This is a genomic window from Streptomyces flavalbus (assembly GCF_042674625.1).
In the GTDB taxonomy this organism is placed as follows: domain Bacteria; phylum Actinomycetota; class Actinomycetes; order Streptomycetales; family Streptomycetaceae; genus Streptomyces; species Streptomyces flavalbus.
This window is the reverse complement of the sequence record NZ_JBHTEB010000001.1, coordinates 1362158-1418245: the sequence shown is the minus strand read 5'-3', so window position 1 is coordinate 1418245 and position 56088 is coordinate 1362158. Positions and strand designations below refer to the sequence as shown.

Genomic DNA, 56088 nt, shown 5'->3' with positions numbered 1-56088 from the left:
ACGCCGACGGGGTACGGCCCGCGCTGCTCGCCGACGCGTTCCGCGCCACCGGCGCCCGGGTCTTCGTCTGCCAGCCGCTGTTCCAGAACCCCACCGGCGCCGTGCTCGCCGCCGACCGGCGCGGTGAGGTGCTGCGCATCGCCCGCGCCGCCGGGGCGTTCGTCGTCGAGGACGACTTCGTACGGCGCCTGGTGCACGAGGACGCGCCCCCGCTGCCGCGTCCGCTCGCCGCCGACGACCCGGACGGCGTCGTCGTGCACGTCGGCTCGCTCACCAAGGCCACCTCGCCCAGCTTCCGGGTCAGCGCCCTCGCCGCGCGCGGCCCGGTCCTTGAACGGCTGCGCGCCATCCAGGTCGTCGACACCTTCTTCGTCCCGCGCCCGCTCCAGGAGGCCGCCCTGGAACTGGTCGGCTCGCCCGCCTGGCCGCGCCACCTGCGGTCGGTGTCGGCGGAGTTGCGGGCCCGCCGGGACGCGCTGACCGCCGCGCTCCGGCTGCACCTGCCCGAACTGGCCCTGCCGCACGTCCCGTTCGGCGGCTACCACCTGTGGCCCCGGCTGCCCGACGGCACCGACGACGTGGCGCTGACCGCCGCCGCCCTGCGCGCGGGCGTCGCCATCACCCCAGGACGCCCCTACTTCAGCGCCGAACCCCCGGCCGCCCACATCCGACTGAGCTTCGCCGCGGTGGCCTCCGTCGGGGAGATCACCGAGGGGGTACGGCGACTGCGGGCGGCCTGCGACGAGGTGCTGCCGCGTGTGCGGTAATCCGCTCGACGGCCACTCCCGTCCCTTGCGACCATCCCCCACATGACCGACCACGACGTGCCGCGCCTCGCCGAGGGCTACGAGATCTCCACCGACCCCGACCGCCTCGACGCCGCGCGGGTGCACCGCTGGCTGTCCACCGACGCCTACTGGGCGCTCGGCCGGGACCGGGAGAAGCAGGACCGGGCGATCGCCGGTTCGCTCAACTTCGGGGTGTACGACACCGCGTCCGGCGCCCAGGTCGGCTACGCCCGGGTGGTGACCGACCGGGCGACCTTCGCCTGGCTCTGCGACGTCTACGTCGACCCCGCGGTCCGCGGCAAGGGCATCGGCACGGCGCTCGCGGCGGCGGTGCGCGAGGAGCTGCGGGCCTACGGGGTGCGGCGGATCATGCTCGCCACACACGACGCCCACGAGGTCTACGCCAAGGTCGGCTTCGCGCCCCTGGAGCGTCCTGACCAGTGGCTGGCGCTGACCTTCCCGTAAGGTTTCGCGCACCCTCGGTAACTCCCAGGTAACACCTCTTGACCTGCGCTCTTTCGAGGCCCACGATCCCCGCATGGCACTTCGGGTCACGTTCGTCGCCAGCGCGCGCAGCTCCCCCTGCTCGCCGAGCGGTTCGAGGACGACCGGCCGCTGGACGAGGCGGGTTGGGGGGAGGTCCAGCACGCCGCCCGTGACCTGCTCCCGCTCGCCGCGGCCGAACTGCGCTACTGCTCACCGACCCCGCGCAGCCGCGCCACCGGGGACGCCCTCGGCTACCACCCGCTGGTCCAGCCCGCCCTGCGGGACTGCCACATGGGCCGCTGGCGCGGACTGACCCTGGGCGAGGCGATGGCCAGGGAGCCCGACGCCGTGGACGCCTGGCTGGCCGACCCGCGCTCCACCCCGCACGGCGGTGAGTCGCTGCTGTCGTTCATCTCCCGGGTCGGCGGCTGGCTCAACACCCGCCCGGTGGCGGAGCACGGCCGGATCGTCGCCGTGGCGGAGCCGTCCGTCATCCGCGCGGCGCTGGTCTACGCGCTCAAGGCGCCGCCCGCGACGTACTGGAACATCGACGTCCGCCCCCTGTCGACTACGACCGTCACCGGTTGGGCGGGCCGCTGGCACCTGTGTCTGGACGGCACTCCAGCGGCGTACCCCTCATGCGCCTGAGAGCGGCTCGCGCGTGTAGTCGGTGCTGAGCACCAGGTCCTTCGCCGGGCCCCGGACTCGCCACACCGTCCGCCAGTGGTCCCGGTCCCGCACGCTGAACTCGCCGCGGTAGAGGTCGGCCGCGCACGGATGGTCGGCGGTGTGCCGTCCGGTCGTCAGGTCCAGGTCGTGGAAGAAGCGCCCGTCGGCGAAGCGCACCTCGACGGTGCCGGGCGTCGGGCCGGGCAGGAAGCGCAGGGTGCGCTCGGCGGGCCGGGACACCCCGCGCCAGCGGAAACTGCCGGACTCCTGGTGGAGGAGACCCCCGCCGTCGAGCTGGCCGAAATCCGTGGTGCCCGTGAAGCGGCCCTCGTCCCCGCTGGCCAGATCCCGCACGGAGCGTTCGACCCGCCACCGCCCCGCCAGGAACGCCAGCGCGTCCGGCACTGGCCAGAACTCGTCGCTCACCCGCCGCTCTCCGTTCCCCGCGTCGCCGCGCGACCCATTGACGCCTACCCGCCCCCTCCCTATCTTGCCGTTCGAAGTGCTGACCAATGTCCGACATCTCGAACAAACGCCCTTCGGGGCACCGAGCCGCGGAGTATCCATGTCACGCACCACCGCCCGCCCCCGGCCACGCTCCCGCTGGAGACTCGGCCTCACCGCCACCGCCTGCCTGGTGGCCACCGCCGTCGTCGCCCCCGCGCCCGCGCACGCCGAGGCCGTCACCGACTACGAGATCACCGTCGACCCCGCCGCCCAGGGCGCCGCCATCGACGACACGATGTACGGCGTCTTCTTCGAGGACATCAACCGCGCCGCCGACGGCGGGCTCTACGCCGAGCTGGTGCAGAACCGGTCCTTCGAGTACTCCACCGCCGACAACGGCTCCTACACCCCGCTGACCTCCTGGACGGTCGACGGCACCGCCCGGGTCGTGGACGACGACGGGCGCCTGAACGCCCGCAACCGCAACTACCTCTCCCTGGCCGCGGGGTCCTCCGTCACCAACGCCGGGTACAACACCGGCATCCGTGTCGAGGCGGGCAAGCGCTACGACTTCTCGGTGTGGGCCCGCGCCGCGTCCGGCACCACCCTCACCGTCGGCCTCAAGGACGCCGCGGGCACCCTGGCGAGCGCCCGGCAGGTCGCCGTACGCGGCGGCTGGGCCAAGTACACGGCCACCTTCACCGCGACCCGCACCAGCAACCGGGGCCGCCTCGCGGTCACCAGCACGGCGGACGCGGCGCTCGACATGGTCTCGCTGTTCCCCCGCGACACCTACAAGAACCAGCCCAACGGCCTGCGCAGGGACCTGGCGGAGAAGATCGAGGCGCTGCGGCCCGGCTTCGTCCGCTTCCCCGGCGGCTGCCTGGTCAACACCGGCTCGATGGCGGACTACAGCGAGTCCTCGAACTGGCAGCGCAAGCGCAGCTACCAGTGGAAGGACACCATCGGACCCGTCGAGGAACGCGCCACCAACGCCAACTTCTGGGGTTACAACCAGAGCTACGGCCTCGGCTACTACGAGTACTTCCGCTTCGCCGAGGACATCGGCGCCATGCCGCTGCCCGTCGTCCCCGCGTTGGTCACCGGCTGCGGCCAGAACCGCGCCACCGACGACGAGGCGCTGCTCCAGCGGCACATCCAGGACACCCTGGACCTGATCGAGTTCGCCAACGGCCCGGCGACCTCCACCTGGGGCAAGGTCCGCGCCGAGATGGGCCACCCCCGGCCCTTCCACCTCACCCACCTCGCCGTCGGCAACGAGGAGAACCTGCCCGACGCGTTCTTCGCCCGCTTCCAGAAGTTCCGCGCCGCGATCGAGGCGGAGCACCCGGACATCACCGTGGTCTCCAACTCCGGCCCCGACGACACCGGGACCACCTTCAACCGCCTCTGGCAGCTCAACCGGGACAACGGCGTCGAGATGGTCGACGAGCACTACTACAACAGCCCCCAGTGGTTCCTCCAGAACAACGACCGCTACGACGGCTACGACCGCTCCGGCCCCAAGGTCTTCCTCGGCGAGTACGCCTCCCAGGGCAACGCCTTCAAGAACGCCCTAGCCGAAGCCGCCTACATGACCGGCCTGGAACGCAACGCCGACGTGGTCAAACTCGCCTCCTACGCCCCCCTGCTCGCCAACGAGGACTACGTGCAGTGGCGCCCCGACATGATCTGGTTCAACAACCGGGCGTCCTGGGGCTCGGCCAACTACGAGGTCCAGAAGCTGTTCATGAACAACGTCGGTGACCGCGTCGTCCCGTCCACCGCGACCACCACCCCCGACGTCAGCGGCCCGATCACCGGCGCGGTGGGCCTGTCCACCTGGGCGACCAGCGCGGCCTACGACGACGTACGGGTCACCGCGGCGGACGGCGGCGTCCTCCTCGCCGACGACTTCTCCGGTGACGCCTCCCGGTGGACCCACACCGGCACCGGCACCTGGGCCGTCCAGAACGGCGAGTACGTCCAGACCGACGCCGCCGCCGAGAACACCATGGTCACCGCGGGCGACCCCGCCTGGCACGACTACGACCTGCACGTGAAGGCCACCAAGAAGTCCGGCAACGAGGGCTTCCTCGTCGCCTTCGGCGTCAAGGACACCGGCAACTACTACTGGTGGAACCTCGGCGGCTGGAACAACACCCGGTCCGCCGTGGAGCAGGCCGTGGACGGCGGCAAGTCCACCCTCCTGTCGAAGGCGCACTCCATCGAGACCGGCCGCGCCTACGACATCGACGTGAAGGTGCGGGGCCGCCAGGTCAGCCTCTACCTCGACGGCGTGCTGTGGGACAGCTTCACCGACGACACGCCCGCCGAGCCGTTCCGCCAGGTCGTCACCCGCGACGACCGCACCGGCGACCTGATCGTCAAGGTCGTCAACGCCCAGTCCGCCGCCGCCCGCACGACCGTCGACCTGGGCACCGCCCGCGTCGCCTCCCGCGCCCGCGTCACCACCCTGGCCGCGGACCCGGAGGAGGTGAACACCGAGACCGACGCCCCGGTGACCCCGGTGACGTCCACGTTCACCGGCGTCGCCCGGGAGTTCACGTACACCTTCCCGGCGAACTCCGTGACCTTCCTGAGGATCGCGCGCCGCTGACCCCCGCTTGCCGTGGGCTCCGGATCGGGAGGGCCGAGGTCGGCGCAACCGGCCCTCCCGGTGCGGTGTCCTGACAGGCATGGCAAGCGTCTTCTTCCTGGCCGTCACCCTCGGGCCGTTCCTGGCGCCCTGCGTCTGCGCGGTCGCCGCCGTGGCGCTCGTCCGCCGGGCCTACCGGCGGCTGCCGGTCAGCGGGTGGCGGCGCCTGCCGGGCACCGGGACCTGCGCGCTGGTCGCGGTGCTGGCCGGGTCGGCCGCGTCCGGCGCCTACGCGTGGGGCGTGATGTCGGGCTTCTACATCCTGGACCCGGACCAGCTCTGCGCGGCCCGGGGCGTCCCGGGCGACCGCATCGTCACCCGCGAGACGCTGCCGGTCAGCGCACGCTGCGTCACGCCGGACGGCGTGGGGACCGAACTGGTGCCGGGCTGGGTGAACCCCGTGATCGCCGCGGGCCTCACCCTGCTGACGCTCGCCGTCGCGGCGGGGACCCTCGCGGGGGTGCGCGGGTACCGGGCGGGATGGCGCCGTCGTATGCGGGGGACCGCATAACGAAGCCCGGGAGAGGCCAGGGCCCGCATAACGAGACGCGGGATTGCATAAACGTGCAGCGAAACGTATAGTCATGCTCTCCAGGAGGAGGGTCTTTCCATGACGGTACGTGCGGCAGTGGCCGGGGCGAGCGGATACGCGGGCGGTGAGGTCCTGCGGCTGCTCCTCGCGCACCCCGAGGTCGAGATCGGCGCCCTGACCGGGAACTCCAACGCCGGGCAGCGGCTCGGGGCGCTCCAGCCGCACCTGCTGCCGCTGGCCGACCGGGTGCTCCAGGAGACCACCCCGGAGGTCCTCGCCGGACACGACGTGGTCTTTCTCGCGCTGCCGCACGGGCAGTCCGCCGCCGTCGCCGAGCGGCTCGGTCCCGACGTCCTCGTCGTCGACATGGGCGCCGACTTCCGGCTCGCGGACGCCGCCGACTGGGAGGCGTTCTACGGCTCCCCGCACGCCGGGACCTGGCCCTACGGCCTCCCCGAACTGCCGGGTGCCCGCGCCGCGCTGGAGGGGTCCAAGCGCGTCGCGGTACCCGGCTGCTACCCGACCGCCGTCTCCCTCGCCCTGTACCCGGCGTACGCCGCCCAGCTCGCCGGGCCCGAGGCCGTGATCGTCGCCGCCTCCGGCGCCTCCGGCGCGGGCAAGTCGCCCAAGCCGCACCTGCTGGGCAGCGAGGTCATGGGCTCGATGTCGCCGTACGGCGTCGGCGGCGGCCACCGGCACACGCCCGAGATGATCCAGAACCTGAGCGCCGTGGCGGGCGAGCGGGTCGCCGTGTCCTTCACGCCGACCCTCGCGCCCATGTCCCGCGGCATCCTCGCCACGTGCAGCGCCACCGCCAAGCCGGGCGTGACCGCCGCGTCCGTGCGCGCCGCCTACGAGAAGGCGTACGCCGACGAGCCCTTCGTCCACCTCCTGCCCGAGGGACAGTGGCCCGCCACGGCGTCCGTCCAGGCTTCCAACGCCGTTCAGGTGCAGGTCGCGTACGACGCCGCCACGCACCGCATCATCGCGATCAGCGCCATCGACAACCTGACCAAGGGCACCGCGGGCGGTGCCGTCCAGAGCATGAACATCGCCCTCGGACTCGACGAGACCACCGGGCTGACGACGATCGGAGTTGCGCCGTGAGTGTGACGGCAGCGAAGGGGTTCACGGCGGCGGGCATCGCCGCCGGGATCAAGGAGAACGGCAACCCGGACCTGGCCCTCGTGGTCAACACCGGGCCCCGCCGCGCCGCCGCCGGGGTCTTCACCTCCAACCGCGTCAAGGCCGCGCCGGTGCTCTGGTCGGAGCAGGTGCTCAAGAGCGGTGAGCTGACCGCCGTCGTCCTCAACTCCGGCGGCGCCAACGCCTGCACGGGCCCGAAGGGCTTCCAGGACACCCACGCCACCGCCGAGAAGGTCGCCGACGTCCTCGGCGTCGGCGCCGGGGAGGTCGCCGTCTGCTCCACCGGACTGATCGGCGTGCTCCTGCCCATGGACAAGCTGCTGCCCGGCGTCGAGACCGCCGCCGCCCAGCTCTCCGAGCACGGCGGCGAGAAGGCCGCCATCGCCATCAAGACCACCGACACCGTGCACAAGACGTCCGTGGTCAGCCGCGACGGCTGGACCGTCGGCGGCATGGCCAAGGGCGCGGGGATGCTCGCCCCCGGCCTCGCCACCATGCTGGTCGTCCTCACTACCGACGCCGACCTCGACAGCGACGTACTCGACCGGGCGCTGCGGGACGCCACCCGCGTCACCTTCGACCGCGTCGACTCCGACGGCTGCATGTCCACCAACGACACCGTGCTGCTGCTCGCCTCCGGCGCGAGCGGAGTCGCCCCCGGGTACGCCGAGTTCGCGGACGCCGTACGGCAGGTCTGCGACGACCTCGGGCAGCAGCTCATCCGGGACGCCGAGGGCGCCAGCAAGGACATCAGGGTCGAGGTCGTGGGCGCGGCCTCCGAGGACGACGCCGTCGAGGTGGGCCGCTCCATCGCCCGCAACAACCTCCTCAAGTGCGCCCTCCACGGCGAGGACCCCAACTGGGGCCGGGTGCTCTCCGCGATCGGCACCACGAAGGCCGCCTTCGAGCCGGACCAGCTCAACGTCGCCATCAACGGCGTCTGGGTCTGCAAGAACGGCGGCGTCGGCGAGGACCGCGACAAGGTCGACATGCGCTACCGCGAGGTGCACATCGTCGCCGACCTCGCCGCGGGCTCGGAGACCGCCACCATCTGGACCAACGACCTGACCGCCGACTACGTCCACGAGAACAGCGCGTACTCGTCATGAGCAGTCCCACGCGGAAGCACACCGCGCTCCCCAAGGCCCAGATCCTCATCGAGGCGCTGCCCTGGCTCGTCCGGCACAACGGCAAGACCGTCGTCATCAAGTTCGGCGGCAACGCCATGGTCGACGAGGAGCTGAAGGCCGCCTTCGCGCAGGACGTCGTCTTCCTGCACCACGCCGGTCTCCGGCCGGTCGTCGTGCACGGCGGCGGACCGCAGATCAGCGCCGCCCTCGACCGGCACGGCATCGTCAGCGAGTTCAAGGCGGGCCTCAGGGTCACCACCGAGGACGCCATGGACGTCGTACGGATGGTGCTGGCCGGGCAGGTGCAGCGCGAGCTGGTCGGGCTGCTCAACCAGCACGGACCGCTCGCCGTCGGCCTGACCGGCGAGGACGCGCACACCATCACCGCCACCAAGCACCTGCCCGAGATCGACGGTGAGGCCGTCGACATCGGCCGGGTCGGGGAGATCACCTCGATCGACACGGGCGCCATCGAGGCCCTGCTCGCCGACGGCCGCATCCCGGTCGTCTCCTCGATCGCCCGTAGCCAGGACGACGGACATGTCTACAACGTCAATGCTGATACGGCGGCTGCGGCACTCGCTGCCGCGCTGGGCGCGGAGACCCTCATGGTCCTCACCGACGTCGAGGGCCTCTACGAGGACTGGCCGAACAGCGACGAGGTGATCAGCCGCCTCACCGCCGCCCAGTTGGAGAAGCTGCTGCCGGACCTGTCCTCCGGGATGGTGCCGAAGATGGAGGGCTGCCTGCACGCCGTACGCAACGGCGTCACCACCGCCCGCGTCCTCGACGGCCGCGTCCAGCACGCGATCCTGCTGGAGATCTTCACGGACGAAGGGATCGGCACGATGGTCGTGCCGGACGAGGAACAGGGGGACCGGGCATGACCGCCAACCAGGAGCTGACCCAGCGCTGGCAGGGCGCGCTGATGAACAACTACGGCACCCCGCGCCTGCCCCTCGTCCGCGGCGCGGGCACCCGGCTGTGGGACGCCGACGGCAAGGAGTACCTCGACTTCGTCGGCGGCATCGCCGTCAACGCGCTCGGGCACGCCCACCCGGCGGTCGTCGAGGCGGTCAGCGCGCAGATCGGCGCCCTCGGCCACGTCTCCAACCTGTTCGTCGCCGAGCCGCCCGTCGCCCTCGCCGAACGGCTCCTCCAGCACTTCGGCCGCGACGGCAAGGTGTACTTCTGCAACTCCGGCGCCGAGGCCAACGAGGGCGCGTTCAAGATCGGTCGGCTGACCGGGCGCACCCACATGGTCGCCACCCAGGGCGGCTTCCACGGCCGCACCATGGGCGCCCTCGCCCTCACCGGCCAGCCCGCCAAGCAGGACCCGTTCCTGCCGCTGCCCGGCGACGTGACGCACGTGCCGTACGGCGACGCCAAGGCGCTGGCGGCGGCGGTCACCGAGGAGACCGCGCTCGTCATCATCGAGCCGATCCAGGGCGAGAACGGCGTCGTCGTGCCGCCCGCCGACTACCTGAAGGCGGCCCGCGCCATCACCGCCGCCACCGGCGCGCTGCTCGTCCTCGACGAGGTGCAGACCGGCGTCGGACGGACCGGGCACTGGTTCGAGTACCAGGCCCACGAGGGCGTCCTGCCCGATGTCGTCACCCTCGCCAAGGGCCTCGGCGGCGGGCTGCCGCTGGGCGCCACGGTCGCCTTCGGACGGGCGGCGGAGCTGCTCCAGCCCGGCCAGCACGGCACCACCTTCGGCGGCAACCCGGTCGCCTGCGCCGCCGGGCTCGCCGTCCTCGACACCATCGCGAACGACGGGTTGCTGGAGAACGTCAAGCAGCAGAGCGAGACGTTGCGCGACGGGATCGAGTCGCTGGACCACGCGTTGATCAGCCACGTCCGGGGCGCGGGCCTGCTCCTGGGTATCGTGCTCACCGAGCCACTCGCGGCACAGGTGCAGCAGGCGGCTCAGGACGCCGGTCTCCTGGTGAACGCGCCCGCCCCCGATGTCGTACGGCTGATGCCGCCGCTGAACCTCGGTGACGACGAGGTGGACGCGTTCCTCCGGGCGCTGCCCGGCATCCTCGACGCAAGTCACGGGGACGGACGATCCGGAGAATGAGACGACGATGAGTCAGGCGCAGGACCACGGGCCCGCCGTGCCGCAGACCCGCACGGCACGCCACCGCCGGATCGTGGACATCCTCAACCGGCAACCGGTGCGCTCGCAGAGCCAGTTGGCGAAACTCCTCGCCGACGACGGGCTGAGCGTCACCCAGGCGACGCTCTCCCGGGACCTGGACGAGCTGAACGCGGTCAAGATCCGCAACAACGACGGCGACCTCATCTACGCGGTGCCCAGCGAGGGCGGCTTCCGCACCCCGCGGGCGCCGCTGGGGGAGTCCGCCAAGGAGGAGCGGATGCGGCGGCTCTCCCAGGAGCTGCTGATCTCCGCGGAGGCGTCCGCCAACCTCGTGGTCCTGCGCACCCCGCCCGGCGCCGCGCAGTTCCTCGCCTCGGCGATCGACCAGGCGGAGCTGCACGACATCCTCGGGACGATCGCCGGTGACGACACGCTGCTCCTGATCAGCCGGGACCCAGCGGGCGGCCAGGCGTTGGCGGACCACCTGCTCCGACTGGCCCAGAACGGCCACGGGCCCGGCCACTGAGGGCTCCGCCGTCGCCGGGCACGGACCTGCGCACTGAGGCATCGCGCCGTCGCCGGGCGCGGACCTGGAGGCTGAGGCTCCGCGGCGTTTCAGGGTGCGGGCCTGGAGGCTGAAGCTCCGCGCCGTCGCCGGGTGCGGGCCCGGTCACTGAGATCCCGCTCCGGGTGCGGACGGGGCGTGACCGGTCGCGCCCGCGCGGGGGAGCCGCCCATCGAGAAGGCCCCGCGCCTGCGGGCTGGGCCTCCCGCACGTCCGCGCGGCGGAGGCGCATATCGGGAGGGCCACCGCGCCTGCGGGCTGGGCCTCCCGCACGTCCGCGCGGCGGAGGCGCATATCGGGAGGGCCACCGCGCCTGCGGGCTGGGCCTCCCGCACGTCCGCGCGGCGGAGGCGCACACCGGGGCGGCCCCCGCGCCCGTGGGCGAGCCCGCCGCACGCCCCCGCGGTGGAGCCGCCCATCGACACGGCCCCGCGCCCGTGGGTGGGCCCCGCCTCACCCCAGCCAGGCGGCCAGGCCCCCCGTGCACCGGACCTCGTCGCCCGCCGTGACCAGCAGGCCCTCCACGTCCGGCAGGGTCTCCAGCCACGCCAGCGCGGCCCGCGACCCCATCGCGAAGGCCGCCGTGGCCCAGCAGTCGGCCCAGGTCAGGCGGGGCGCGACGACGGTCACGGCGACGAGGTCGGTCACCGCGGAGCGTCCCGTGCGCGGGTCCACGACATGCGCCCCCCGCTCCGCGGACCCGGACGTGGCGACGGCCAGTTCGGCCGCCCCGGCCGCCGACACCACCGCCGCCAGCCCGCCCGGCCGCAACGGATCGGCCACCCCCACCCGCCAGGGCCGCCGCACCCCCGGCGCGCCGAGCACCTGCACGTCCCCGCCGCCGTTGACGCTGACCCCGCTCGCCCCGGCCGCCGCCAGCCGCCGCGCCGCCCGCTCGACCGCCCAGCCCTTGACGATCCCGGTAGGGTCGAGCCGCCCCTCGTACGACATGCTGAACCAGCCGTCGCTGACCCGTTCCGCCTCGGCGCCCAGCTCCAGCACCTCGGCGACCTCGGGCGCGCACTCCGCCACGGTCAGCTCACCGCGGGCCAGCCGCGAGACCTGGCTGTCCTCGCGGAAGGTGCTGAACACGGCGTCGACCTCGTGCAGCCCGGCGACCGACCCGCGCAGGGCGGCCCGCACGGCGTCGGGGTCCCCGCCGCGGACGTCGAAGGAGAAGACGGTCCCCATCGTCTCCTCCACGTGACGCACCGCGGCGGGAGCTTCCGCGGGCTCCGCCACCGGCTCACCCACCGGCCCTGAGCTGGTCGAGAGCGGACTGCAACGACGTCCGGTACCCCTCGCTCGTGTAGGTGGCCCCGGACACCGTGTCGATGTCGGCGCTGCTGGCGGCCACGGCGGCCTTGTTGAGCTGCGGCAGGGCGTCGTTGGTGGCGTCGCTGTCCGGGGCCCGCACGGTCTCCGCCCGGGTGATCTTCCCGCCCTGGACCGTGATGCGGACCTGCACGGGACCGTACTGCGTCTGCGCCACACCGCCGGTGAGCGTGGCGCCGTCCGCGGACCGGGCCGCCGAGGGCCGCGGCGGTGCCGGTGCCGCCTCACCCGCCGCCGACGCGGACCCGGGGTCGCCGCCCGGCTTCAGGGACAGCAGCAGCACGATCCCGGACACGGTGGCGGCGGTGGTGAGCACGACGCGCCGGAGCGGGTGACTCTTCCTCATCTTGCGGGGCTCCTGATTCGCGAAGGACAGGGGTGCGGGCGGTACGGGGTGGGCTCACATCTCGAACGACTCGTGGTGGATGCGGCGGGCCGGGACACCCGCGCCGCGCAGCGCCTCGTACACCGACCGCGCGAAGCCGGGCGGCCCGCACAGGAAGGCGTCGTGGCGCTCGATGTCCGGGATCTTCCGGCGCAGCGACTCCGCGGAGATGTCCGGCCGCGCGCCGTCCGGGCTGTTGACGGCGTACATCAGCCGGGCCCCGCGCTCGTCGGCGATCGCCGCCAGCTCGTCCCAGAGGGCGAGGTCCTGGGTGCTGTTGGCCCGGTACAGCAGGGTGATGTCGCCGGAGGCGCCCGGCAGGGTCTCGAACAGGGCCCGCATCGGGGTGATGCCGACGCCGCCCGCGACGAGCAGCACCTTGCCGCGGCTGCGCCGGGCGGCGGTCAGGGCGCCGTACGGCCCCTCGGCCCACACCCGGGTGCCGGGCTCCAGCTCGCGCAGCCGGGCGCTGTGGTCACCGATCGCCTTGACGGTGATCCGCAGCATCCCGGGCCGGGGCGCCGCCGACAGCGAGTACGGGTGGGAGCTGAACCGCATCCCCGGTGCGAGGAACCGCCACCGGAAGAACTGCCCCGCCTCCGCGCCCATCCGGTGCAGCCTGCGCCCGCTGATGAGCACCGACACGATCCCCGGCGTCTCCTCGATCACCGCCTCCACCCGCATCCGGTGCCGCACGTTCAGCCGGATCGGCACCAGGAAGCGGTACCAGACCACCAGCGCGGTGACCGTCCCGTACAGCGCGTACCAGAAGGTCCTGGCGAGCGGCTCGACGGCGAACTCGTGCCCGGCGGCGAGCTGGTGCCAGAACGTCAGGTACACGGCGGCGTACATGAGCACGTGGACGTGGTACCAGGCGTCGTACGGCAGTCGGCGGCGGATACCGCCGATCGAGACCAGGCCGATGAACAGCAGCAGCCCGGCGCCGATGGCGGCCTTGCCCATGTCGGGCAGCCCGGTCACCAGGTCGACGAACTGCCCCACGAGGTAGCCCAGGTCGCGGCCCGCCTGGAGGGCGTACCCCCAGGTGATGAGGAAGATGTGGGCGATGACCAGGCACAGCGTGTAGCGGCCGGTCATCGCGTGCCAGCGGGCCACCCGGTCCGAGCCGACCCGCCGCTCCAGCGCGGGCACCCGCGCCATCTGGAGCACCACCAGCGCCATCAGGTACCCGGCGAGCAGCCCCGTGATCCGCCCCGCGCCCAGGACCTGCCCCGTGCGGTCCGCGATGGACGGGGTGCTCCGCCACCACAGCCACAGCACCCCGGCCGCCCCCGCCCACAGGGCGATCAGCAGCGGGACGGCGGGGTTGCGGCGCGGACGGATGCGGCGCATGGTCTGGCGCCGGGCGGCACGACCGCTGGCGAGCGTGGTGGTCACGGTTCCTCCGGGCGGGGGACGGGGGCGTGTCGGGGGTCCCTCGGCCCAGAGGTACGTGCGGGACGGGCGCGGTGTTCAGCCACACCGGCGCCGCGCGGGCTCCGCCCTCAGGACGCGCCGAGCGGCGGGAGCGGCAGGGGCAGTCCCGGCAGGCCGTCGAGGCTGGTGGCGATGTGGTCCTTCTTGGCGAAGTAGGCGCTCAGCGAGGCGTCGTCCTCCCGCGCGAAGCGCCGCTCGTGCAGGTCGCGGTCGCTGTCGTACGACATGTAGGGGACGGCGTAGCCGCAACTGTCGCGGACGAGGTCGGCGGTGACGACGATGATCGCGCGCAGTCCGTGCGGGGTGGGGTCGATGCCGGGGAAGTGGGTGAGGAGTTCCTCGAAGCGTGGGTCGTCCCGCAGGACCGCCTCGCCCCGGCCGTGCACGCGCACGATGTTCGGCGGCCCCTGGAAGGCGCACCACATCAGCGTGATCCGCCCGTTCTCCCGCAGGTGGGCGACGGTCTCCGCGGTGGAGCCCGCGAAGTCCAGGTAGGCGACGGTGCGCTCGTCAAGGACGGCGAAGGACCCCTTGAGTCCCTTGGGGGAGAGGTTGACCGTCCCCTCGCCGGAGAGGGGGGCGGTGGCGGTGAAGAAGAGGGGCTGTTCCTCGATGAAGGTGCGGAGTCTGCCGTCTATGCGCTCATACGTCTTTCCCATGGTGCTCATTATCGGCCAACTTCGTTCGTTTGTCTAAGGAAGTATATGCGTGGCGGGGCGGAGATTGACGAACCATGCAGACTCCTGCATACTCATGCATGTCAGCGAATGCAGTGTGAGGAGAAACCCCGTGACCGAGCGCGTCGTACTCGCCTACTCAGGCGGTCTGGACACCTCCGTCGCCATCGGCTGGATCGCCGAGGAGACCGGCGCCGAGGTCATCGCCGTTGCCGTGGACGTCGGCCAGGGCGGCGAGGACCTGGACGTCATCCGCAAGCGCGCGCTCGCCTGCGGGGCCGTCGAGGCCGAGGTCGCCGACGCCAAGGACGAGTTCGCGGAGGAATACTGCCTCCCCGCGATCAAGGCCAACGCCCTCTACATGGACCGCTACCCGCTGGTCTCCGCCCTCTCCCGGCCGACGATCGTCAAGCACCTCGTCGCCGCCGCCCAGAAGCACGGCGCCGACACCGTCGCCCACGGCTGCACCGGCAAAGGCAACGACCAGGTCCGCTTCGAGGCGGGCATCGTCGCCCTCGCCCCCGACCTGAAGTGCATCGCCCCGGTCCGCGACTACGCCATGACCCGCGACAAGGCCATCGCCTTCTGCGAGGAGAAGGGCCTGCCGATCGCGACCACCAAGAAGTCGCCGTACTCGATCGACCAGAACGTCTTCGGCCGCGCCATCGAGACCGGCTTCCTGGAGGACATCTGGAACGCGCCGATCGAGGACATCTACGAGTACACCCAGAACCCGGCCGTCTCCCGGGAGCCCGACGAGGTGGTCATCACCTTCAAGGAGGGCGTCCCGGTCGCCATCGACGGCAAGCCCGTCACCGTCCTCCAGGCCATCCAGCAGCTCAACGAGCGCGCGGGCGCCCAGGGCATCGGCCGCATCGACATGGTCGAGGACCGCCTCGTCGGCATCAAGTCCCGCGAGGTCTACGAGGCCCCCGGCGCGATCGCCCTGATCACCGCCCACCAGGAGCTGGAGAACGTCACCGTCGAGCGCGAACTCGCCCGCTACAAGCGCGGCGTGGAGCAGCGCTGGAGCGAGCTGGTCTACGACGGCCAGTGGTTCTCCCCGCTCAAGCGCGCCCTGGACGGCTTCGTCAACGAGGCCAACCAGCACGTCAACGGCGACATCCGGATGACCCTGCACGGCGGTCGCGCCGTCGTCACCGGCCGCCGCTCCGAGTCGTCCCTGTACGACTTCAACCTCGCCACCTACGACACCGGCGACACCTTCGACCAGGCCGCGGCCAAGGGCTTCATCGACATCTACAGCCTGTCGTCGAAGATCGCCGCGAAGCGGGACCTGGCGTAACGCCGATCTGACGTCCCCTCACCCGCACTGACCTGACAGCCGCCTCCCCGCTTGCCGAGAGTGGGGAGGCGGTCGCACATCGCCATCTTCCGAGGAGTACGCAAGTGAGCAGCAACAGCGGTGACGTACGGCTCTGGGGCGGCCGTTTCGCCGACGGTCCCGCCGAGGCCCTGGCCAAGCTGTCCGCGTCCGTCCACTTCGACTGGCGGCTCGCGCCCTACGACATCGCCGGATCGCGTGCCCACGCGCGCGTGCTGCACGCCGCGGGGCTGCTCACCGAGGACGAGCTGACCCGGATGCTCGCCGGGCTCGACCAGCTCGAAGCCGACGTGGCCTCCGGCGCGTTCGTGGGCACCATCGCCGACGAGGACGTCCACACCGCCCTGGAGCGCGGCCTGCTGGAGCGGCTCGGCCCCGACCTCGGCGGCAAGCTGCGCGCGGGCCGCTCCCGCAACGACCAGGTGGCGACCCTCTTCCGGATGTACCTGCGGGACCACGCCCGCGTCATCGGCGGTCTGATCGCCAACCTCCAGGACGCCCTGGTCGGCCTCGCGGAGGCCCACCCGGACGTCGCCATGCCCGGCCGCACCCACCTCCAGCACGCCCAGCCGGTGCTCTTCGCCCACCACGTCCTCGCCCATGTGCAGGCCCTGTCCCGGGACGCCGAGCGGCTGCGCCAGTGGGACGAGCGCACGGCGGTCTCGCCGTACGGCTCGGGCGCCCTCGCGGGCTCCTCCCTCGGCCTGGACCCGGAGGCGGTGGCGAAGGACCTCGGCTTCGAGCACGGCTCCGCCGCCAACTCCATCGACGGCACGGCCTCGCGTGACTTCGTCGCGGAGTTCGCCTTCATCACCGCGATGATCGGCGTGAACGTCTCCCGGATCGCGGAGGAGGTCATCATCTGGAACACGAAGGAGTTCTCCTTCGTCACCCTGCACGACGCCTTCTCCACCGGTTCGTCGATCATGCCGCAGAAGAAGAACCCGGACATCGCGGAGCTGGCGCGCGGAAAGAGCGGACGGCTCATCGGCAACCTCACCGGTCTGATGGCCACCCTCAAGGCGCTCCCGCTGGCCTACAACCGCGACCTCCAGGAGGACAAGGAGCCGGTCTTTGACTCCATCGACCAGCTTGAGGTCCTGCTGCCCGCCTTCACCGGCATGATGGCCACCCTCACCGTGCACCGCGAGCGCATGGAGGAACTGGCCCCGGCCGGGTTCTCCCTCGCCACCGACATCGCGGAGTGGCTGGTCAGGCAGGGCGTGCCGTTCCGCGTCGCGCACGAGGTCGCGGGGGAGTGCGTCAAGGTCGCGGAGGCGGAGGGCAAGGAGCTGGACGAGCTGACGGACGAACAGTTCGCGAAGATCTCCGCCCACCTCACCCCGGAGGTCCGCACGGTCCTGAACGTCCCGGGCGCCCTCGCCTCCCGCGACGGCAGGGGCGGCACGGCACCGAGCGCGGTCGCCGTCCAACTGGCGGAGGTCAAGTCGGACGTGGCCAACCAGCACGCTTGGGCGCGGGCCAAGGACAACGCCCTCTAGGGGCGCGGGGAACTGCGCGACAAGCCACAACGAACCCGCACCCGCCACCACACCGCACGAATCACCCCGTGAAGCGAACGTCATCGCGGGTTACGTTGGTCAGTAGCCGCAACTGATCGAACGGAGCCCGCGATGCCCTTCGCCCGACTCGCGACCGCGACGACCCCCACCTGCCACATCGGCCTGGGGCTGGCGGCGGTCGGCCGTCCGGGCTACATCAACCTCGGCCGCGACCAGGACCTCGGAGAGGACCGAGGCGTCGACGCGCTGCGCACCCGCACCCACGACCTCCTCGACGCCGCCTACGCCCAGGGCGTGCGCTACTTCGACGCCGCCCGCTCCTACGGCCGTTCGGAGGAGTTCCTCGCGGAGTGGCTCCGCGACCGCCCCGACGTCGACGACGTCGTCATCGGCAGCAAGTGGGGCTACACCTACACCGCCGACTGGACCACCGACGCCGAGCGGCACGAGGTCAAGGACCACTGCCTCGCCGCGTACGAACGCCAGCGCGCGGAGAGCGCCGAGCTGCTCGGTGACCGGCTCGACCTCTACCAGATCCACTCGGTGACCCCGGACAGCCCCGCCCTCACCGACAAGGAACTGCACACCCGGCTCGCGGAGGCCGCCGCCGGAGGGCTGACCGTCGGCTTCTCCACCAGCGGCCCCGCGCAGGCCGACGCGATCCGGGCCGCGCTGGAGGTGACGGTCGACGGCGAACCCCTCTTCCGTACCGTCCAGTCCACCTACAACGCCCTGGAGACCTCCGCCGCCCCCGCCCTCGCCGAGGCGCGCGACGCGGGGCTCACGGTGATCGTCAAGGAGGCCATGGCCAACGGACGGCTGGCCGAGCCGCACGCGCCCGCCGCCCTGAGGTCGGTGGCCGACGAGACCACCCTCGGCTGTGACGCCGTCGCCCTCGCCCTGGTCCTGCGGCAGCCCTGGGCCGGTGTCGTCCTCTCCGGCGCCGCGACCGTCACCCAGCTCGCCTCCAACCTGCACGCGCCGGTCGTCGACCTCGACGAGGGACAGCTCGCCCTGCTGGCCAGCCTGGCGGAGGAGCCGCGGGCGTACTGGGAGCGGCGCGGAGAGCTGCCCTGGCACTGAGAACCCCCTGACCCCACAGGGGTGAGTCACGCACGCCCTGGATGAGACATCAACGTCTCATCTGGGTTATGCTCGTCTCATGGCTGTCGACCGTGACCACGTACTCCGCAGTGCCGCCGCCCTGCTGACCCGCAAAGCCACCGCGACCATGGACGAGGTCGCCAAGGCGGCCGGGATCAGCCGCGCCACCCTGCACCGGCACTTCGCCGGGCGGGGCGCGCTCGTCCGGGCGCTGGAGTCGCTGGGCATCGAGGAGTGCGAGGCCGCGCTGGACCGGGCCCGCCTGGACGAGGGCAGCGCCACCGACGCCGTACGACGCCTGGTGCGCGAGATCGAGCCCGTCGCCGGACTCCTGGCCTTCCTCTACGGCGAGAACGAACTGTGGGAGGACGAGGGCGGCGACGCCTGGTCCCGCCTCGACGGCCGGATCGCCGCCCTGTTCACGCGGGGGCAGCGCGGCGGCGAGTTCCGCATCGACCTCACCCCGAGCTGGCTCACCGAAGCCCTCTACGGGCTGATCGCCTCGGGCGCCTGGGCCACACAGACCGGACGCGTCGCCCCCAAGGACTTCACCCACATGATCGTCGAGCTGCTGCTCGGCGGCGCACTCCGAAGAGAGGAACCATGACCGGCACCCTGCGGCCCGCCGACCCGACGGAGGCGGGAGCGCGCCCCGGCCGCTGGCTCGCCCTGTCCGTGCTGGTGCTCGCCGTGCTGCTGGTGGCCGTCGACGCCACCGTCCTCGGCCTGGCCACCCCCTACATCAGCGAGGACCTCGCCCCGACCGGCACCCAGCTCCTGTGGATCGGTGACGTCTACTCCTTCGTGATCGCCGGTCTGCTGGTCTCCATGGGCAGCCTCGGTGACCGGATCGGCCGCAAGCGGATCCTGCTCGTCGGCGCCGCCGCGTTCGGCGCGGTCTCCGTCCTCAACGCCTACGCCACCAGCCCCGGGCTGCTGATCCTGGCCCGCGCCCTCCTCGGCGTCGCGGGCGCCACCCTGATGCCCGCCACCCTCGCCCTGATCCGCAACCTCTTCCACGACCCGCGCGAGCGCAGCCTCGCCGTCGGCATCTGGGGCGCCACCGCCTCCGCGGGCACCGCCGTCGGCCCGATAGCGGGCGGGCTGCTCCTTGAGCACTTCTGGTGGGGCTCGGTCTTCCTGATCAACCTGCCGGTGATGGCGGTCCTGGTCCTGGTCGGCGCCAAGCTGCTGCCCGAGTCCCGCGACCCCAGCCCCGGCCCCTGGGACCTGGCCAGCGTCGCCCTCTCCCTGGTCGGCGTGGTGGGCGTCGTCTACGGCGTCAAGGAACTCGCCGCCCACGGCCCGGGCGGGGAGCCGCTCGCCGCGGGCCTGCTGGGCGCGGCGGCCCTCTGGGCGTTCGTCCGGCGCCAGCTCACCCTGCCCACCCCGCTGCTCGACATGCGGCTGTTCCGGCACCGCGGCTTCAGCGGGGCCGTCCTCGCCGACCTGCTGACCATCCTCGGCATGTCGGGGCTGGTGTTCTTCCTGTCGCAGTACCTGCAACTCGTCCAGGGCAGGCGCCCGTTCGAGGCGGGCCTCGCGGAGCTGCCCGCCGCCGTGGGCGCGGTGGCGGCCGGGCTGGTCGCGGGCCACGCCGCCCGGCGCTTCTCGGTACGGGCGGTGGTCGCCGGGGGTCTCGCCGCGGTCGGCCTGGCGCTGGCCGCGCTGACCCTGCTCGACCAGCACACCGGCTACCCGCTGCTCGGCGGCGCGCTGCTCGTCGTGGGCGTCGGCGCCGGGTTCTCGTTCACCGTCACCGCCGACGTGATCCTGACCGCCGTACCGAAGGAACAGGCGGGCGCCGCGTCCGCGGTCTCGGAGACGGCCTACGAACTCGGCGCGGCCCTGGGCATCGCCCTGCTCGGCTCCATCGTGACGGGGGTGTACCGGGGCTTCCCGGCCCCGGCGGGCACCCCGTCCGCCGCCCACGAGTCCCTGGGCGCGGCAGTGGAAACGGCGACGACGCTCCCCGCCGAGACGTCCGCGGCCTTGCTGGAGGCGGCCCGCGAGTCCTTCGTGGAGGGCCTGACGCTCGCTGCGGGCGTGGGCGCGGCGATCCTGCTCACCGCGTCAGCGGCAGCATGGTTCCTTCTGCGCACCCAACGGTTGGACAACGCCCCTTGAGGCGCTCAACCACAACGCACCCGCACGCGACGAACCACCGCAAACCCGGCGGAGCCCTACGCCGCCTTCTTCGCCTTGGTCGCGTACATATCCACGTACTCCTGCCCGGACAACCGCATCACCTCGGCCATCACGGAGTCCGTCACCGCCCGCAGCACATACCGGTCCCGGTCCATCCCGTCGTACCGGGAGAACTCCATCGGCTCACCGAACCGCACCGTCACCCGCCCCGGCCGCGGCATCCCCGCCCCGCCCGGCTGCAACTTGTCCGTGCCGATCATCGCGAACGGCACCACCGGCGCCCCGGTCATCAGCGTCAGTCGCGCGATCCCGGTCCGGCCCCGGTAGAGCCGCCCGTCGGGGGAGCGCGTGCCCTCGGGGTAGATGCCGAACATCCGCCCCTCCTCCAGCACCCGGCGCCCGGTCATCAGCGCGGCGACGCCGCCGCTCGCGCCGTCCCGGTCGACGGGGATCATGCCGACGCCGGTGAAGAACCACGCCATCAGGCGGCCCTTGAAGCCCCTGCCGGTGACGTACTCGTCCTTGCCGATGAAGAACACCTGACGCTTGGTGACCAGGGGCAGGACGATGGAGTCGATGAAGGTCAGGTGGTTGCCCGCGAGGATGACCGGGCCCTCGCCCGGGATGTGCTCCACGCCCTCCACCCTGGGGCGGAACATCAGGCGCATGATCGGTCCGAGCACTGCCTTGATGAGCGCGAAGCGGGACAACGGGCCCTCCGGTGTCAAGGGGTCGATATGAGTCTGTGCAGGTGAGCACGTTACTCGCGGGCCGGGCGCAGCGCACATCGAGGGCCTCGGGTTCACCGAGGTCTTACGCACTGTTGACCCACGTTTACCTGCGGTGGGGCGCCGCGCACCGCCCGTGACCACCGGCGGCGGTGTGACGGACGTCGCGCGCGGCCGACCGCGGTCCGGGTACCCGGCCCCGCCGCACCGAAGCCGACGGACCGTCATCCCTTGGCCCTCATACGACATCCAGCGTCACCTGCGTGTTCCGGCGCGGGTCTCCCGCCCGTCACCACGGCGCACCTACCATCGGCGCGCATCGAACGGGCGCACGGCAGGAGGGGCACATGGCCAACCAGGAGTCCAACACCCACAACGACCAGGAGGGACCGGCGGGACGGTCGGCCGCGACCGGGCGGCGGGCGCTGCTGGGCGCCGCCGTGCTCGGCGCGGGCGGCGCCGTCCTCGGGCTGTCCGGCACGGCGCGGGCGACGGGCGGACACGGCGGCGGCGGGCTGCGCAGCCTGCCCGTGCCGACGATCATCGGCCACCGCGGCGCCAGCGGCTACCGCCCCGAGCACACCTTCGGCGCCTACGACCTGGCCCTGGACATGGGCGCCGACATCGTCGAGGCGGGCGACCTGGTCATCACCAGGGACGGCCATCTGGTCTGCCGCCACGAGCCGGAGATCGGCGGCACCACGGACGTCGCGGACCACCCCGAGTTCGCCGACCGGAAGAAGACCACGACCCTCGACGGGACCCCGGTCACCGGCTGGTTCGCGGAGGACTTCACGCTCGCGGAGCTGAAGACGCTGCGCGCCGTGGAGCGGGTCCCGGCCAACCGCCCGCACAACACCCTGTACGACGGGCGCTGGGAGATCCCCACCTTCGAGGAGGTGCTGCGCTGGCAGGACGAGCAGACCCGCAAGCGCGGCAAGCAGGTGTGGATCTACCCCGAGCTGAAGCACCCCACCTACTTCCGCAAGCAGGGCCTGGCCCTGGAGGAGCGGGTCGCGAAGCTGCTGCGCAAGTACCGCAAGGACCGCTTCGACGCGCCGGTCATCCTGCAGTCCTTCGAGCCGACCAGCGTGCAGCGGATGAACAAGCTGGTCGACACCCCGCTGGTGGTGCTGCTGTCCGGCGCCTCCTCACGCCCGTACGACTTCGTCGAGAACGGCGACCCGCGCACCGTCGCGGACCTGGTCAAGCCCGCCGGACTGCGGGAGATCGCCTCCTACGCGCAGGGCATCGGCCCCACCCTGGACCTGGTCATCCCGAAGGACGCCAGCGGCCGTCTCACCCAGCCGACGACGCTGGTCGCGGACGCGCACAAGGTCGGCCTGCGGCTGCACCCCTACACGATGCGCAACGAGAACCCGTTCCTGCCCGCCGACTTCCGCGAGGGCACCGACGCGGACGCCTACGGAGACGTCTTCGGCGCCTACCGGACGTACTTCGCGACCGGCATCGACGGCGTCTTCACCGACCAGCCGGACACCGGTCTGCTGGCCCGCGAGGACTTCCGCAAGGGCGCCGCGAGCTGAGGCTCCGCCTCGTTCAGACGTACGACCGGGCCGTCCGGGCAGCCCCCGCCCGGACGGCCCGGTCGCCTCACATACCGGGAGAACGCGGGGGAGTTGGGTATCTCACAGGGCAGTCTTGGGCATGAACGCTCCAAATGCCGGGGATGTCCGCGCCGATTGCCCACACCGGAGGTTGCGGCCCGAGGAGCGCGGGGATAGGAGTGGGGGACAACAGGCGACAGGTGAGCGGGAGGCGTGCACACATGGGCATGAGCGTGACCATCTCCGAGGCGACCGACCAGGACGCCGAGCAGATCTTCAGGCTGCAGTACCTGTGCTTCCAGAGTGAGGCCGCGCTGTACGGCAACTACCGCATCGACCCGCTGGTCCAGACCCTGGACTCGGTCCGCGCCGAGGTCGCCGAGGACTGCGTCTTCGTCGCCCGGCTCGGCGAGGAGGTCGTCGGCTCGGTCCGCGGCACCATCACCGAGGACGGCGCCGCCGCCATCGGCAAGCTCTGCGTCCACCCCCGGCTCCAGGGCCACGGCATCGGCGCCCGGCTGCTGCGCGCCGCCGAGTCCGCCCTCGCCCAGCGGCGCGGCGCCCACACCTTCCGCCTGCACACCGGCCACCGCAGCGAGAGCAACCTCAACCTGTACCGCAAGGTCGGCTACGAGACGGTGGGCACCTCGCAGGGTGCCGACGGCGTCCCCATGATCGTCCTGGAGAAGCACGCCGGGGAGTACGCCGCCACCGCCTAGGCCTCCTGGGCCGTTCCCGTCCCCGTCCCCGTCCCCGCCCCCGACCCCGCCGTCCGGGTCCGCGCCCGGCGCAGCCAGTACAGCGCGGACACCGGCAGCAGCACCGGGATGAACAGGTAGCCCATGCCGTAGTCCGACCACACCGTGGCGTCGGGGAACGCGGACGGGTCGGCGAGCGTCCAGGTGCCGACCACCAGCACGCCCAGCAGTTCGGCGGCGCAGCACACCACCGCCGCCCGCCGGGCCGTCTCCCCGCCGCGCACCAGTGTGTAGGTGATGAAGCCGTAGACCAGCCCCGCCAGCGCCGACAGCGCGTAGGCGAGCGGGGCCCGGTCGAACTCGGTGGCGATCTGGTAGACCGAGCGCGACACCGCGCCGACCACCATCACCCCGTACAGCCAGACCAGCAGCAGCCCCGGCCCGCCGATCAGCCGCGACCTCTCCGGCGCCGCACCCACGTCAGCCTCCCCAGATGTCGTAGAGCCGCACCTGGAGCACGGCCAGCACCACACCGGCCGCGGCGACGGTCACCGAACCCCACCGGGTGCGCTCCGCCAGCGACATGAACCCGGCCGCCGGGACGCACAGGAACGCCCCCACCAGGTACGAGACGAAGATCGCCGTGCCCTGCCGCGCGTCCTCACCCCGCGCGAGCTGCACGATCCCGACCACCAACTGGACCAGCGCCAGCACGGTGACCACGGCCATCCCGATGAAGTGCCAGTCCTTCGTCGGCTCGTCGCGGTAGGCCGCCCAGCCGCACCAGGCGGCGAGCAGCAGCGCGGCGACCGCCGTCACCACGGTCAGGGCTACAAACATGCAGCGACCTTATTACGGGCCCCGCAGTGGGCCGTTACCGCCCCCGGGGCGCCCCCGAGCCGTGGTGTCGACCACAGTTCGTCCACTATCCGGACAGGGATGTCCGGTCGGGGTGATACGTCTGCTTTACTGATCGCATGACCACGACGAGCAGCCGCACCCTTGCGACCGAGGCGACCATGACGCCCGGTGCTCGCTGTATGTGTCGAATGTGCGCCTTCTAGAGGGCCCCCGCACCACCCCCTGAGCCTCGCGCCCCGAAGCGAGCCGCCAGCCCCGGCATGTCCGTACGCGTCGTCGCGTCCGTGAACCGTGCCGCCGCGCGCACTCAGGCCCCGTCCTTACGGCATCCCCCGCACCCCGCACCCGGGCACACCCACGCCCGCGCACTCGACAGTCACGGATACGGATACCCACGTGATCACCACCACCGGCCTGACCAAGGTCTACCGCTCCCGCGGTCGCGAGGTCACCGCCCTCGACGGCGTCGACCTGCACGTCCGCGAAGGCGAGGTGTACGGCGTCATCGGCCAGTCCGGCGCCGGGAAGTCCTCGCTCATCCGCTGCGTCAACCTCCTGGAACGCCCCACCTCCGGCACCGTGACCGTCGCCGGGCGCGACCTCACGGCGCTCGCCGGGCGCGGGCCGCGCGCCGGGCGGGAGCTGCGGCGGGCGCGCAGCCGGATCGGCATGGTCTTCCAGCACTTCAACCTGCTCTCCTCCCGCACGGTGCAGGACAACGTCGAACTCCCGCTGGAGATCCTCGGCAAGTCAGGGAAGGAACGTTCCCGCAAGGCGCTGGAACTGCTCGACCTCGTCGGCCTCGCCGACAAGGCGAAGTCCTACCCCGCCCAGCTCTCCGGCGGCCAGAAGCAGCGCGTCGGCATCGCCCGCGCCCTCGCCGGTGACCCCGAGGTGCTCCTCTCCGACGAGGCCACCAGCGCCCTCGACCCCGAGACCACCCGCTCGATCCTGACCCTGCTGCGCGACCTGAACCGCCAGCTCGGCCTGACCGTCCTGCTCATCACCCACGAGATGGACGTCGTCAAGAGCATCTGCGACTCCGCCGCCCTGATGGAGAAGGGCCGCGTCGTCGAGTCCGGCACCGTCAGCGAACTCCTCGCCACCCCCGGCTCGGAGCTGGCCGCCGCGCTCTTCCCGGTCGGCGGCGAGGCCACCGGCGCCGACCGCACCGTCCTCGACGTCACCTTCCACGGCGAGGCCGCCACCCAGCCGGTCATCTCCCAGCTCGCGCGCACCTACAACATCGACATATCGATCCTCGGCGCCGCCATCGACACCGTCGGCGGCCTCCAGATCGGCCGGATGCGCCTGGAACTCCCCGGCCGCTACGAGGACAACGTGGTCCCCGTCGGCTTCCTGCGCGAGCAGGGACTCCAGATCGACGTCGTGGGCGAGGACGCGCCCGCCCTGGTGAAGGACGGTGCCCAGTGACCTGGTCCGAGATGCAGCCCCTGCTGTCGCAGGCCGGGACCGAGACGCTCGTCATGGTCGGCTGGTCCACCCTGATCGCCGTCGCCGCGGGCCTGCCCATCGGCGTCCTGCTGGTCCTCACCGACCGCGGCGGGCTCCTCCAGAACACCGTGGTGAACAAGGTCATCGGGCAGATCGTGAACATCGGCCGCTCGATGCCGTTCATCATCCTCATGGTCGCGCTGATGAACTTCACCCGCTGGATCACCGGCACCACCATCGGCAGCGAGGCCGCGATCGTGCCGCTCGCCATCGGCGGCATCCCGTTCTTCGCCCGCCTCGTCGAGACCGCCGTCCGCGAGGTGGACCAGGGGCTCGTGGAGGCCGTGCAGGCGATGGGCGGCAACACCTGGACCATCGTCCGCAAGGTCCTCGTCCCCGAGGCGCTGCCCTCCCTGATCGCCTCCACCACGACCACGGTCATCGCCCTCATCGGCTACTCCGCCATGGCGGGCACGGTCGGCGGCGGCGGACTCGGCGACCTCGCCGTCCGCTACGGCTACCAGCGCTTCGAGACCGGGCTGATGTGGATCACCGTGGCGGTCCTCGCCGTAGCGATCGCCGTCATCCAGTTCGCCGGTGACTGGGCCGCCCGCTCCCTGCACCGCCGCGGCGCCCGCTCCGGACCGGCCCCCGCCCTGCGCCTGCTGAAGGCGAAGGAGCCCGCCGCGGCCGACATCAGCAAGGTCGCCTGAGCCGACCCCCAGGGCCCATCCGCAGCACCCCCCCCAGACTCCCCGTCCACCCAAGACGGGGCCGCACCACCCCATCAGGAAAGGCACTTTTCGTGCGTAACACCGCCAAGATCACCGCCGCTGTCCTCACCGCCGGAGCCCTCACCCTCGGGCTCACCGCCTGCGGCTCGGACCAGGACGCCGCTTCCGACACCTCCGGCCCGCTGGTCGTCGCCGCGACGCCCGTGCCGCACGCCGAGGTCCTCACCTACGTCAAGGACCACCTCGCCGAGAAGGCCGGACTCGACCTGGAGGTGAAGGAGTTCACCGACTACGTCACGCCGAACACGGCCACCGAGGACGGGTCCGTGACCGCCAACTACTTCCAGACCGAGCCCTACCTGGAGGACTTCAACAAGAAGAACGGCACCCACCTGGTGTCCGTCGCCTCCGTCCACCTGGAGCCGCTCGGCCTGTACTCCGAGAAGACCGACAAGGCCGACGGCCTCAAGGACGGCGCCACCATCGCCGTCCCCAACGACACCGTCACCGAGGCCCGCGCCCTCCAGCTGCTCGCCGCCAACGGGCTCATCACCCTCAAGGACGGCGCCGGTACGTCGGCCACCACCGCCGACATCACCGCCAACCCCAAGAACCTCAAGTTCAAGGAGCTGGAGGCGGCCCAGACACCGCGCTCCCTGAAGGACGTCGACGCCGCGGTCATCAACGGCAACTACGCCCTGGAGGCCGACCTCAAGCCCGCCGAGGACGCCCTCGTCCTGGAGTCCCCGGAGAACAACCCGAACGTCAACCTCCTCGTCGTCAAGGAGGGCAGCGAGGACGACCCGCGCGTGAAGAAGCTCGCCGACCTCCTCACCTCCGACGAGGTGCGGAAGTTCATCGAGGACACCTACGACGGCTCCGTCATCCCGTCCTTCTGACCCGCCGTCACCGTCCGGCCCCCCGCCCGGGGTCCGCTCCGCCGAACGGAGCGGACCCCGTGGTGCGGCCCGGTGCTCCCATGCTGCATATTGGGCAGTTCAGCAGGACCTGACGGTTACGAAGGTTACGGAGCGGCGCATGACGAGCACCTTCCCCAACATCTCCATCAGCACGGAGCGGTTGGTGCTGCGCCCCCTCGACGAGGACGACGTCCCCGCGCTCGCGGACATGATGAACGACGAGCAGGTCGTCGCCTGGACCGACGTCCCGCAGCCCTTCACCGAGGTCGGCGCCCGCACCTGGATCACCGCGTACGCGCCCGGCGAACGCGCCTCCGGCCGCGGGCTCGCCCTCGCCGTCACCGAGTTCCTCACCCAGCGCCTCGTCGGCCTCATCCGCCTCACCGCCACCGACTGGCACGTCCGCGCCACCCAGTTGTCGTACGTCGTCGCCCCCTGGGCGCGCGGTGAGGGCTACGCCTCCGAGGCCGCCCTCGCCACCGCCGGGTGGCTCTTCGGCGACCAGAAGTTCGAGCGCATCGAGCTGCGCACCGCCGCCGACAACACCGCCTCCCAGCAGGTCGCCCAGAAGATCGGCTGCATCAGCGAGGGCGTCCTGCGCGGCGCCTGCATAGCCAGGGCCCGCGCCCAGGACGGCACCTGGAGCGAGGTCCGCACCGACTACATCGTCTGGAGCCTGCTCCCGGAGGACCTGGAGGGCACGGCCGAACCGGGCGGTTTCACCTCGTACTCCGACTGGAACTGACACCGGGGCCGTCCGGCCCGCGCCGCCGCCCGCCCCCACCGGGTACCCTCACCAAGCCCGCCCCGCACGGGCGAGACACCCCACGACCTGCGCAGTAGAACGCTGGGAGACTGACGACGATGGCCGACCGGGTCACGGTGATCGGCTGGGACGGCTCGCCGCTGACCGCGGCGGCACGCTCCGCGCTCGGCGCCGCCACCCTCGTGGCCGGTGCCGCCCACCACCTGGCACTGCCCGAGGTACCGCCGAACGCCGAACGCGTCCGCCTCGGCAGCGTCGCCCTCGCCGCCCGCCGCATCGCCGCCCACCGCGGCACCGCCGTCGTCCTCGCGGACGGCGACCCCGGCTTCTTCGGCGTCGTACGCACCCTGCGCGCCCCCGAGTTCGGCCTGGAGGTGGAGGTCGTCCCCGCCGTCTCCTCCGTCGCCGCCGCCTTCGCCCGCGCCGGAATGCCCTGGGACGACGCCCATGTGGTCGTAGCCCACCGGCGCACCCTGCGACGCGCGGTGAATGTATGCCGGGCCCATACGAAGGTGGCGGTTCTCACCTCACCCGGCGCGGGCCCCGCCGAACTCGGGCTGCTGCTGGAGGGCGTCCACCGCACCTTCGTCATCTGCGAGGAACTCGGCACCCAGCGCGAACAGGTCACCGTCGTCACCTCCGACAAGGCCGCCGACCACACCTGGCGGGACCCCAACGTCGTCATCGTCGTCGGCGGCGCCGTCGCACCCGGCGTCCCCGCCGAGGGCGGCGGCTGGATCGCCGGGCGCGACCCGGGCGCCGGGCCGCGCGGCTGGACCCAGCCCGACGAGCGGTACGGCGGTGACCTCGGGGAGGGCGAGACCCAGCTCCTGCGCGCCTCCCAACTCGCCCGCCTCGGGCCCCGGGTCGGTGACCTCGTCTGGGACATCGGCTGCGGCGGCGGCGCCTTCGCCACCGAGGCCGCGCGCGCCGGGGCCGCCGTCATCGCCGTCGACCGCGAGGCCGACGCCTGCGCCCGTGCCGTCGCCGTCGCCCGCAGCTTCGGCGTCCAGCTCCAGACCGTGCACGGCAGCGCCCCGCACGTCCTCGAGAACCTGCCCGAACCTGACGTAGTACGGATCGGCGGCGGGGGAGCGGCCGTCGTCTCCGCCGTCGCCGACCGCCGTCCGCGGCGCATCGTCACCCACGCCGCCACCCGCGACGCCGCCGAACGCGTCGGCCGTGACCTGTCCGAACACGGGTACGACGTCGAGTGCGCGCTGCTCCAGTCCGTGCAACTGGACACCCGGCACTGGACGGAGACCGAACGGAGCGTCGCGTTCCTGCTCAGCGGGGTGCTGCCGGACCGTCCAGACCGCTCCCCGTGATCCGCTTGTCGTACCGCGCGCGGTAGGCTGGCCGATCGTTGTACCGCACTCGGGCACCCGGCGCTTCGTTGGCCAATGTCCCGAAAACACGCCCGTTTTGGGGTGGGTGTGGTACGGCACACCGGTGCGGGTGCGCAACGTGGCGCAGTCCACAGCGGGCCGTCGCGGATCAAGCTGTCGCGACGGCGGAACGACCGCGACAATGCCACTCAATGGCTTTGTCGCCTTTTCCGGGCGGGTCGTTCGTGCCGCACGGCACGCACGCTCGTTCTTCACTACGGGACGGTCGGTGCGCCGTTCCGGGTGAGCAGGTCGTAGAGGCACTAACCGATGGGCGAGGGGTACGCATGACCGACACCGGCCAGGTCCCGGGCGAAGGGCTGCCGGAGAACGCAGGCACGGTGGAGCAGCCGGGCGCCGCGGCGCACGGTGCGTACGCCTACCTCTCCGACAGCCCCGCCGAGGAAGAGGACCTCCTGCTGCCGGGCGCCCAGGGCGCCTGGGGCCACGAGGTGCCGCCGCCCGCTCCCGAGCCGGTCGTGGAGGCCGTTGCGGTGGGCGCGGACGGGGTGGCTCCTGAGGTGGCCGGGGCGGGGGAGACTCCGGTCACGGGGACTCCGGCCATGGGGACTCCGGTTGTGGGGAGTGAAGCTCCGGTTGTGGAGCCTCCGGTCGCGGTGAGTGAGGCTCCGGTTCCGGTGGCGGAGGCGCCGTCGGCCCCGGTTCAGGTGGCGGACGTGCCGTCGGCCCCGGGCCAGGGAGCGGACGTTCCGTCGGCCCCGGTGAGCGGCGAGGCGGTTGCCGAGGCGCCCGCGCCGGTGGCCGGGGAAGTTCCGGCGCCGGTGGAGCCCGTGGCGCCCGCGGCTCCCCTGGCCGCCGAGGCGCCGGTCGAACCGGTCGCGCCCGCGGCGGTCCAGGAGCCGGTGAGCCCGCAGGCTCCGGCCGCCCCGGTGAGTGCGGAGGCGGTCACGGCTCCGTCTGCCGCGCCCGCCGTCCCGGCGGCGCAGGCCGCGGCGCCCCGGCGTCCGCTGCACCTCGGTCCGCCGATCCCCGACGCCTCCGCCAGCCCCGTCCGCTCGCTGGCCGACCGCGGCCCCGCGGGCGCGCCGGTACGGCAGCAGCCCTCCGGCCCGCAGACCACCGGCCCCGAGTACCTCGACGTCCCGCGCCTGCGGGAGATGCCGCCGCAGGGCGCGGCGCCGTGGGGCGCCCAGGTGCAGGCGCCGGTCCAGGCTCCTGTGCAGACCCCTGCCCAGGCACCAGTCCAGACGCCGGTCGAGGCGCCGGTCGAGGCCCAGACTCCGGTCAGCGCCGGGGCGGTTCCTGCGGAAACGGTTGTCCCGGCCGAGGCCGCGCAGGCCGAGCCGGTCGACCCCGCCCAGGCCGCGGTGACCCGGCTCGCGACGGAGGCGGTCGCCGTAGAGCCGCAGCCGCAGCCGCCTGCCGAGGTCCCCGAGGCTCCGGTCGCCGTCGCCGAGGAGGCGCAGCCCGCACCGGTCCCGGAGGCGGCTCCCGTGCCCGAACCGGCCCCCGTTGTGGAGGCAGTCGTACCGGTCGCCGAGGCCGCGCCCGAGGTGGTCGAACCCGAGGCGACCCCGGCGCCCGCAGTGGACGAGGTACAGGCGGCGGAACCCCTCTCCGGTCCGCAGATCGCCCAGCCCGTGCAGCCAGAGCAGGGCCAGGGGCAGGAGCACGAGGAGCTGGCCCCGGTCGAGACGGGGGAGACCGTCGGCCAGTTCGTCCCGGTCGACGGCACCGTGCCCACCACCCCGCACCTCGCGCCGACCCCGCCGCAGCCGATCATCCTGCCCGCGCAGGAGCCGCAGCAGCCCGAGCCCGAGGTCTCCGCCGCCCCTGCCGACCCCGCCGTCCCCACGGTCCCCGCGCCCCGCGAGGCTGACCCCGCCCCGCTGGTGGACGTCGCGCAGCACGCCGAGGACCTGGACACCAGGGGCGCCACCGACCAGGACGAGGAGCCGCCAGCCGACGCGACAGCGGAGGCGCAGCCGCCGCAGCCGCCCACCGGCCCGGCCGCGCCCCCCTACGACGACGCCGAGCGTGAGGCCGTACTGAAGGTCATGCGCGAGCGCCGTGACATCCGCAACGGCTTCCGCAGCGACCCCATCCCGCACGAGGTGCTGCTCCGCGTCCTGGAGGCCGCGCACACCGCGCCGTCCGTGGGCCACTCGCAGCCCTGGGACTTCGTGGTCATCCGCTCCGCCGACACCCGGCGCGCGATGCACGAGCTGGCCATGCGGCAGCGCGAGGCGTACGCCAAGTCGCTGCCCAAGGGCCGGGCCAAGCAGTTCAAGGAACTGAAGATCGAGGCCATCCTCGACACCCCGGTGAACATCGTCGTCACCGCCGACCCGACCCGCGGCGGCCGCCACACCCTGGGCCGTCACACCCAGCCGCAGATGGCGCCGTACTCCTCCGCGCTCGCCGTGGAGAACCTCTGGCTCGCCGCGCGCGCCGAGGGCCTCGGCGTCGGCTGGGTCAGCTTCTTCGACGAGCGCGAGATGGTGCGGGCGCTGGGGCTGCCGGAGCACCTGGAGGTCGTCGCCTACCTGTGCGTCGGGTACGTCGACGAGTTCCCGGACGAGCCCGAGCTGATGCAGGCGGGCTGGTCCAAGCGGCGCCCGCTGTCCTGGGTCGTGCACGAGGAGACGTACGGTCGTCGCGCCCTGCCCGGCGAGGAGCCGCACGACCTGCTCGCCGAGACCGTCGCGCAGATCCGCCCGCTGGACGCCAAGGCGCTCGGCGAGGCGTGGGAGCGGCAGAAGCGGATGACCAAGCCCGCGGGCGCGCTCGGCATGTTGGAGATCATCTCCGCGCAGCTTTCCGGCCTGTCCCGGCAGTGCCCGCCGCCGATCCCGGAGCCCGCGGCCGTCGCGATCTTCGCGGGCGACCACGGGGTGCACGCCCAGGGAGTCACCCCCTGGCCGCAGGAGGTGACGGCGCAGATGGTCGCCAACTTCCTCGGCGGCGGCGCGGTCTGCAACGCCTTCGCCAACCAGGTCGGCGCGGAGGTCTGCATCGTCGACGTCGGTGTCGCCGCCGACCTCCCGGCCACGCCGGGCCTGCTGCCGCGCAAGGTGCGGCCGGGCACGGCCGACATGACCACCGGTCCCGCGCTCACCCGCGAGGAGGTCAAGCAGGCCATCGAGGTCGGCATCGACACCGCCCGCGACCTGGTGGCGGCCGGGAACAAGGCGCTGCTCACCGGTGAGATGGGCATCGCCAACACCACGGCGTCCGCCGCGCTGATCTCCGTCTTCACCGGCGCGGACCCGGCCGAGGTGACCGGTCGTGGCACCGGCATCAACGACGAGACGCTGGCCCGCAAGACCGAGGTCGTGCGGCGCGCCATCGAACTCCACCAGCCGGACCCGGCCGACCCCATCGGCGTGCTCGCCGCGTTCGGCGGCTTGGAACACGCCGCGATGGTGGGCCTGCTGCTCGGCGGTGCCTCCCTGCGGACGCCGGTGATCCTCGACGGCGTCAGCGCCGGTGCCGCCGCGCTGGTCGCCCGCGCGATCGCGCCCGAGGTCCTCGCCGCGTGCATCGCCGGTCACCGCAGCGCCGAGCCCGGCCACGTGGCCGCCCTCAACAAGCTCGGCCTGCGCCCCCTGGTCGACCTCGACCTCCGCCTGGGAGAGGGCACGGGCGCGCTGCTGGCCCTGCCGCTGGTGCAGAGCACGGCGCGCGCGATGCACGAGGTGGCGACGTTCGACTCGGCGGGGGTCACTGAGAAGTAGGCGGCCCCCACCCGCACGTTCGGGGCCCGGGGGCAGCGCCCCCGGTTTCGGGAAGGGGTGGGTTTGGGGAAAGGAAAACCCACCCACCCCCGCCACCCACCGGACCCGCGCATAAAATCCGCACGTCAGGGCCGCTTCAACGCCGCAGTGCGCCCACTGAACCCCGCTGTTCGAGGAGCCGCCCCCTCATGGCCGAACACCCCGCCTACCCCGTAGGCCTCCGCCTCACCGGCCGCCGCGTGGTCGTCCTCGGCGGCGGCCAGGTCGCCCAGCGCCGCCTCCCCGCCCTGATCGCCGCGGGCGCCGACATCCACCTCGTCTCCCCGGAGGCCACCCCCTCCGTCGAGGCGATGGCGGACGCGGGCGAGATCACCTGGACCCGGCGCCCCTACGCCGACGGCGACCTCGCCGACGCCTGGTACGCCCTGATCGCCACCGGCGACACCGACGCCAACACCCGCGCCTCCGCCGAGGCGGAACGCCACCGCGTGTGGTGCGTCCGCGCCGACGACGCCGACGCCGCGACCGCCTGGACCCCGGCGACCGGCACCAGCGAGGGCGTGACCGTGGCCGTCCTCACCACCAGCGCCAAGGGCCGCGACCCCCGCCACACCGCCGCCATCCGGGACGCGGTCGTGGAGGGCCTGCGCGACGGCACCCTCGTCGCCCCGCACCACCGCACCCGCACCCCGGGCGTCGCCCTGGTCGGCGGCGGCCCCGGCGACCCGGACCTGATCACGGTCCGCGGCCGTCGTCTGCTCGCGGAGGCGGACGTCGTCATCGCGGACCGGCTCGGCCCGCGCGACCTGCTCGCCGAACTCCCGCCGCACGTCGAGGTGATCGACGCGGCGAAGATCCCCTACGGGCGGTTCATGGCCCAGGAGGCCATCAACAACGCCCTGATCGAACACGCCAAGCAGGGCAAGTCGGTCGTACGGCTGAAGGGCGGCGACCCGTTCGTCTTCGGCCGCGGCATGGAGGAGGCGCAGGCGCTCGCGGAGGCGGGCATCGCCTGCACCGTCGTCCCCGGCATCTCCAGCTCGATCTCCGTGCCCGGCGCGGCGGGCATCCCCGTCACCCACCGCGGCGTCGCCCATGAGTTCACCGTGGTCAGCGGGCACGTCGCCCCCGACGACGAGCGCTCCCTGGTCGACTGGGCGGCCCTCGCCCGGCTCACCGGCACGCTGGTCGTCCTGATGGGCGTGGACAAGATCGGCAGGATCGCGGAGACCCTGGTCGCGCACGGCAAGTCCCCGGACACCCCCGTCGCCCTGGTCCAGGAGGGCACCACCGCCGCCCAGCGCCGCGTCGACGCCACCCTCGCCACGGTCGAGGAGACGGTCGTCGCGCAGGAGGTGAAGCCCCCGGCGGTCATCGTCATCGGCGAGGTCGTCGGCGTGGGGCCCGGGACCGTCGAGGCACCCACCGAGTAACCGCGGGTAACAGGACCCGTCCCCGACCGTTGGCACCACACCCAGGACAAGGCAGTATCACCCTGTGGCCGATCTCATCACCGTCGACGACCCCGCCGACCCGCGCCTGCGCGACTACACGGGCCTGACCGACGTCGAACTGCGCCGCAAGCGCGAACCCGCCGAGGGCCTGTTCATCGCGGAGGGCGAGAAGGTCATCCGGCGCGCGAAGGACGCCGGGTACGAGATGCGCTCGATGCTGCTCTCGGCGAAGTGGGTCGACGTCATGCGCGACGTCATCGACGAGCTGCCCGCCCCGGTGTACGCCGTCAGCCCCGAACTCGCCGAACAGGTCACCGGCTACCACGTGCACCGCGGCGCCCTCGCGTCCATGCAGCGCAAACCGCTGCCCACCGCGGCCGACCTGCTCCGGACCGCCCGCCGGGTGGTCGTGATGGAGTCGGTCAACGACCACACCAACATCGGCGCGATCTTCCGCTCCGCCGCCGCGCTCGGCATGGACGCGGTCCTGCTGTCACCGGACTGCGCCGACCCGCTGTACCGCCGTAGCGTCAAGGTCTCCATGGGCGCCGTGTTCTCCGTGCCGTACGCCCGGCTCGACACCTGGCCCAAGGGGCTGGAGTCGGTCCGCGAGGCGGGCTTCACCCTGCTCGCCCTGACCCCCGACGAGAAGGCCCGGTCCCTCGACGAGGCGGCCCCGCACCGCATGGAGCGCGTCGCCCTCATGCTCGGCGCGGAGGGCGACGGGCTGTCGACGCAGGCGCTGGTCGCGGCGGACGAATGGGTGCGCATCCCGATGGCCCACGGCGTGGACTCGCTGAACGTGGGCGCGGCGGCGGCGGTCGCGTTCTACGCGGTGGCTACCGGGCGGCCGGGACTGTAAGGGTTGTAGGGGCTTCCGGGGTTGTAGGGGCTTCCAGGGTTGTAAAAGCCTTCGGGGTTGTAAGGGCCTTCGGGGTTGTAGGGGCTGGAGCGGCAGGTGGCGCCGCCTGCCGGGTCTGCTGGTGCGGCCCTGGGTGGTCGAGGCCCTGTGTCGACTTCTGGCACCCCTGCACCAGGGCGATGCCGAGCGCCACGAGCAGCGTCACCACGACGAACACGAACAGCCGCTGCCGCAGCAGCCGCGGGTTGGCGGGCCGCCGGATGCCCTTGCGGCCCGTACCGGTGGTGCGCGGGCCCTGGCGCCCCGCGCCCGGGCGGCCGGGGCCGGTGCCGGGGGAGCGGGTGCCGTTGCGGGAAGTGTTCCTGGCCGGGGTCCTGCCGGTGCTCCTGGCCGGGTTCTGCGCGGTGTTGCGGCCGGTGGGGGTGGGGCGGGAGCCGCCCTCGTTGCGCGCGGGGGGAGCGCTCCGCTGCGAGGGTGCCGGGGACTGCGACTGGGGTGGTGGCGTGGGCCGCTGGCCGTTCCGGGGGCTGGCGCCGCCGCCCCGCGACGGGTTCGCGCCGCGGGGAGCCGGGGTGCCCGGGGTCGCCTGCGGGCGTCGCTGGGCGCGCTGCGGGTCGGGGTAGGTGTCGGCGAGGCGGCCCGTGGGGCGGTCGGCCTCGGCGGCGCGGGGCGCGGGCGGCCGTCCGTCCAGCAGGACCTGTGCCTCCCGCGCGGCGATCTCCTTCAGCCGCAGCGACAGGTCGAGGGTGGTCGGCCGTTCCTCGGGGTCCTTCGCCAGGCAGGCCCGCACGAGCGGGGCGAGCGCGTCCGGTACGCCGTGCAGGTGCGGTTCCTCGTGGACGACCCGGTACAGCATCACCTCGGAGCTGCCGTGCCCGAAGGGGGAGTCGCCGGTGGAGGCGTAGGCGAGGGTGGCGCCCAGCGAGAACACGTCGGTCGCCGGGGTGACGGCGGCGCCGCGCACCTGCTCGGGGGCGAGAAAGCCGGGGGAGCCGACCGCCGTGCCGACGTGGGTGAGGGTGGAGGCGCCGGTCGCCCAGGCGATGCCGAAGTCGATGATCCGGGGGCCCTTGGGGGAGAGCAGGATGTTCGACGGCTTCAGGTCCCGGTGGACGACCCCGGCCTCGTGGACGGCGACGAGGCCCTCCGACAGGGCGGCGCCCACGGCCGCGACGTCCGCGGCGACGAGCGGGCCGCCGTCGGCGACCTTGTCGTGCAGGGAGGGGCCCGGGACGTACTGGGTGGCGAACCAGGGGCGGTCGGCCTCCAGGTCGGCGGCGACGAGCCGGGCGGTGCAGCCACCGCGGATCCGCCGGGCGGCCGACACCTCGCGCGCGAACCGCGACCGGAACTCCTGGTCCTCCGCCAGGTCGGGCCGGATCACCTTGAGCGCGACCCGCTGCCCCTTCTTGTCGGAACCCAGGTAGACAACGCCCATTCCGCCCGCGCCGAGCCGTCTGTGAAGCCTGAACGAGCCGACGACGCGCGGGTCCTCGCGCCTCAGGCGCATCATCGCCATGTTCATCCCCGCTGCCCGGTCCGTGTGACGAGCCACAGCTTACGTTTCCACGGCCGCCTGCGCGCAGAGGCCGCGCCCTCTGGCGGGGAGGGATTGTCAGTGGGGGGTGGGAGACTTGAAGGAGGGTCAGGGAGTGGGCGGGCGGGGCGGCTTGTGGGTGCGTTTGGTCCCAACCGTCCGTGATGAGAGGGGGGTTGAGGCCGTGAAGGGTGACCGGGTGGAGATAGTCGTGGACGCCGGTGACACCACGCGCACGTACGAGGTGGTGGCGACCCGGGCGGGCCGCAGGGTGGAGACGGTGGTGCGGCGGGGGGTGGTGGAAGTGAGCGAAGTCACGCGCCGGGGGTCGGTGGTGCGGACGGCCCGCTTCATGGCGAACCGGGTGCTGGCGCTGGTCGAACAGCCGGTGCCGAGGCAGCCCCTCCGGGAAGACCCCGAGACGTAGGACGACGTCTCCAACCAGGGGAGTAGGCGGCGGCGCGTGGCTCATCCTCGGGGAGGCCCGCCAATCGGTACGAGGGCATGACGTGCGGTGGTCGGCGCGCGCCTAGATTTGAGGTCAAGCGGCGGGTGCAGCACTCGTCCCCCGAGGTCAGACACCCGCCGCTGCAGACGAACCTCACGAGGTCAGGAGAGGGACCATGGCCCACACAGCGTCACGGACGGTGGTCCGTGGGCGGGGTCGCCGCCATCCGCTGGTGGCGACACTCATGGCCCTTCCCCTGGCGGTCCTGCTCCTCGTCGTCTTCGACGGCTGGGAGACAGTGACCCTACAGGCGTCGTCCGTGGGCGAGATGCTGGGGCGCTGAGCGGCGACCCCAGGCCCGGAAGAGCGGTCCGGGCGGGGACATCCACCCATAACCCCGTGGGGACGGGGGTGCGGCGGACGGCAACAATGCCAGGCGTAGCTGGGGAGCTGCGCCTGGCATTACCTTTTGGCTTTCCGCACCCGGCCTGCCGGGGGGTGGGTCGGGGCCGCGCCGGGGGGTGTCCGTCCTCGGAACCGCGCGCCCTGTCGGGTGCCTGGTGAACGGCGTTCCGCGCGCGAACCACTGCGGGCGGACACCCCCCGACACGTCCCCTTCCGTCGTACGGCGACTGCGGCCCGTCGCTGGCTAGCTGTATTGGCCCGTGAGGTTGGGAACGCGGCTGGCGGGTGGCTGACCTCTCAGCGCGGTGTGTCCGCGGTGGTGATTGTAGGTGTGCAGCCAGTTGGGGAAGGCGTCGCGTCGTTCCTGTTCCGAGCGGTAGGGGCGGGCATAGGCCCATTCGTCGAGCAGGGTGCGGTTGAACCGTTCGACCTTGCCGTTGGTCTGGGGCCGGTAGGCGCGCGTGCGCTTGTGCGTGATGCCGGCTGCGGCCAGGGCATCGCGCCACAGACGGGACTTGTAGCAGGAACCGTTGTCGGTCAGCACGCGCTCGACGGTGACCCCGCACGAGGCGAAGAACGCCTGCGCCCGCCCCCAGAAGGCGACGGCGGTTTCCTTCCTCTCGTCAGTGAGGATTTCGCTGTAGGCCAGGCGGGAGTGGTCGTCGACGGCGGTGTGCAGGTAGCTGTAGCCAGCCCCGCAACGCCTCCTTCGGCCCGCCTGGCGCCCCAGGACCTTGTGGCCGCCGCCGTCGGGGATGTTGCCGAGCTTCTTGATGTCCACATGCACCAGCTCGCCGGGACGTTCCCGTTCGTAGCGGCGTATGACGTGGCCGGTGGCCCGGTCCAGGTGCGTGAGGCGGGCCAGGCCGAAGCGGGTGAGCACCCGGTGGACGGTGGAAGGAACCAGCCGCAGCAGGCCCGCGATCCGCGCAGGTCCCCAGCGGCGCAGCACACGGACCTTGATGATCCGCCGCTCGGTGCGGGTCGGGGTCCGCCGTGGGCTGGTGTGCGGGCGGCTGGACCGGTCGGCCATGCCCGCCTCGCCGTGCTGCCGGTAGCGGTCGGCCCATCGCTTGGCGGTGCTCACGGAGACTTGGAAGCGTTCCGCGGCCCGCCGCAGGGGCCAGTGGTCGTCCACGACGCAGCGGGCCAGGCGCAGTCGTCCGGTCTCGGTCAGGGGTGCATTACGGTGGGGCACGAGGGCCTCTCTGGTCGCCGGTGCAGATCTCGCAATCCACACCGAGCCAGAAGGCCCTCACCCATTTCAAGATCACACATCAGTGATCGCTGTCGCCAACCTCCGTGGACAGAACAGCTAGCGCCCTAGCTGCGGGCAGCCGCGCCGCCGTAGCCGCCGCCTTAGCTGCGGGCAGTCGTGCCGCTGGGGCGATGGGGGTCCCCCTGCTCGAGCGAAGCCGAGAGCTTGGGGGAGGGTGGGCGCAGCGGCACCCCCGTAGCGCCGGGCCGCGCGACCCACCCCGCGGCACGCCTACGGGCGGCACCCCCTGCCGTGCCGGGCCGCGCGACCCATCCCGCCGTACGCGTACCGGCGGGAACCCTCGCCGCGCCGGGCCGCAGGACCCGCCCCCGCCAGCCCGCTCCCACGCCGTCACATGACACCCTCACGGTCAGAAAGGAGCGGCCCCGTGACACAGACGCCCCTCCCCGTCGCCCTGACCGCCAGAGCCACCGCGCAGGCCCACCTCCGCACCCCCACCTGCCCCTGCCCCCGCGGAGCGACCCGCACGCTGACCCACCGCCCCGACGCCACAGTCGTCCGGCACGCGGAAACGGTCGCCAAGGCACACGCCCCCGGCACCACCCCAGCCACCCTCACCCCCCGCCTCCGCACGGCCGCCGCCCTCCCCGACCTGCTCCTCCCCCCGCTCACCGGAACCCCGGTCACCCTGCACGACCGCCTCGTCACCTTCTGGCCGTACGGCACCCCCGTGGACCCGGACGACCCCGACGCCGCCCCCTGGGAGGCCGCCGCCACCCTCCTCGCCCACCTCCACCGCACCCGCCTTCCGGCGGCCGACCTGCCCCTGATGCGCGGCCCGGAGAAGGCAGCCCAAGCCATCGCCGCCCTCGGGGAGACCAATCACGGAACGGCCGCCGCCACGTCCCCCGTACTACGCGCCTGGGCCACCCTCCCCGCCTGGGCCCGCGCCGAGGCCCCCATGCCCGACACCACCACCCTGTGCCACGGCGACCTGCACCTCGGCCAGCTCGTCCGGCACCCCACCCCCAACGGTCCGTGGCGGCTCATCGACGTCGATGACCTCGGCGTAGGCGTCCCGGCCTGGGACCTGGCCCGCCCGGCCGCCTGGTACGCCTGCGGCATCCTCCCCCCGCAGGACTGGGACCGCTTCCTGGGCGCCTACCGGACGGCGGGCGGCCCGGCCGTCCCGGCGGACGGTGACCCCTGGCCCGTCCTGGACGTCCCCGCCCGCGCGCTCACCGCGCAGACCGCCGCCCGCGCGATCGTGAAGGCAGGACTGGCGGGCCGCCCGCTGGACGACGTGGAGCAGGCCCTCGTCGACGCCTGTGACCGAATGGCCGCCGTCCCTCCGGAGTTGGCCCCGAACCGAGCGAAGTAGGGTGCAACCGACCGCAGCCGGACAGAGTCTGTCCTGGCGATACCCGAAGCAGGACCGACCGGCGAGGAGTTGAGCCGACGATGCAGTGTCCGAAGTGTCACGGGCAGATGCACACCTACAACCGCAATGGTGTGCAGATAGAACAGTGCGCGAACTGTCGGGGCATTTTCCTCGATTACGGCGAACTGGAGGCGCTGACCCGTCTGGAGTCCCAGTGGACGCAGCCCGCCCCGCCGCCCCCGCCCGCCCCTCAGGCGTACCCCCCGGCACCCGCCCCGGCCTGGGGCGCCCCGCACGGCGGCCACTACGGCCGTCACGGGAAGAAGAGCTTCGGGCACATGCTGTTCTCCAGCTGAGCCACGGGCCGTAGCACGTAGCACGCGGAACACAGAGAAAACCCCGGCCGTCGAATGCGGCCGGGGTTTCCGTTGACCAGTGGACGATACTGGGATTGAACCAGTGACCTCTTCCGTGTCAGGGAAGCGCTCTCCCGCTGAGCTAATCGTCCTCGGGACCTTGATCGACGATCAAGGGTGCTGCGTGCGCGATACTGGGATTGAACCAGTGACCTCTTCCGTGTCAGGGAAGCGCTCTCCCGCTGAGCTAATCGCGCGGGGGATCCGGAGATCCAGTGGACGATACTGGGATTGAACCAGTGACCTCTTCCGTGTCAGGGAAGCGCTCTCCCGCTGAGCTAATCGTCCTTGGAGGTGGAGACGGGATTTGAACCCGTGTAGACGGCTTTGCAGGCCGTTGCCTCGCCTCTCGGCCACTCCACCAGGAGTGTAGGGAACCCACAAGATCCCCTGCGTTCCTTCGAGCGGACGACGAGGCTCGAACTCGCGACCTCAACCTTGGCAAGGTTGCGCTCTACCAACTGAGCTACGTCCGCCTGTCGTTTCGGTCCGCTTGCGCGGCCCGGCGACGTGTTGAACTCTAGCGGATTCCGGGGCCAGTACAAAAACGCGTTTGTGCAGCGTGCTGCGCTGCACCCGCTGAACGGGCTGGTCCGGGTACCACGGGGGACGCGCGCCATAGACTCGACAGCGTGCTCGACCTCCCACCTCTCGCCCGCTTCGGTGACCGACTGGCCACCGGTCTCCTCGATGTCACCGACGATCCCGCGGCCCTCGACTCCCAGGGTTTCTGGGCCGTCTGCGCGGACTTCGAGGGCCGTCTGACCTGCGCTCGCTTCGCCGAGGTGAGGACCCGGGCGGTGCCCGCGCCGGTGCCGGGGGCGTGGCGGGGTCCGGCCGCCGGTGACTGGACGTCGTCCCTCGACCGCGCCGCGTACACCGCGGGCGTACGGCGCGTCCGCGAGCACATCGCGGCCGGTGAGGTCTACCAGGCCAACCTCTGCCGGGTGCTGTCGGCGCCCGCCCCGGACGACGCCGACGTGGACGCGTTGACGGCGCTGCTGGCCCGCGGCAACCCGGCACCGTACGCCGGAACGATTCGGCTGCCGGAGCACGGGGTGGAGGTGGCCACCGCCTCGCCCGAGCTGTTCCTGCGCCGGGACGGGCGGGTCGTGGAGTCCGGGCCGATCAAGGGCACCGGGCGGACCGAGGCGGACCTGCTGGAGAAGGACTACGCCGAGAACGTCATGATCGTCGACCTGGTCCGCAACGACATCGGGCGGGTCTGCGAGACGGGCACGGTGAGCGTGCCCGACCTGTGCGCCGTCGAGAAGCACCCCGGGCTCGTGCACCTCGTCTCCACCGTGCGCGGTGAGCTGCGCGCCGGTGCCGGATGGGCGGAACTGCTGGCCGCCGCCTTCCCGCCCGGGTCCGTCACCGGGGCGCCGAAGTCCAGCGCCCTGCGGATCATCGACTCCCTGGAGACCGCGCCGCGCGGCCCCTACTGCGGCGGCGTCGGCTGGGTGGACGCCGACCGGGGCGTGGGCGAGCTGGCCGTCGGCATACGCACCTTCTGGCTCGACCGGGCGACGGGCACTCTGCGCTTCGGGACCGGCGCCGGGATCACCTGGGGGTCCGACCCCGAGGGGGAGTGGCGGGAGACCGAGCTGAAGGCGTCCCGGCTGCTCGCGGTAGCGTCGGGGGAGTACGCGCACAGTGGAGAGGGACTCTGACGTGAAGATATGGCTCGACGGCGGGCTCCAGGACATGGAGAGCGCCCGTGTCTCCGTCTTCGACCACGGACTCACCGTGGGCGACGGCATCTTCGAGACCATGAAGGCCGTCGACGGGCGGCCGTTCGCGCTCACCCGGCACCTGGACCGGCTGACCCGCTCCGCCCGCGGCCTCGGCCTGCCGGACCCCGACCACGACGAGGTACGCCGGGCCTGCGCCGCCGTCCTGGAGGCCAACCCGATGCCGCTCGGGCGGCTGCGTGTCACCTACACCGGCGGCCACGGCCCCCTCGGGTCCGACCGTGGTGAACACGGGCCGACGCTGGTGGTCGCGGTCGGGGAGACCGTACGGCGACCCGACACCACCGCGGTGATCACCGTGCCGTGGACGCGCAACGAGCGCGGCGCGGTGACCGGCCTGAAGACCACCTCGTACGCCGAGAACGTCGTCGCCCTCGCCCGCGCCCACGAACAGGGCGCCTCCGAGGCGCTGTTCGGCAACACCGTGGGCGAGCTGTGCGAGGGCACCGGCTCCAACGTGTTCGTCGTCCTCGACGGTCAGATCCACACGCCGCCGGTCACCTCCGGGTGCCTGGCGGGCATCACGCGCGCGCTCGTCGTCGAGTGGACCGGCGCCAAGGAGACCGATCTGCCGCTGGACGTGCTGGAACGCGCCGAGGAGGTCTTCCTCACGTCGACCCTGAGGGACGTACAGGCCGTGCACCGCGTCGACGGGCGGGAACTCGCGGACGCCCCGGGACCGGTCACCGCCAAGGTCATGCGGGTCTTCGAGGAGCGGGCCGGGGAGGACCTCGATCCCTGAGGGCCCGATAAACCTGGCTGACGGGGGCGATCCGCATCGGGTAGAACACCCCTGATGACGACCACCCTGCGGCCGACCGAGCCGCTTCAGCGCGCCGCTGACGGGAGCCGTTCACGCCGCTACCAGGTGTGCGTGAACAGCAGACCCGTCGGGGAAATACGCCTCGCCACCTCACCCTCCCTCGGGGAGTCCGTGGCGCGGATCACCGGCCTGGACATCGAGGAGCCGGACCGGCGCCGTGGGCGCGGCACGGTCGCCGCGCTCGCCGCGGAGGAGGTGGCGCGCGGCTGGGGCTGCGCACAGATCGAGGCCGCCGTCCCCGCCGCCGCCACGGCCGGGCTGCGGCTCTTCGAGGCCCTCGGGTACGTCCACCGCAACCGCGGCATGGAGAAGCCCCTCGACGCCACCCCGCCCGCGCTGCCCGCCGGGAGCGTCGCACGGCCCATGTCCCCGGCGGAGTACGAGGACTGGTACGCCTACGAGACGGAGCACTACGTCCGTGCCTGGGCGGACCGGGGCGTGCCCGAGCCCACCGCCCGCGCCAAGGCGCGGCGCGATCACGAGAACGTGCTGCCGCGCGGGCTCGACACCGAGAACATGCTGTTCAGCGTCCTGGAACACGAGGGCACCCGGGTGGGCACCCTGTGGGTGGCGCTGGAACGGGACAAGGCGTACGTCTTCGACGTCGAGTCCGACGCCGCCCACCGCGGCCAGGGGCACGGCCGCACGCTGATGCTGCTGGCGGAGGCGCAGGCCGTGGCCGCGGGGAAGGGCGTACTGGGACTCAACGTGTTCGCGGGCAACGTCCCGGCGGAGCGGCTGTACGAGTCGCTCGGCTACCGGACCACCGGGTACGTCCTGTACAAACCACTGATCTGAGCCCGGCCGTCGCGGTCGGTCAGGCCGTTGCCGTGGGTGGGTGAGTGGGTGGGTGGGCCGTCAGCCTTGTCCCTCGGCGAGCAGGCGGTCCGCGATCGCCTCGACGCGTTCCCTGAGGCCCTCCTGGCTCTTGCCGCCGTCGAGGCGCTCGCCGCCGATGACGTACGTCGGGGTGCCGGTCACGCCGATCGCCTTGCCCTCGGCCTGGTCGGCGTCGACGATCAGGATGTGGCGGCCGTCGATCAGCGCGGTGTCGAACTCCTCGGCGTCCAGACCGAGTTCCCCGGCGATCTCGACCAGGAAGGGTTCTCCCCTACGGTCCAGCTCCTCGACCCGGCCGAGCACCGCCTCGACGTACGCCCAGCCCTGCCCCTGCTCCGCGGCCTCCTCGGCGGCCTGGGCGGCGGCGAAGGCGTGCTTGTGCTTCTCCAGCGGGAAGTGCCGCAACCGCAGCTCCAGCCGGTCGCCGTAGCGGGCGCGCAGGGCGCGGATGTCGTCGAGGGCGCTACGGCAGTCCGCGCACTGGAGTTCGCACCAGACGTCGAGGACGGGGGCGGGGGAGGAGTCGTTCATGCGGCCAGTCTCCCAGCCCCGGCGCCGGTGCCCCAAAACGGGACCGGTGCGGGCGGGCGGCGGTACGGCGGGGACCGGCACCTGCGGAGGAGGTGACCCGGAGATGTCCCTGATGTCCGGCCGGAGCATGGCCTGGCAGGGGTCGGGCGGTGCAGGATGGAAGGGGCGAAGCACCCGCTGCCCGACCGAGCCCGCCTGGAGGACCGGATGATTGCCGAGACCGTCTGTTCCGCCGTAGCCGCGGCCGGGCTGGGCATCGCCGCGGTCAGCGCGTACCGCAAGCGATTCCTCGCCGCCACCCGGATCGCCGCCTACGCGCTCGTCCCGCTCGGGCTGGTGATGACGGGTGTCGTGGAGTGGGCCGCCGACACAGCCTTCAGTCCCACGGCGTGGGCGGGCTTCGGGGTGCTGGGTGCCGCCTGGGCGCTGTTCGCGACCACCCGCGCCGTGGAGCGCCGCCGGGGCGGCAGCCGTCAGGAGCGCAGGGCCGCCCGTGCCGCGGCCCGGAGCGGTGCCGTGGAGCCGAGCGCCTCGGCGCCCGCCCTCGGCGCGAGCACGCGTCAGACGGCCCGGCCGCAGGGCGGCAAGAGCGGCTCCGGGGCCCGCGCGGACGCCGCGGACGACTTCAGCGATATCGAGGCCATCCTGAAGAAGCACGGCATATGACCCGTAGGTGATCCGCGACTGACCCCGACCGTGCCACGGGCGCCCGGTACCGCGTGCGGGCCGGTCCGTTCACGGATTCCGTCGAACTCCCCCGGCTGGTGGGCGTGTTGATCGCGTAGCGGGTGCTGGGTAGGCCATCATCGCCCGCGAGATGCTGGATACGACCCAGAGCGATGCCGCGCCGCCGCAGGACGAGCCGCGTGGATGCCTCTTCGCCCTTTCCCAGCCACCGCTGATGATCTTCCTTGCGGTGATCGGGTGTCTGCTGCTTACAGCCGCGTTGCACGATCTGCTGTTGCTGTAAGCCGTACCCGCGGTCCCCGGCGCCACCCGCCGGGGCCCGCGTCGACGGACCGGCGGGGGTCAGCTCGCCGCTTCCTTGCGGCGCGCCCGGTAGGCGGCCACATGGAGACGGTTTCCGCAGGTGCGGCTGTCGCAGTAGCGACGGGAGCGGTTGCGGGAGAGGTCGACGAAGGCGCGTCGGCAGTCCGGGGCCTCACAGCGCCGCAGCCGCTCGCGTTCCCCGGCGACCACGAAGAAGGCCAGCGCCATCCCGCAGTCGGCCGCCAGGTGGTCGGCGACCGAGGCGCCCGGGGCGAAGTAGTGGACGTGCCAGTCGTAGCCGTCGTGGTCGGTGAGCCGGGGCGTGGTGCCCGCGGCGGCGACCAGCTCGTTGATCATCCCGGCCGCGGTCCGGGAGTCCTGCGCCGCGAAGATCCCGGCGAACCTGCCGCGGATCTTCCGCACGGCCAGGAGATCGAACTCCGAGAGCACCCCGACATCGCTGATTTCGTGCGTTCGTACGAACTCTTCGAGCGCCACGACGTCCGGCAGCGCGTCCGGTGTCGAGTCGTCCTCCGGCGAGGTGTTCACCAGATCCACCACGGTGTCGAGGGCGCACCGGGTGTCGTGGGTGATCAGCACGTTTCGCTCCCTGGCCTGGTGGTCGGGCGGGCGCCCGCCGATGCTGGCCGATGGTAGTGGCTTCCGGACGCGCCGTACCGGGTCCGGTCCGCCCGGCCTCTGGTTGCCCTGACAACGCCAGGGGCGGCCCAGGCGTTCCCGGGCGCACGGATACCGGCGCCGTCGGCCGCGGTGGTCCGCGGCGCGACGGCGCCGGTGTGTGCCGTATGCGGTTGTCGTGGCCCGAGCCGTCTCCCCGAGTGGACGGCGCCGGGCTGCCTGGTGGTGGCTGCCGCCTCCTAGCTCTCCGCCAGGATGTGCGACAGCTCCTGATCGAGGTCGAAGTGCCGGTGTTCCGTGCCGGGGGGCACGGCGGCGTCGGTTCGCTTGAGGAACGACTCCAGGGCCCGCGCCGGGGCCTCAAGCAGGGCCTCGCCTTCCGGGGAGCTGAGGGCGATGCAGACGACGCCCTGGCCGTGACTGCGTGACGGCCAGACGCGGACGTCGCCGGTGCCGGTGGGACGGTGAAGCCCCTCGGCCAGGAGGTCGCGGGCGAACACCCACTCGACGGTCTCCTCGGCTCCGGTGTGGAAGGTGGCGTGCACGGCGTAGGGGTCGGCCGTGTCGTACCGCAGGCCTGCGGGGACAGGCAGGGAGGACTCGCTCGACACAACGAGGCGCAGGTGCAGCTCGCAGCTGACCGTGGTGTTCATAAGCGCCAGGGCCTTTCGCTCAGTGTGCGCTCGGGGATTCGCACGTCGGCGAAATCGACATGCCACCTACGGTGCCGTTGTAAACCCCTCTGAGGGTTTTGCGTGGCTTTACGTAACTCTTCCGGCCGAGAACCTGTTCTCCTGGTACGACCATTTCGGTGACGGGAATCGGTCCGGTAGTGTTTGGCCGTATGAACACGGGGAGTGACGGGCCGGGCGAGGTCGCCGTGGCGTCGGGAGATGTGAAAGTGGACGGTGCGGAGGGTGAGCGCGCGCTCGGTTCCAGGGCGCCCGCCTTCATCAAGGCGCGTCGTGTGCTGCACCTGAGCTGGCAGGTGGGGGTCTTCATCGTCGGCCTCGCGGTGGTGGCCGCCGGTGTGGTCATGCTGCCGCTGCCCGGGCCGGGCTGGGTGGTGATCTTCGGCGGTATGGCGATCTGGGCGACGGAGTTCGTCTGGGCCCAGTTGGTGCTGCGCTGGACCAAGCGCAAGGTCACCGAGGCCGCCCAGCGCGCCCTCGACCCCAAGGTGCGGCGCCGGAACATCATCCTGACGGCGATCGGCCTGGTCATCGTGGCCGTGCTGGTCGGGATCTACGTCTGGAAGTTCGGCTTCATGATGCCGTGGAAGATCAAGGATCAGTGACGCGCGGTGGCGGGGGCCGGGGGGCCGGTGGCTGGCACCGGGTCACGGGCACCCGCTGACATGCGGTAATGTTCTTCCTGCGTCCGGGCGATTAGCTCAGTGGGAGAGCGCTTCGTTCACACCGAAGAGGTCACTGGTTCGAACCCAGTATCGCCCACCCGGAACACCGGCCCGCCTGCGAATCCGCAGGCGGGCCGGTTTCGTGTGTCGTGCGTGCCGGGTGGCGGCTGTGTGCTTGCTTACGGGGGCTGCGGGCTGGGGGCCTATGTGCTCGCTGGCGGGTGGTGGTGTGGCTGCGGGCTGGGGGCTGTGTGCTTGCTGGCGGCTGATTGCCTGCTGGCGGCGGCTGTGTGGGCTGGGCGGGCGGTTGAGCCGGTTGCGTGTGGGACGGACGGACGGGCGGGCGGGCAGAGGGTCGTACGGCGGACGGGTGGTCGGGCGCCGACGGGGGTGCCAACGGGGGATAGCGGAGGCGTCTGGCGGGCCGCTGACACCCCGGTGCGCGGGCCTGTGACGCCCCTCTGGCCCTCCGGGGGGCTCCAGTGGCTCTGGCGCTGGCGCGGGCTCCCCTTGACCCTTGGTGCTGGCCTGGCCTCCCTCCGTCCGCGGGGTTGCGTGGCCCGGACCTTGGTGCTCGCGTGGGCTCCCCTCAGGCTTCGGGTGCGCGAAGACTCCCTCCCGGCCTGCGGGCCGCTAGAAGCGCGGGGCGCCAGCGCAGGGCCCGCGTGAGTCCGCTTGGCCGGTGCCGGGGCCGACCGGGCGTCGGCCGGATGGCGAGGGCTGGGTCGTGGGGCGGCGCTGCCGTGCGCGGGCCAGCCCTCGGCCGGGCCGTGCGCGGCCCAGCCCCCCGCCGTGCCGCGTCGCGGGCGGCGGACGCACCGCTACGCGAGACGCGCGAGACGCGGAGACGAGGTGCACGAGACGAGACGCGCAAGGTGCCCGGCATCCCGTAGACCGGACCGCTGGGCGAATTCCAGCCGCCCGGCCACCCCCACCCCCGCCCCGCACCCGCCCCGCGATTCCCCCTGACCCCCACCCGTTCGACCAGCCGACCCCACCCCTCTCACCTGCACGTTCGCCGCCCCCGGAGCCCGCTCACGCCGCCCGCCGCCACGCCCCCGCACATAACGACGGGAAAAATTGCTGTCCGAATCATTGACGCACCCGTAGCCCCTCCGTAACTTGTGCCAGCAAGCGCTTACTTGAAACGATTCATGCAAGCGGAACGACACTGCGGGGAGGGTCCACTGTGGGAACCAGCAGGAATGTTGAGCGGCGAACGATCCTGAAGGTGGCTGGCGCGTCGGCGGCCACGCTCGGGCTGGGCCTGACGACCGGATGCGGCGGCGACGGCGCGTCCGCGGACGGAACGGTGACCCTCCGTTACGCCTGGTGGGGCGGCGAACCCCGCACCATCGCCATCAAGAAGACGATCGCGCTCTTCGAGAAGAAGTACCCGAAGATCAAGATCAAGCCGGAATTCACTGACTACGCGGCGTTCTGGGAGAAGTTCCAGACGCAGGCCTCCGGCGGTAATCCCCCGGACGTTTTCCAGAATGCGGTCGGGTTCCTGCGCAAGTACGACAAGCGCGGGATTCTGATGGACCTCAAGTCGCAGGCGGACGCGGGCAATCTGAGCCTGGAGAACTTCCGCAACGGCGTCCTGGCGAACGGTCAGGTCGACGGCAAGCAGCTCGGCATTCCGGTCGGCGCCAACACCATGTCCCTCGTCATCGACCTCAACGCCTTCAAGAAGGCGGGCGTTGAGCCCAAGATGGGCTGGACCTGGGACGAGTACTTCGACGCCCTCCAGACGATCCAGGACAAGCTGAAGATCGCCGGTGACACCGGCTACTTCGGCATCATGTACCTCTACGACCTGTACCTGCGCCAGAACGGCAAGGCGTTCTTCACCGAGTCCGACCTCGGTTTCACCGAGGACGACCTGACGCAGTGGTGGGAGGACGGCTACAAGCGCGTGAAGTCCGGCCTCGTCGCCGACCCGAAGAAGGTCGAGCAGGTCGCGCCCAAGTCCGCGCTCTCCGCCGGGCTCGCCGCCTCCGAGTTCACCTGGGACAACTTCTCCATCCGCTACGAGGGCGAGGGCGAGTCGGACTACGGGCTCGCGCCGATCCCGACGACCGACGGCAAGAACACCGGCCAGTACCTCGGTTCGCTGATGCTCAGCGCCTTCTCCGGGACCAAGCACCCCAAGGAGGTCGCCCAGTTCATCGACTTCATGGTCCACGACCCCGAGGTCGGCAAGATCATGGGCTACGACCGCGGCATCCTCGCCACCACCGAGCAGTACGAGGCGTTCACGCCCACCGACGACAACAACAAGGGCGTCAAGGCGTACGAGGAGGAGGTCGCCGCGGCCGGGGTGCTCGGAAAGATCACCCCGCACCCGTCCGGCGCCGATGTCATCGAGGCGGCGTTCCTGCGGCTCGGCGGTGAGGTCTCGCAGGGCAAGACCAAGCCCGCCGACGCCGCCAAGGCGCTGTTCAGCGAGGCCAAGGCCGCGTTCGCGGGCTGAGGGGACGTACCACCATGACGCTCGTCAAGGAAGCGCCCGCGCGCCCGGCCGGGAAGCGGTCCGCCGCTCCCGCGGCCGGGCGGCGCGGGCGGCGCCGGGAGAACCTCGCCGGTTACCTCTTCATGTCGCCGTGGCTCGCGGGGTTCCTGCTGCTCACGGCGGGGCCGATGGTCGCGTCGCTGTACTACGCGTTCACCAGCTACAACCTGTTCACGCCGCCGAAGTGGGTGGGCCTGGACAACTTCACGACGATGTTCCAGGACCCGCGCTGGCAGAAGTCGGTCGAGGTCACACTGAAGTACGTCGTCGTGGCCACGCCGCTGAAGCTGCTGCTCGCGCTCGGCGTCGCGCTGCTGCTGGCGCAGAGCCGCCGCGGGCAGGGCCTGTACCGGGCCGCGTTCTACATGCCCTCGCTGATCGGGGCCAGCGTCTCCGTGGGGTTCGTGTGGCGGGCGCTGTTCTCGGACGACGCGATCGTGGACCGCTCGCAGAAGATCTTCGGCGTCGACGTGGGCGGCTGGATCGGTAACCCGGACTACGTCCTCTACTCCCTGGTGGCGCTGAGCATCTGGCAGTTCGGGGCGCCGATGGTCATCTTCCTGGCGGGCCTCAAGCAGGTCCCGCGGGAGCTGTACGAGGCGGCCGAGGTGGACGGGGCCGGACCGCTGCGCCGGTTCTGGAACATCACCCTGCCGATGATCTCCCCGGTGCTGTTCTTCAACGTGCTGCTGGAGTCGATCCACGCGTTCCAGGTGTTCGGCTCGGCGTACGTCGTCTCCGACACCCGGTGCGGACCGGCCGACGCCACGCTCGTCTACACCTGCTACCTGTACCAGAAGGGCTTCAAGGAGGCCCAGATGGGCTTCGCCTCCGCGATGGCCTGGACGCTGGTGGTCGCGGTGGCGCTGGTCACGGCGGTCCTGTTCTGGTCGCAGAAGAAGTGGGTGCACTACGAGGAGGCCGCCAAGTGACCACCGTCACCAGTCCCGTCACTGACGCCGCCCCCGAGCGGCGCACCGCGAGCGAGCGGCGGCGCGCCGGGTCGATCGCCTGGCACGTGGGCGCGCTCCTCGTCCTCGCGGTCGTGCTGTACCCCGTCATCTGGGTGATCGGCGCCTCGTTCAAGCCGAGCAAGGACATCATCGCCAGCCTCGACCTGCTGCCCACCGAGCCGGTCTGGGAGAACTTCTCGGGGCTCGCCGACGGCATCTCCGGCATCTCCATCGGCAGCTTCTTCTGGAACTCGCTGGTGTACGCGGGGCTCGCCGTGGTCGGTGTGGTGCTGTCCAGCTCCCTGACGGCGTACGCCTTCGCCAAGATCCGGTTCGCCGGGCGGAACCTGCTGTTCACGCTGATGATCGGCACGCTGCTGCTGCCGTACCACGTGCTGCTCATCCCGCAGTACGTGCTGTTCCGGAACCTGGAACTCGTCGACACTCTGGTGCCGTTGGTCGCGGGCAAGTTCCTGGCGGTGGAGGCGTTCTTCGTCTTCCTGATGGTGCAGTTCATGCGCGGGCTGCCGAGGGAGCTGGACGAGGCCGCCAAGCTCGACGGGTGCGGGCACTTCAGGACCTACTGGTCCATCGTGCTGCCGCTGAGCCGTCCCGCCATCATCACCAGCGCCATCTTCACCTTCATCAACGCCTGGAACGACTTCATGGGGCCGCTGATCTACCTCAACACCCCGGAGAAGTACACGGTCTCCCTCGGTCTGATGATGTTCCGTGACCAGGAGGGCATCTCCAACTACGGCAGCATGATCGCGATGTCGCTGGTGGCGCTGGTGCCGGTCATCGCCTTCTTCATGGCCTTCCAGCGCTACCTCATCGATGGTATGGCGACGTCCGGACTGAAGGGCTGAGGCGGTCATCATGGCGCAGGCACGCGTGCAGGCGGGCTCCCCGCGAAGCGAGCGCGAGACGCGCAGGACGCGTAGGGAGCGCAGGGAGCGCAAGGGGTCGGTCTTCGGTGAGCGGTTCTCCGTCTTCGCCGAGGCGCTGCTCACCGGCGTGTGGATCGCCGTGGCCTGTCTCGGGCTCGTCACCTATCCGGCCGCCTTCGCCGCCGGGGCCCGACACCTGCGGCGCCGTACCACCCATGTGAGCGGCGGTCTCGCGGAGTTCGTGGCGGACTTCCGGGCCGCCCTGCGCGGCGGCTGGGCCGTCGGGCTCGCCGGGTGGGCGGCGGCCGTCGCGGTCTGGGTGGACGTCGAGGCGGTGCACGCCGGGCTGCCCGGCGGCCCGCTCGTCGGCGCCGTCGGCCTCTTCGCGCTGCTCGGCGCCACCGTCGCCATGCTGCGGGCGTCGGCCCTGTGGACGCCGGGCGCGCCCTGGCGGGCGTTGCTCGCCCACGCCGCCCGGCGGACCGTGGCCGACCCCGCCGGCTCGTTCCTGATCGTCGGCGGACTGGCCGTCGTGGCCGTGTCCGCCCTGTTCGTCGCGCCGCTGGCGGTCCCCGTCCTGGGCGCCGTCGCGGCGGCGGCCGTCGCCGTGGAGGAGCGGTACGGCAACCGCTGACCCGCCCTTCCCTCCCGTAAGGCCCGTAAGGCCCGTAAGGCCCGTAAGAACCATTAACGCTCGCTAGTAAGTCTAGAGCCCGTTTACGCCAGTTACACCCCTTAACACCCGTCAAGACCAGTCAATACCGCTAACACCCGTACGACCCAAGGCCGGTGCCCCCCAGGGTGCCGCGCCTGCCTCTGTCATGCCCCTGACCACCCTGCACCCGCTCGGAAAGGAAAGGCCATGTCCCCCATCCCCCGCAGGTCCCTCCTCAAGGCAGCCGCCGTCGCCGGAGCCGCCGCCCAGTTCAGTTGGGCCCTCGGCGCCAGCCAGGCGCAGGCCGCCCCGCAGGCCGCCGCAGGCGACGCCGACCCCGTGACCCTGGACTGGCTGGAGGACGGCGGCCTGGGCGCCGCCCCCGGCTCCACCGTCGGCGTGCCCTGGCCCAAGGGCGCCTTCCAGGAGGACCAGACCTTCGCGCTCACCGACGCCGACGGCAAGTCCGTCCCCGTGCAGACCTGGCCGCTGGCCTACTGGCCCGACGGCTCCCTGAAGTGGACCGCGCACGCCGTCGGCGCCGCGGGCACCGGCAAGCTCACCCTCGCCCCCGGCGAGGCCGCCGCACCCGCCAAGAAGGTCACCGTCGACCAGGGCGGCGGCACCATCGACGTCTCCACCGGCGTCATCACCGCGAGGATCGGCAAGTCCGGCGCCACTCTCGTCAAGTCCGTCACCCGCGGCTCCACCGAGATCGCCAAGAACGGCCGCCTTGTCCTGCTCCGCCAGCCCGAGATCGAGGACGGCGACCAGGGCACCGTCAAGTACGAGCGCTTCGACGGCGTCATCAACGAGGTCAAGGTCGAACAGGACGGCCCCGTCCGCGCCGTCGTCCGCGTCGACGGCAAGCACCGCAAGGGCACCCGCGGCTGGCTGCCGTTCTCCATCCGCCTCTACTTCTACGCGGGCGCCGACTCCTTCCGCATGGTGCACACCATCACCTACGACGGCACCCAGGAACCCGGCAAGGCCAGCGGCGACTTCATCCGCGGCCTCGGCGTCCGCTTCACCGTCCCCCTGCGCGACCAGTCCTACGACCGCCACGTCCGCATCGGCGGCGAGGGCACAGGAATGCTCCGCGAGGCCGTCAAGGGCATCACCGGACTCCGCCGCGACCCGGGCGCCGCCGTCCAGGCCGCGCAGTACGCGGGCGAGAAGCTGCCGGACCCGGCGACCTGGGACCAGCGCGTGACGACCCGCCTCCAGTACATCCCCGAATGGGGCGACTACACCCTCTCCCAGCTCTCCGCCGACGGCTTCACCCTGCGCAAGCGCACCAAGAAGGGCCACGGCTGGATCGGCGCGGGCGGCGGACGCCGCGCCAACGGCTTCGGCTACGTCGGCGGCGCCAGCGGCGGCCTCTCCTTCGGGCTGCGCGACTTCTGGGAGAAGTTCCCCGCCCAGCTCGACATCCGCGACGCCCACACCGACGAGGCCGAGGTCAGCCTCTGGCTCTGGTCACCCGAGGCCCAGCCCATGGACCTGCGCTTCTACCACGACGGCATGGGCCAGGACACCTTCCCCGAGCAGCTTGAGGGCCTCAACATCACCTACGAGGACTACGAGCCCGGGTTCGGCACCCCCTACGGCATCGCCCGCACCTCCGAACTCCTCTTCTGGGCCAACGAGTCCACGCCCTCGGCCGAGAAGCTCGCCGAGCAGATCGAGGCCGTACGCGTGCTGCCGCAGCTCGCCGCGCCGCCCAAGCAGCTCATCAAGGCGGGCGTCTTCGGCCCCGGCCTGTACTCCGAGCCCGACCGCTCCACCCCCGCCAAGGCCAAGATCGAGGACCACCTCGACTTCCTCTTCACCTACTACAAGGACCAGGTGGAGATGCGCCGGTGGTACGGCTTCTGGGACTACGGCGACATCATGCACACCTACGACACCGTCCGCCACCAGTGGCGCTACGACGTCGGCGGCTACGCCTGGGACAACTCGGAGCTCTCGCCCGACCTGTGGCTCTGGTACGCCTACCTGCGCTCCGGCCGCGCCGACATCTTCCGCTTCGCGGAGGCCATGACCCGGCACACCGGCGAGGTCGACGTCTACCACCTCGGCGAGTGGGCGGGCCTCGGCACCCGGCACGGCGTCCAGCACTACGCCGACAGCGCCAAGCAGCAGCGCATCGCCAACACCACCTACCGCCGCTTCTACTACTTCCTCACCGCCGACGAACGCGTCGGTGACCTCATGCACGCCAACGTCGACTCCGACGAGACCTTCCTCGTCCTCGACCCCATCCGCAAGATCCGCACCGAGCCCTACACCCCCGACCGGCACGCCCTGTCCATCGGCTTCGGCACCGACTGGAGCGGCCTGGTCTCCGCCTGGCTCACCGAGTGGGAGCGCAAGGGCCCCAAGTGGGAGAAGGCCAAGGCGCGCGTGCTGTCCACCATGGAGACCATCGCCGCCCAGCCCAACGGCTTCGTCCAGGGCACCGGCCTGTACGACCTGGACACCGGCAGGTTCGCCGTCGCCACCGAGCCCGTCGTCGGCGTCTCCCACCTGTCCGCCGTCTTCGGCCTCAACGAACTGTGCGCGGAGCTGATCGACCTCGTCGACATGCCCGAGTTCAACGAGGCGTACTACGACTACTGCCGCTACTTCAACGCCTCCAAGACCGAACAGGCCGCCCGCTACGGCTCCAACTTCGGCAGTCTGATCCTCTTCCAGGGCCACTCCCGCCTCGACGCCTACGCCGCCGTCAAGACCGGCGACGAGGAGCTCGCCCAGCGGGCCTGGACGAAGTTCTACAACTCCGACGGCTACAAGGAGTCCGCGCCGTGGAAGACGGAGCGGGTCACCGGCCCGATGGCGCTGGTCGAGGGCAGCGAGGCCGCGTGGGTGTCCACCAACGACACCGCGCTGTACGGCCTCGCCGCCATCGAGAACCTGGCGCTGCTCGGCGACAAGATGCCGTCGTAGCGGCCTAGTTGAGCTTGCCCAACGCCTCCCGCCACCGCCGGACGTCCGCGATGCGCCGCTCGTACGTCGCCCCCAGGGCGAGCAGCAGCACTCCGGCGAGGGCGGGAGGCACCCAGCGGGGGAGCGCCCCCGCGACCTGCACCAGGTACGGGGCGAGTTCGTGCAGGACGGTCA

Annotated in this window: 52 protein-coding genes, 6 tRNA genes and 2 pseudogenes (2 of these 60 only partly in view); 41 read left to right on the top strand and 19 right to left on the bottom strand. The window is 72.1% G+C overall.

From position 1 onward, the window contains the following. The 3 genes and pseudogenes from ACFQZ6_RS06210 to ACFQZ6_RS06200 form a co-directional block, all read left to right on the top strand. On the top strand, window positions 1-767 hold the 3' portion of the coding sequence (locus tag ACFQZ6_RS06210; RefSeq protein WP_381605422.1) for an aminotransferase-like domain-containing protein. 682 nt of this gene lie to the left of the window's left edge; only the last 767 of its 1449 coding nucleotides appear in the window; its start codon lies beyond the left edge, outside the window; its stop codon occupies window positions 765-767. Window positions 768-809: 42 nt separating this feature from the next. Next, the gene (locus ACFQZ6_RS06205; RefSeq protein ID WP_381605420.1) at window positions 810-1253 is read left to right on the top strand and encodes a GNAT family N-acetyltransferase; all 444 of its coding nucleotides are present in this window, start codon (window positions 810-812) and stop codon (window positions 1251-1253) included. A 73-nt stretch (window positions 1254-1326) separates the two neighbouring features. Next, window positions 1327-1922: pseudogene (locus tag ACFQZ6_RS06200) on the top strand (histidine phosphatase family protein). On the opposite strand, the gene ACFQZ6_RS06195 reads toward ACFQZ6_RS06200, so the two are convergent. Continuing rightward, window positions 1911-2369, bottom strand: a complete 459-nt coding sequence (locus ACFQZ6_RS06195) for a DUF6314 family protein (RefSeq protein ID WP_381605418.1) — start codon at window positions 2367-2369, stop codon at window positions 1911-1913. The pseudogene ACFQZ6_RS06200 and the gene ACFQZ6_RS06195 sit on opposite strands and share 12 nt — an antisense overlap. Window positions 2370-2508: 139 nt before the next feature. On the opposite strand from ACFQZ6_RS06195, the gene ACFQZ6_RS06190 reads away from it, so the two are divergent. The 7 genes from ACFQZ6_RS06190 to ACFQZ6_RS06160 all read left to right on the top strand — a co-directional run bounded on the left by ACFQZ6_RS06190 (window position 2509) and on the right by ACFQZ6_RS06160 (window position 10487). Beyond that, a complete protein-coding gene (locus ACFQZ6_RS06190) occupies window positions 2509-5010 on the top strand; it encodes an alpha-L-arabinofuranosidase C-terminal domain-containing protein (RefSeq protein ID WP_381605416.1) in 2502 nt (833 codons plus the stop codon). A gap of 79 nt (window positions 5011-5089) precedes the next feature. Continuing rightward, the gene (locus tag ACFQZ6_RS06185) at window positions 5090-5560 is read left to right on the top strand and encodes a hypothetical protein (RefSeq protein WP_381605414.1); all 471 of its coding nucleotides are present in this window, start codon (window positions 5090-5092) and stop codon (window positions 5558-5560) included. Window positions 5561-5659: 99 nt separating this feature from the next. Next, the gene (gene argC / locus ACFQZ6_RS06180) at window positions 5660-6688 is read left to right on the top strand and encodes an N-acetyl-gamma-glutamyl-phosphate reductase (protein WP_381605413.1); all 1029 of its coding nucleotides are present in this window, start codon (window positions 5660-5662) and stop codon (window positions 6686-6688) included. After that, a complete protein-coding gene (gene argJ / locus ACFQZ6_RS06175) occupies window positions 6685-7836 on the top strand; it encodes a bifunctional glutamate N-acetyltransferase/amino-acid acetyltransferase ArgJ (RefSeq protein ID WP_381605411.1) in 1152 nt (383 codons plus the stop codon). Before argC ends, argJ begins: the two co-directional genes overlap by 4 nt. Then, on the top strand, window positions 7833-8744 hold the full coding sequence (argB, locus tag ACFQZ6_RS06170; RefSeq protein ID WP_381605409.1) for an acetylglutamate kinase: 912 nt from the start codon (window positions 7833-7835) through the stop codon (window positions 8742-8744). The genes argJ and argB overlap by 4 nt, the downstream gene beginning before the upstream one ends. Beyond that, window positions 8741-9940 (top strand): acetylornithine transaminase, encoded by a 1200-nt coding sequence (locus tag ACFQZ6_RS06165; RefSeq protein ID WP_381605407.1) that lies wholly within the window; start codon window positions 8741-8743, stop codon window positions 9938-9940. Before argB ends, ACFQZ6_RS06165 begins: the two co-directional genes overlap by 4 nt. A gap of 7 nt (window positions 9941-9947) precedes the next feature. Then, window positions 9948-10487: an arginine repressor gene (locus ACFQZ6_RS06160; RefSeq protein WP_381605405.1), complete on the top strand. Its 540-nt coding sequence runs from the start codon at window positions 9948-9950 to the stop codon at window positions 10485-10487. A 492-nt stretch (window positions 10488-10979) separates the two neighbouring features. On the opposite strand, the gene ACFQZ6_RS06155 is transcribed toward ACFQZ6_RS06160, so the two are convergent. From ACFQZ6_RS06155 to ACFQZ6_RS06140, 4 genes are all read right to left on the bottom strand, one after another. Continuing rightward, window positions 10980-11717, bottom strand: a complete 738-nt coding sequence (locus tag ACFQZ6_RS06155) for an FAD:protein FMN transferase (protein WP_381605403.1) — start codon at window positions 11715-11717, stop codon at window positions 10980-10982. 55 nt (window positions 11718-11772) lie between these two features. After that, window positions 11773-12207 (bottom strand): FMN-binding protein, encoded by a 435-nt coding sequence (locus ACFQZ6_RS06150; protein WP_381605400.1) that lies wholly within the window; start codon window positions 12205-12207, stop codon window positions 11773-11775. 54 nt (window positions 12208-12261) lie between these two features. Then, window positions 12262-13644, bottom strand: coding sequence for a ferredoxin reductase family protein (locus ACFQZ6_RS06145; protein ID WP_381605398.1), 1383 nt, complete (start codon window positions 13642-13644; stop codon window positions 12262-12264). A gap of 107 nt (window positions 13645-13751) precedes the next feature. Next, complete coding sequence (locus ACFQZ6_RS06140) at window positions 13752-14342, bottom strand: pyridoxamine 5'-phosphate oxidase family protein (protein ID WP_381605396.1); 591 nt, start codon at window positions 14340-14342, stop codon at window positions 13752-13754. Window positions 14343-14472: 130 nt separating this feature from the next. Between ACFQZ6_RS06140 and ACFQZ6_RS06135 the strand changes: the two genes are divergently transcribed. The 5 genes from ACFQZ6_RS06135 to ACFQZ6_RS06115 all read left to right on the top strand — a co-directional run bounded on the left by ACFQZ6_RS06135 (window position 14473) and on the right by ACFQZ6_RS06115 (window position 20459). Beyond that, window positions 14473-15666: an argininosuccinate synthase gene (locus ACFQZ6_RS06135; RefSeq protein WP_381605394.1), complete on the top strand. Its 1194-nt coding sequence runs from the start codon at window positions 14473-14475 to the stop codon at window positions 15664-15666. Window positions 15667-15770: 104 nt separating this feature from the next. Beyond that, complete coding sequence (gene argH, locus ACFQZ6_RS06130) at window positions 15771-17207, top strand: argininosuccinate lyase (RefSeq protein WP_381605392.1); 1437 nt, start codon at window positions 15771-15773, stop codon at window positions 17205-17207. 132 nt (window positions 17208-17339) lie between these two features. Continuing rightward, window positions 17340-18311, top strand: coding sequence for an aldo/keto reductase (locus ACFQZ6_RS06125; protein ID WP_381605389.1), 972 nt, complete (start codon window positions 17340-17342; stop codon window positions 18309-18311). A 79-nt stretch (window positions 18312-18390) separates the two neighbouring features. Beyond that, on the top strand, window positions 18391-18939 hold the full coding sequence (locus ACFQZ6_RS06120; protein ID WP_381605387.1) for a TetR/AcrR family transcriptional regulator: 549 nt from the start codon (window positions 18391-18393) through the stop codon (window positions 18937-18939). Then, window positions 18936-20459 (top strand): MFS transporter, encoded by a 1524-nt coding sequence (locus ACFQZ6_RS06115; RefSeq protein ID WP_381605385.1) that lies wholly within the window; start codon window positions 18936-18938, stop codon window positions 20457-20459. Before ACFQZ6_RS06120 ends, ACFQZ6_RS06115 begins: the two co-directional genes overlap by 4 nt. A 56-nt stretch (window positions 20460-20515) precedes the next feature. Here ACFQZ6_RS06115 and ACFQZ6_RS06110 read toward each other — a convergent pair whose 3' ends face one another. After that, window positions 20516-21190: a lysophospholipid acyltransferase family protein gene (locus ACFQZ6_RS06110; RefSeq protein WP_381605383.1), complete on the bottom strand. Its 675-nt coding sequence runs from the start codon at window positions 21188-21190 to the stop codon at window positions 20516-20518. 365 nt (window positions 21191-21555) lie between these two features. Between ACFQZ6_RS06110 and ACFQZ6_RS06105 the strand changes: the two genes are divergently transcribed. From ACFQZ6_RS06105 to ACFQZ6_RS06095, 3 genes and pseudogenes are all read left to right on the top strand, one after another. Next, a complete protein-coding gene (locus ACFQZ6_RS06105) occupies window positions 21556-22755 on the top strand; it encodes a glycerophosphodiester phosphodiesterase (RefSeq protein WP_381605381.1) in 1200 nt (399 codons plus the stop codon). A gap of 57 nt (window positions 22756-22812) precedes the next feature. Beyond that, window positions 22813-22953 (top strand): annotated as a pseudogene (locus tag ACFQZ6_RS06100) (sigma-70 family RNA polymerase sigma factor); the annotation flags it as partial. A 44-nt stretch (window positions 22954-22997) separates the two neighbouring features. Next, window positions 22998-23495, top strand: a complete 498-nt coding sequence (locus tag ACFQZ6_RS06095; RefSeq protein WP_381605379.1) for a GNAT family N-acetyltransferase — start codon at window positions 22998-23000, stop codon at window positions 23493-23495. On the opposite strand, the gene ACFQZ6_RS06090 is transcribed toward ACFQZ6_RS06095, so the two are convergent. After that, on the bottom strand, window positions 23492-23953 hold the full coding sequence (locus ACFQZ6_RS06090; protein ID WP_381605377.1) for a hypothetical protein: 462 nt from the start codon (window positions 23951-23953) through the stop codon (window positions 23492-23494). The two genes, ACFQZ6_RS06095 and ACFQZ6_RS06090, sit on opposite strands and share 4 nt — an antisense overlap. Window position 23954: 1 nt before the next feature. Further along, window positions 23955-24314: a hypothetical protein gene (locus ACFQZ6_RS06085; RefSeq protein ID WP_381605375.1), complete on the bottom strand. Its 360-nt coding sequence runs from the start codon at window positions 24312-24314 to the stop codon at window positions 23955-23957. 417 nt (window positions 24315-24731) lie between these two features. Between ACFQZ6_RS06085 and ACFQZ6_RS06080 the strand changes: the two genes are divergently transcribed. The 8 genes from ACFQZ6_RS06080 (at window position 24732) to ACFQZ6_RS06045 (ending at window position 35612) form a co-directional block, all read left to right on the top strand. Continuing rightward, window positions 24732-25769: a methionine ABC transporter ATP-binding protein gene (locus tag ACFQZ6_RS06080; protein WP_381605373.1), complete on the top strand. Its 1038-nt coding sequence runs from the start codon at window positions 24732-24734 to the stop codon at window positions 25767-25769. Beyond that, window positions 25766-26503, top strand: coding sequence for a methionine ABC transporter permease (locus tag ACFQZ6_RS06075; protein ID WP_381605371.1), 738 nt, complete (start codon window positions 25766-25768; stop codon window positions 26501-26503). Before ACFQZ6_RS06080 ends, ACFQZ6_RS06075 begins: the two co-directional genes overlap by 4 nt. Before the next feature lie 92 nt (window positions 26504-26595). After that, entirely contained in the window at window positions 26596-27423 is an 828-nt protein-coding gene (locus ACFQZ6_RS06070) for a MetQ/NlpA family ABC transporter substrate-binding protein (RefSeq protein WP_381605369.1), read from the top strand. 139 nt (window positions 27424-27562) lie between these two features. Then, a complete protein-coding gene (locus ACFQZ6_RS06065; RefSeq protein ID WP_381605367.1) occupies window positions 27563-28189 on the top strand; it encodes a GNAT family N-acetyltransferase in 627 nt (208 codons plus the stop codon). A gap of 119 nt (window positions 28190-28308) precedes the next feature. Continuing rightward, a complete protein-coding gene (gene cbiE, locus ACFQZ6_RS06060) occupies window positions 28309-29538 on the top strand; it encodes a precorrin-6y C5,15-methyltransferase (decarboxylating) subunit CbiE (protein WP_381605365.1) in 1230 nt (409 codons plus the stop codon). Window positions 29539-29885: 347 nt separating this feature from the next. Next, a complete protein-coding gene (gene cobT, locus ACFQZ6_RS06055) occupies window positions 29886-33296 on the top strand; it encodes a nicotinate-nucleotide--dimethylbenzimidazole phosphoribosyltransferase (protein WP_381605363.1) in 3411 nt (1136 codons plus the stop codon). A 188-nt stretch (window positions 33297-33484) separates the two neighbouring features. Further along, the gene (gene cobA / locus ACFQZ6_RS06050) at window positions 33485-34729 is read left to right on the top strand and encodes a uroporphyrinogen-III C-methyltransferase (RefSeq protein ID WP_381605361.1); all 1245 of its coding nucleotides are present in this window, start codon (window positions 33485-33487) and stop codon (window positions 34727-34729) included. Window positions 34730-34793: 64 nt separating this feature from the next. Further along, complete coding sequence (locus tag ACFQZ6_RS06045; RefSeq protein ID WP_381605359.1) at window positions 34794-35612, top strand: TrmH family RNA methyltransferase; 819 nt, start codon at window positions 34794-34796, stop codon at window positions 35610-35612. On the opposite strand, the gene ACFQZ6_RS06040 is transcribed toward ACFQZ6_RS06045, so the two are convergent. Beyond that, window positions 35590-37137, bottom strand: coding sequence for a serine/threonine-protein kinase (locus ACFQZ6_RS06040; protein WP_381618100.1), 1548 nt, complete (start codon window positions 37135-37137; stop codon window positions 35590-35592). The genes ACFQZ6_RS06045 and ACFQZ6_RS06040 overlap by 23 nt on opposite strands. A gap of 196 nt (window positions 37138-37333) precedes the next feature. On the opposite strand from ACFQZ6_RS06040, the gene ACFQZ6_RS06035 reads away from it, so the two are divergent. Further along, window positions 37334-37576 carry a hypothetical protein gene (locus ACFQZ6_RS06035; RefSeq protein ID WP_381605357.1) on the top strand — a complete coding sequence of 81 codons (243 nt, stop codon included), beginning with the start codon at window positions 37334-37336 and terminating at the stop codon, window positions 37574-37576. Window positions 37577-38246: 670 nt separating this feature from the next. Here ACFQZ6_RS06035 and ACFQZ6_RS06030 read toward each other — a convergent pair. Further along, window positions 38247-39200, bottom strand: a complete 954-nt coding sequence (locus ACFQZ6_RS06030; RefSeq protein ID WP_381605355.1) for an IS481 family transposase — start codon at window positions 39198-39200, stop codon at window positions 38247-38249. Between the two features lie 448 nt (window positions 39201-39648). Here ACFQZ6_RS06030 and ACFQZ6_RS06025 point away from each other — a divergent pair, with 448 nt between their 5' ends. Both ACFQZ6_RS06025 and ACFQZ6_RS06020 read left to right on the top strand, forming a co-directional pair. After that, a complete protein-coding gene (locus ACFQZ6_RS06025; RefSeq protein WP_381605353.1) occupies window positions 39649-40602 on the top strand; it encodes a phosphotransferase family protein in 954 nt (317 codons plus the stop codon). Window positions 40603-40682: 80 nt separating this feature from the next. Further along, window positions 40683-40958 (top strand): TFIIB-type zinc ribbon-containing protein, encoded by a 276-nt coding sequence (locus tag ACFQZ6_RS06020; protein WP_381605351.1) that lies wholly within the window; start codon window positions 40683-40685, stop codon window positions 40956-40958. Between the two features lie 80 nt (window positions 40959-41038). Here ACFQZ6_RS06020 and ACFQZ6_RS06015 read toward each other — a convergent pair. From ACFQZ6_RS06015 to ACFQZ6_RS05995, 5 genes are all read right to left on the bottom strand, one after another. Beyond that, window positions 41039-41110: transfer RNA gene (locus tag ACFQZ6_RS06015), tRNA-Val, on the bottom strand. A gap of 33 nt (window positions 41111-41143) precedes the next feature. Further along, window positions 41144-41215 (bottom strand) — tRNA-Val (locus tag ACFQZ6_RS06010). A 19-nt stretch (window positions 41216-41234) separates the two neighbouring features. Continuing rightward, window positions 41235-41306, bottom strand: a tRNA-Val gene (locus ACFQZ6_RS06005). 1 nt (window position 41307) lies between these two features. Continuing rightward, a tRNA-Cys gene (locus tag ACFQZ6_RS06000) sits at window positions 41308-41381 on the bottom strand. Between the two features lie 40 nt (window positions 41382-41421). Next, window positions 41422-41494: transfer RNA gene (locus ACFQZ6_RS05995), tRNA-Gly, on the bottom strand. Window positions 41495-41650: 156 nt separating this feature from the next. Here ACFQZ6_RS05995 and ACFQZ6_RS05990 point away from each other — a divergent pair. Genes ACFQZ6_RS05990 through ACFQZ6_RS05980 form a run of 3 tightly spaced genes read left to right on the top strand, consistent with a single transcriptional unit; the run spans window position 41651 to window position 44393 of the window. Continuing rightward, complete coding sequence (locus tag ACFQZ6_RS05990; protein WP_381605349.1) at window positions 41651-42691, top strand: chorismate-binding protein; 1041 nt, start codon at window positions 41651-41653, stop codon at window positions 42689-42691. 1 nt (window position 42692) lies between these two features. Continuing rightward, window positions 42693-43514 carry an aminotransferase class IV gene (locus tag ACFQZ6_RS05985; protein WP_381605347.1) on the top strand — a complete coding sequence of 274 codons (822 nt, stop codon included), beginning with the start codon at window positions 42693-42695 and terminating at the stop codon, window positions 43512-43514. A 54-nt stretch (window positions 43515-43568) separates the two neighbouring features. Beyond that, window positions 43569-44393 (top strand): GNAT family N-acetyltransferase, encoded by an 825-nt coding sequence (locus ACFQZ6_RS05980; RefSeq protein ID WP_381605345.1) that lies wholly within the window; start codon window positions 43569-43571, stop codon window positions 44391-44393. A gap of 60 nt (window positions 44394-44453) precedes the next feature. Here ACFQZ6_RS05980 and ACFQZ6_RS05975 read toward each other — a convergent pair whose 3' ends face one another. Beyond that, window positions 44454-44966 carry a DsbA family protein gene (locus ACFQZ6_RS05975; protein WP_381605343.1) on the bottom strand — a complete coding sequence of 171 codons (513 nt, stop codon included), beginning with the start codon at window positions 44964-44966 and terminating at the stop codon, window positions 44454-44456. A gap of 207 nt (window positions 44967-45173) precedes the next feature. On the opposite strand from ACFQZ6_RS05975, the gene ACFQZ6_RS05970 reads away from it, so the two are divergent. Both ACFQZ6_RS05970 and ACFQZ6_RS05965 read left to right on the top strand, forming a co-directional pair. Further along, the gene (locus tag ACFQZ6_RS05970; protein ID WP_381605341.1) at window positions 45174-45632 is read left to right on the top strand and encodes a hypothetical protein; all 459 of its coding nucleotides are present in this window, start codon (window positions 45174-45176) and stop codon (window positions 45630-45632) included. 151 nt (window positions 45633-45783) lie between these two features. Next, on the top strand, window positions 45784-45936 hold the full coding sequence (locus ACFQZ6_RS05965; protein WP_164873000.1) for a hypothetical protein: 153 nt from the start codon (window positions 45784-45786) through the stop codon (window positions 45934-45936). Window positions 45937-45995: 59 nt separating this feature from the next. Here ACFQZ6_RS05965 and ACFQZ6_RS05960 read toward each other — a convergent pair whose 3' ends face one another. Together ACFQZ6_RS05960 and ACFQZ6_RS05955 are read right to left on the bottom strand one after the other, a co-directional pair. After that, window positions 45996-46556, bottom strand: a complete 561-nt coding sequence (locus ACFQZ6_RS05960) for a CGNR zinc finger domain-containing protein (RefSeq protein ID WP_381605339.1) — start codon at window positions 46554-46556, stop codon at window positions 45996-45998. Window positions 46557-46834: 278 nt separating this feature from the next. Continuing rightward, entirely contained in the window at window positions 46835-47248 is a 414-nt protein-coding gene (locus ACFQZ6_RS05955) for an SsgA family sporulation/cell division regulator (protein ID WP_004002642.1), read from the bottom strand. 191 nt (window positions 47249-47439) lie between these two features. Here ACFQZ6_RS05955 and ACFQZ6_RS05950 point away from each other — a divergent pair, with 191 nt between their 5' ends. The 7 genes from ACFQZ6_RS05950 (at window position 47440) to ACFQZ6_RS05920 (ending at window position 55914) form a co-directional block, all read left to right on the top strand. Next, window positions 47440-47892, top strand: a complete 453-nt coding sequence (locus tag ACFQZ6_RS05950) for a TIGR02611 family protein (protein ID WP_381605337.1) — start codon at window positions 47440-47442, stop codon at window positions 47890-47892. Window positions 47893-47977: 85 nt separating this feature from the next. Further along, a tRNA-Val gene (locus ACFQZ6_RS05945) sits at window positions 47978-48049 on the top strand. A 1092-nt stretch (window positions 48050-49141) separates the two neighbouring features. Then, window positions 49142-50428 carry an ABC transporter substrate-binding protein gene (locus ACFQZ6_RS05940; protein WP_381605336.1) on the top strand — a complete coding sequence of 429 codons (1287 nt, stop codon included), beginning with the start codon at window positions 49142-49144 and terminating at the stop codon, window positions 50426-50428. 14 nt (window positions 50429-50442) lie between these two features. After that, a complete protein-coding gene (locus tag ACFQZ6_RS05935; RefSeq protein ID WP_381605334.1) occupies window positions 50443-51399 on the top strand; it encodes a carbohydrate ABC transporter permease in 957 nt (318 codons plus the stop codon). Next, complete coding sequence (locus ACFQZ6_RS05930; RefSeq protein ID WP_381605332.1) at window positions 51396-52289, top strand: carbohydrate ABC transporter permease; 894 nt, start codon at window positions 51396-51398, stop codon at window positions 52287-52289. The genes ACFQZ6_RS05935 and ACFQZ6_RS05930 overlap by 4 nt, the downstream gene beginning before the upstream one ends. A gap of 10 nt (window positions 52290-52299) precedes the next feature. Continuing rightward, complete coding sequence (locus ACFQZ6_RS05925; protein WP_381605330.1) at window positions 52300-52944, top strand: hypothetical protein; 645 nt, start codon at window positions 52300-52302, stop codon at window positions 52942-52944. A 228-nt stretch (window positions 52945-53172) separates the two neighbouring features. Next, entirely contained in the window at window positions 53173-55914 is a 2742-nt protein-coding gene (locus ACFQZ6_RS05920; protein WP_381605328.1) for an exo-rhamnogalacturonan lyase family protein, read from the top strand. Between the two features lie 4 nt (window positions 55915-55918). On the opposite strand, the gene ACFQZ6_RS05915 is transcribed toward ACFQZ6_RS05920, so the two are convergent. Then, window positions 55919-56088, bottom strand: the 3' end of a protein-coding gene (locus ACFQZ6_RS05915; protein ID WP_381605326.1) for an SCO7613 C-terminal domain-containing membrane protein. Its footprint extends 2158 nt past the window's final position; 170 of the gene's 2328 nt are visible here — the last part of the coding sequence; the start codon falls outside the window, past its right edge; it ends in the stop codon at window positions 55919-55921.

Coding starts and splice junctions, on each gene's coding strand:
- ACFQZ6_RS06205 (WP_381605420.1), top strand. CDS start 810: ATGACCGACCACGACGTGCCGCGCCTCGCCGAGGGCTACGAGATCTCC.
- ACFQZ6_RS06190 (WP_381605416.1), top strand. CDS start 2,509: ATGTCACGCACCACCGCCCGCCCCCGGCCACGCTCCCGCTGGAGACTC.
- ACFQZ6_RS06185 (WP_381605414.1), top strand. CDS start 5,090: ATGGCAAGCGTCTTCTTCCTGGCCGTCACCCTCGGGCCGTTCCTGGCG.
- argC (WP_381605413.1), top strand. CDS start 5,660: ATGACGGTACGTGCGGCAGTGGCCGGGGCGAGCGGATACGCGGGCGGT.
- argB (WP_381605409.1), top strand. CDS start 7,833: ATGAGCAGTCCCACGCGGAAGCACACCGCGCTCCCCAAGGCCCAGATC.
- ACFQZ6_RS06165 (WP_381605407.1), top strand. CDS start 8,741: ATGACCGCCAACCAGGAGCTGACCCAGCGCTGGCAGGGCGCGCTGATG.
- ACFQZ6_RS06160 (WP_381605405.1), top strand. CDS start 9,948: ATGAGTCAGGCGCAGGACCACGGGCCCGCCGTGCCGCAGACCCGCACG.
- ACFQZ6_RS06155 (WP_381605403.1), bottom strand. CDS start 11,717: ATGGGGACCGTCTTCTCCTTCGACGTCCGCGGCGGGGACCCCGACGCC.
- ACFQZ6_RS06150 (WP_381605400.1), bottom strand. CDS start 12,207: ATGAGGAAGAGTCACCCGCTCCGGCGCGTCGTGCTCACCACCGCCGCC.
- ACFQZ6_RS06140 (WP_381605396.1), bottom strand. CDS start 14,342: ATGGGAAAGACGTATGAGCGCATAGACGGCAGACTCCGCACCTTCATC.
- ACFQZ6_RS06125 (WP_381605389.1), top strand. CDS start 17,340: ATGCCCTTCGCCCGACTCGCGACCGCGACGACCCCCACCTGCCACATC.
- ACFQZ6_RS06120 (WP_381605387.1), top strand. CDS start 18,391: ATGGCTGTCGACCGTGACCACGTACTCCGCAGTGCCGCCGCCCTGCTG.
- ACFQZ6_RS06115 (WP_381605385.1), top strand. CDS start 18,936: ATGACCGGCACCCTGCGGCCCGCCGACCCGACGGAGGCGGGAGCGCGC.
- ACFQZ6_RS06105 (WP_381605381.1), top strand. CDS start 21,556: ATGGCCAACCAGGAGTCCAACACCCACAACGACCAGGAGGGACCGGCG.
- ACFQZ6_RS06095 (WP_381605379.1), top strand. CDS start 22,998: ATGGGCATGAGCGTGACCATCTCCGAGGCGACCGACCAGGACGCCGAG.
- ACFQZ6_RS06085 (WP_381605375.1), bottom strand. CDS start 24,314: ATGTTTGTAGCCCTGACCGTGGTGACGGCGGTCGCCGCGCTGCTGCTC.
- ACFQZ6_RS06065 (WP_381605367.1), top strand. CDS start 27,563: ATGACGAGCACCTTCCCCAACATCTCCATCAGCACGGAGCGGTTGGTG.
- cbiE (WP_381605365.1), top strand. CDS start 28,309: ATGGCCGACCGGGTCACGGTGATCGGCTGGGACGGCTCGCCGCTGACC.
- cobT (WP_381605363.1), top strand. CDS start 29,886: ATGACCGACACCGGCCAGGTCCCGGGCGAAGGGCTGCCGGAGAACGCA.
- cobA (WP_381605361.1), top strand. CDS start 33,485: ATGGCCGAACACCCCGCCTACCCCGTAGGCCTCCGCCTCACCGGCCGC.
- ACFQZ6_RS06040 (WP_381618100.1), bottom strand. CDS start 37,137: ATGAACATGGCGATGATGCGCCTGAGGCGCGAGGACCCGCGCGTCGTC.
- ACFQZ6_RS06020 (WP_381605351.1), top strand. CDS start 40,683: ATGCAGTGTCCGAAGTGTCACGGGCAGATGCACACCTACAACCGCAAT.
- ACFQZ6_RS05980 (WP_381605345.1), top strand. CDS start 43,569: ATGACGACCACCCTGCGGCCGACCGAGCCGCTTCAGCGCGCCGCTGAC.
- ACFQZ6_RS05975 (WP_381605343.1), bottom strand. CDS start 44,966: ATGAACGACTCCTCCCCCGCCCCCGTCCTCGACGTCTGGTGCGAACTC.
- ACFQZ6_RS05970 (WP_381605341.1), top strand. CDS start 45,174: ATGATTGCCGAGACCGTCTGTTCCGCCGTAGCCGCGGCCGGGCTGGGC.
- ACFQZ6_RS05965 (WP_164873000.1), top strand. CDS start 45,784: ATGCTGGATACGACCCAGAGCGATGCCGCGCCGCCGCAGGACGAGCCG.
- ACFQZ6_RS05955 (WP_004002642.1), bottom strand. CDS start 47,248: ATGAACACCACGGTCAGCTGCGAGCTGCACCTGCGCCTCGTTGTGTCG.
- ACFQZ6_RS05950 (WP_381605337.1), top strand. CDS start 47,440: ATGAACACGGGGAGTGACGGGCCGGGCGAGGTCGCCGTGGCGTCGGGA.
- ACFQZ6_RS05935 (WP_381605334.1), top strand. CDS start 50,443: ATGACGCTCGTCAAGGAAGCGCCCGCGCGCCCGGCCGGGAAGCGGTCC.
- ACFQZ6_RS05925 (WP_381605330.1), top strand. CDS start 52,300: ATGGCGCAGGCACGCGTGCAGGCGGGCTCCCCGCGAAGCGAGCGCGAG.
- ACFQZ6_RS05920 (WP_381605328.1), top strand. CDS start 53,173: ATGTCCCCCATCCCCCGCAGGTCCCTCCTCAAGGCAGCCGCCGTCGCC.